This window comes from Paraburkholderia heleia NBRC 101817 (assembly GCF_000739775.1).
Classification (GTDB): domain Bacteria; phylum Pseudomonadota; class Gammaproteobacteria; order Burkholderiales; family Burkholderiaceae; genus Paraburkholderia; species Paraburkholderia heleia.
Genome location: NZ_BBJH01000042.1, coordinates 1 through 46,547, shown reverse-complemented (window position 1 = coordinate 46,547; position 46,547 = coordinate 1). Strand labels below are relative to the sequence as shown.

Here is a 46,547-nt window from a genome sequence, read left to right as displayed (position 1 = left end):
CGACGCGGCTTCGGCCCCGGCAGCCGCCGCAAGCGCCCCAGCCGACGCATCGGCCGCCGCCGCAGCCGCCGCGCCCGCCGCACCGACCGCGCCGTTCTCGGTCGATTCGTCGAAGATCAACTCGGGCGACACCGCGTGGATGCTGACCTCCACCGCGCTCGTGCTGTTCATGACGATCCCGGGCCTCGCGCTCTTCTACGGCGGCATGGTCCGCAAGAAGAACGTGCTCGCGACGCTCATGCAGAGCTTCGCGATCACCTGCGTCGTCACCGTGATCTGGACGGTGGTCGGCTACTCGATCGCGTTCACGCCGGGCGGCTCGTTCATCGGCGGCTTCTCGCGCGTCTTCCTTGAGGGCATGAACTACATCAAGGGCGACAAGGCGACGACGCTCACCGTGAGCCACCTCGCGCCGACCATTCCCGAAACCGTGTACTTCGTCTATCAGATGACGTTCGCGATCATCACGCCGGCGCTCATCACCGGTGCGTTCGCCGACCGCATGAAGTTCTCGGCGATGCTCGTGTTCATGTCGCTGTGGTCGATCATCGTCTACTCGCCGATCGCGCACATGGTGTGGGAGCCGACGGGCTGGCTCGCCAGCGCCGGCATCCTCGACTTCGCGGGCGGCACGGTCGTGCACATCAACGCCGGTATCGCAGGCCTCGTGTGCTGTATCGTCCTCGGCAAGCGTGTGGGTTATGGGCGCGAAGTGATGGCGCCGCACAACCTCGTTCTCACGCTGACGGGCGCTGCCATGCTGTGGGTGGGCTGGTTCGGCTTCAACGCGGGTTCGGCGGTCGCGGCTGACGGACGTGCCGGCTTCGCGATGCTCACGACGCAAGTCGCTACCGCCTGCGCCGCACTCGGCTGGATGTTCGCGGAGTGGATCGCCAAGGGCAAGCCGTCGGTGCTCGGCATCGCTTCGGGCGCCGTGGCGGGTCTCGTGGCCGTGACGCCGGCATCGGGCTTCGTCGGCGTGCTGGGCGCGATCGTGATCGGCGTGGTGGCGGGCGTGGTCTGCTTCTGGTCGGCGACGTGGCTCAAGCACAAGTTCAACTATGACGACTCGCTCGACGCGTTCGGCGTGCACGGCATCGGCGGCATCATCGGCGCCATCCTGACGGGTGTGTTCGCGGTCAAGGACATCGGCGGCGCCGACGGCAGCGTGATCCTGCAGATCAAGGGCGTGCTCACGACCCTCATCTACAGCGGCGTGGTGAGCTTCGTCCTGCTGAAGGTGATCGACATGGTGATGGGCCTGCGCGTTTCGGAAGAAGAAGAGCGCGAAGGTCTCGACGTGGTTCTGCATGGCGAGCGCGTGGAATAAGCGCGCCGCGTTCGATGGTTTGATCTGTTAGGGCAGCAAGCAGCGACCTGGGCCCGCCGTTTTCGGCGGGCCCTTTTCTTTGCGCGCGCCGGGTGTGGGCCTTGCTCTCGCGTCAGCGAGGGGGAATAAGCGCCGTCGTCCGCGCGTTCGCATAGTGCCCCTTCAATCCGTGTGCCCAATTGCGCCGGCCGGCGCGCTCGGTCCAGAATGGATATCCGGCGTGAATATCCGCGTGCGCGGAACGCTCGATTGACCCTACCGCGCCCAGGGATTTCATGACGGGGATCCACGAGGGCAATCCCGTCTTGCAACTGGCGCAATCGTCCCCAGATGAACGACCGGTTTCCCTACAATCAAAGCATTTCGTCCGCGAGTCACCCCTTATGGTCCCGCATCTGGTCACGGCGTTGAACGGCCCGCTCCTCGAACTGGAGCAGCGCATCCTCGACGCGACGCCGGCCATCGAACGCTGGTTCCGCCTCGAATGGCAGGAACACACGCCGCCGTTCTACGCTTCGGTCGACCTGCGCAACGCCGGTTTCAAGCTCGCGCCTGTCGATACCAACCTTTTTCCCGGCGCTTTCCACTGCTTGCCGCAGGAAGTGCTGCCGCTCGCCGTGCAGGCGGCCATGGCCGCCATCGAAAAGATCTGCCCGGACGCCAAGAACCTGCTGGTGATTCCGGAGATGCACACGCGCAACGCGTTCTATCTGGAGAACGTCGCGCGCCTCGCCACGATCATGCGCCAGGCGGGCCTGAACGTGCGCTTCGGCACGCTCGACGACACGATCGCCGGGCCGGTCACGATCTCGCTCGCGGACGGCCAGAAGATCGTGCTCGAACCGCTCGAGCGGTCGCAGCGGCGCCTCGGCCTGAAGAACTTCGACCCGTGCTCGATCCTGCTGAACAACGATCTTTCGGCCGGCATTCCGGCTGTGCTCGAAAACCTGCACGAGCAGTACGTGCTGCCGCCGTTGCACGCGGGCTGGGCGGTGCGCCGCAAGTCCACGCACTTCTCGTGCTACGACGATGTGGCGAAGAAGTTCGCGAAGATGGTGGGCGTGGACCCGTGGATGATCAATCCGTACTTCGCGCACGTGGAAGGCGTGGACTTCGAGGCGCGCACGGGCGAGGAGCCACTCGCGAGCGCCATCGACGTGGTGCTCAAGAAGATCGCGAAGAAGTACCGCGAGTACGGCATCACCGAAAAGCCCTATGTCGTCATCAAGTCCGATGCCGGCACGGACGGCCGCGGCGTGATGACCGTGCACGACGCCTCGGAGGTCGCCGCACTCACGAAGCGCGAACGTGCGAAGATGTCGGCCACGAAGGACGGGCTCGAAGTGCACGACGTGATCGTGCAGGAAGGCGTCTACACGTTCGAGCATATCGGCGACGAAGTGGCCGAGCCGGTCGTGTACATGATCGACCGCTATGTGGTGGGCGGCTTCTATCGCGCGCACGGCAGCCGCGAGCGCGACCAGAACCTGAACGCGCCGGGCATGCACTACGTGCCGCTCGGCTTCGAGCACACGGCGCTGCCCGACACGCGCGCGAAAGCGGGCGCGGCGCCGCCGAACCGCTTTTACATGTACGGCGTGGTGGCGCGGCTCGGCTTGCTGGCGGCCTCGGTCGAACTGGAGAAGACCGACCCCGAGGCGATCCAGGTCTGATCCGGCCGTCATCATTCACACAATCGAACGCAGCGCCCGCCACCGTGCGGGCGTTGCCGTCATGAAAGCAGGCACCGCACCCGGCGCCATGCAGTGACAAGACAGCGACAAGACAGGGACAAGGCAGGGACGATATGGACATTCTCTTCATCGCCGATCCGCTCGAGCGGTTCAAGATCTATAAGGACTCGACCTACGCGATGATGGCCGAGGCCGCGCAGCGCGGCCACAGGCTCTTCGCGTGCGAGCCTCAGCACCTCGCATGGGTGAACGGCCAGGTGGAGGCCGACGTGCGGCGCTTTACGATCGTCGGCGATACGGCGGACCTGCATCGCGAAACCTGGTTCGAAGCCACGGCCGATTCGCGCGCGCTCACCGGCTTCGACGCCGTCGTCATGCGCAAGGACCCGCCGTTCGACATGGAGTACGTCACGTCGACATGGCTGCTGGAGATCGCCGAGCGCGCGGGCGCGAAGATCTTCAACAAGCCGCAGTCGATTCGCGACCACTCGGAAAAGCTCGCCATCGGCGAATTTCCGCAGTTCGTCGCCCCTACGCTCGTGACGCGCAGCGCGGCGCGCCTGCGCAAGTTCCATGAAGAGCACCAGGACGTGATCCTCAAGCCTCTCGACGGCATGGGCGGCATGGGTGTGTTCCGCGTGAAGGCGGACGGCATGAACCTCGGCTCGATCATCGAGATGTTGAGTCACGACGGGGCGCGCAGCGTGATGGCGCAGAAGTTCATCCCCGAAATCAAGGCCGGCGACAAGCGCATTCTGCTGATCGGGGGCGAGCCGGTGCCGTTTTCGCTCGCGCGTATTCCTCAGGGCAATGAAGTGCGCGGCAATCTGGCGGCGGGCGGACTTGGCGTCGCGCAGCCGCTCACCGGGCGCGACATGGAGATCGCCCGGGCGCTCGGCCCGACGCTCGCGGCACGGGGCCTGCTGCTCGTAGGGCTCGACGCCATCGGCGACTGGCTCACCGAGGTCAATGTCACGAGTCCGACGTGTTTTCGCGAAATCATGGAGCAGACGGGCTTCGACGTGGCCGCCATGTTCATCGACGCGCTGGAACGCGCGGCGGCTTGAAGTCGGCTTGAAGCTGGCCTGAGTCTGGCGCGAATCTGGCTTGGATCCTTGGGCCGGCGTGCAGTTGAAGTCCGCACCTGGCGCGCGGACTTGAAAGCCGCATATATGGCTACATTTGCCGGATGTGGGGGCCTTGCAGGGCAGGCGCCCCATCGAGACCCGGGCTGGCGGGCAGTTTCGGACCACGAAAGGTCGAGCGGGCGCACCGGGCGTGTGAATGACGTGCGACATCTGTCGACGCTGTGAGCAGAACCGCCTCGCGTGCGCGAAAATGACCCTGCTACAATGCCGCGAGCCCGCGTTCGGGGCTGGCAAGCCGGCGTCGTCAAGACGCCCTCGCTGCCGCGCGGCGCGTGTTCCGACCCTGCGAGCTCACGGCTGGCTGCGGGGTCGGCGCTGCGGGACGCGATCTACGGGTCGTCCGAGCATCAACCGGAGCCGTTTTTGCAGTCAGGCTGATATGAACTACCCCCAACGCGCCCCGCGGTCGCTGCCCCCCGAAGGGGTGTCAGTACGCCTGGGGCGGCCCGGCGAGTACTGACATGGCAGGGATTCTGATCATTGCGCACGCACCGCTCGCCACGGCGCTACGCGAGTGCATCGCGCATATCTATGGCGGTTGTCCGGCGCGCATCGGCGCGCTCGACGTGCTCCCCGACAGCGACCCGGCTGAAGTGGTCGCCAAGGCGCATTCGGAAATCGAGCGCCTGCGCGAAGACAACGGCGCGCTCGTGTTGACCGACATGTTCGGCGCCACGCCTTCGAACATCGCGGCGCGGCTTGCCACGGTACCCGAGGTGCGCGTGCTGGCCGGCGTGAATCTGCCGATGCTGGTGCGTGCCGTGTGCTACCGGGCAACGCCGCTCGACACGCTCGTCGAAAAGGCGCTGGCCGGCGCAAGCAAGGGCGTGCAGACCATCGGCCCGACCATGCCGCCCGTTGCGAGCGCGAGCGAATGCGGCTGCCCGCCCGCGCCCTGCACCGAAGCCACTACCGACGCGACAAAGCAGGCCGCGAATCCGAATCCGCTAGCCGGCCAGAGCGCGGGCGAGCCCGCCGCCGCGACGCGGGGCGCGGCTTGCACCGGCGGCGTCGCGGCCGGCGTGTTCAGGCCGGCTGGCAGCACCTGAACCGGCGGCGCGCCAGCGAAAGCCAACCACAAGGCACAGCGAAACAATCCAGTCACACTTCCACACACCGCGTCCGGATCGACCTATGCTGCAACAAGAAACGACCATCGTGAACAAACTTGGCCTGCACGCGCGGGCGTCGGCGAAGCTGACTCAGCTCGCAGGCAACTATCAGTCGGAAATCTGGATGAGCCGCAACGGCCGCCGCATCAACGCCAAGAGCATCATGGGGGTCATGATGCTGGCGGCAGGCATCGGCAGCACGGTGATGATCGAAACCGAAGGTCCGGACGAGGCCGACGCCATGAGCGCGCTGCTCAAGCTGATCGCCGACAAGTTTGGCGAAGGCCAGTAAGACGCGCGCGGTCATTGCGCCTTGCCCGGAACGCCGCGGTTTACCGCGGCGTTTTTGTTTGTGGGTACTGACTGCTGCACAAGGCCGCAGGCATACGCGAACAGGTGCGCGTGGCCACATTCCGCCGCGCTGGAATTTATAATCATCGCCGGGGTCTGAGAGAGCGCATTGCAGCGGTTTGCCGCAGCATCAAATAACCAGAGGAGGTGCGCGTGCCGTTCACGCTGCATGGAATTCCCGTATCACGCGGTATAGCCATTGGGCGAGCGTATCTGATCGCCCCGGCTGCGCTCGACGTCGACCATTACCTCATCGAGCACGCGCAGATCGAAGACGAAATCGAGCGCTTTCGCGCGGCGCTCCAGGCCGTGGAGCAGGAGCTCGATGCGCTGCGCGCCGACCTCGCCGCCGACGCGCCTTCCGAAATGGGCGCGTTTATCGGCGTTCACCTCATGATCCTGAACGACGTGATGCTCGTGCAGGAGACCATCGATCTCATCCGCACGCGCCGCTTCAATGTGGAGTGGGCGCTTACCGAACAGCTCGAACGCCTCTCGCGTCACTTCGACGACGTAGAGGACGAGTACCTGCGCGAGCGCAAGGCCGATATCGAGCAGGTCGTGGAGCGCGTGCTGAAGTCGCTCGCGGGCGCCATGCCCCCTTCGCTGCACGGCGGCTGCGACGAGATGATCGTCGTCGCGCACGACATCGCGCCGGCCGACATGCTGCAGTTCAAGGGGCAGACCTTCCAGGGCTTCGTCACCGATCTGGGCGGACGCACCTCGCACACGGCGATCGTCGCGCGCAGCCTCGGCATTCCGGCGGCGGTGGGCGTGCAGCAGGCGAGCGCGCTGATCCGCCAGGACGATCTCATCATCGTCGACGGCGACCACGGCATCGTGATCGTCGATCCCGCGCCCATCGTGCTGGAGGAGTACACCTACCGGCAAAGCGAGATGGCGCTCGAGCGGCGCAAGCTGCAGCGCCTGAAGTTCTCGCCTACGCAAACGCTGTGCGGCACGAAGATCCAGCTGTACGCGAACATCGAGCTGCCCGACGACGCACAATCCGCGCTCGACTCGGGCGCGACGGGCGTGGGCCTCTTTCGCACCGAGTTCCTGTTCATGAACCACAAGAACCACTTGCCGGAGGAGGAAGAGCAGTTCGCCGCCTACCGCCGCGCGGTGGAGCTCATGAACGGGCTGCCCGTGACGATCCGCACGATCGACGTGGGCGCGGACAAACCGCTCGACGCCATGAATGCGGGCGACGGTTACGAGACGGCCGCGAACCCGGCGCTCGGCCTGCGCGCGATCCGCTGGAGCCTGTCCGAGCCGCAGATGTTCCTCACGCAGCTGCGGGCGATCCTGCGCGCCTCGGCGTTCGGTTCGGTCAAGATCCTGATTCCGATGCTCGCGCACGCGCAGCAGATCGACCAGACGCTCGACCTGATCCGCGAGGCGAAGCGTCAGCTCGACGACGCCGGCCTCGCCTACGATCCCAACATCCAGGTCGGCGCGATGATCGAGATTCCGGCGGCCGCGCTCGCCTTGCCGATGTTCCTGCGCCGGCTCGACTTCCTCTCGATCGGCACCAACGACCTGATTCAGTACGCGCTTGCCATCGACCGCGCCGACAACGCGGTGGCCGACCTGTACGATCCGCTGCATCCGGCCGTGCTGCAGCTGATCGCGCAGACCTTGCGCGAGGCGAAGCGCGCGGGCGTGCCGGTTTCGGTGTGCGGGGAGATGGCGGGCGACCCGTCGTTTACGCGTTTGCTGCTCGGCATGGGTCTCACCGAGTTCTCGATGCACCCGAGCCAGCTGCTCGTGGTGAAGCAGGAGATCCTGCGCTCGCAGCTCAAGACACTGGAAAAGCCGGTGGCCGAGGTGCTGGCCGCTTACGAGCCCGAGGAACTGCAGGCCGCGCTGCAGCGCGTGACGCAGGCCTGAGCGCTCACCTGCCCATCCGTATAAGGCAAAAAGAAGCCCCGGCATGACCGGGGCTTCTTTTTGCCTTGGCTCGCGCGGGCTTCAGGCGTGCCGGTGACGCTCGCCGCACACCGGGCAATCCGGCTGCCGCGCCACGCGCATCGTGTTCCACTCCATGCGCAGCGAGTCGAGCATCATGAGCCGCCCGACGAGCGTCGCACCGATGCCGCCGATCACGCGCAGCGCCTCGGCCGCCTGCATCGCGCCGATGATGCCCACGGTGGGCGCGAACACGCCCATCGTCGAGCACGCCACTTCCTCGAATGGCTGATCCTCGGGAAACACGCAGGCGTAGCAGGGCGAGGCGTCGTCGCGCAAGTCGAACGTGCTGATCTGTCCGTCGAAACGCAACGCCGCGCCCGAGACGAGCGGCACGCCGTGCTTCACGCACGCGCGGTTGATGGCGTGGCGCGTGGCGAAGTTGTCGGTGCAGTCGAGCACGACCGTCGCGCCCGGCACCTGCGCGTCGAGCCACGCATCGTCGATGCGCGTTTGCAGCGCGTTCACCTTCACCTCGGGATTCAGACGCGCGATGGCGTCGCGGCCCGACTCGACCTTCGCGCGGCCGACCGACGCCGTCTCGTGCATGATCTGCCGCTGCAGGTTGGTGAGGTCGACGGTGTCGTTGTCGACGAGCGTGAGCGTGCCCACGCCCGAGGCCGCGAGATACATCGCCGCTGGAGACCCCAGGCCACCCGCGCCCACGACGATCGCGTGCGCGTCGAGAAAGCGCTGCTGCGCCTCGATGCCGATCTCGTCGACGAGGATATGGCGGGAATAGCGAAGGAGTTGGTCGTCGTTCATCGCGATGCGCTGGTTCGATGGCGCCGCGATGGACCTCGAGAGCCTGGGTGGCCCCGAATGGGAAAGCGCGCGCCGGGGAAAGGCAATGCCGTTATTGTAACGACGCCGGCGGCTGGAGGAGGGAAGCCTCGCGACCGGCGCACGGGGCGCGCGGATCGCGAGGCGGTACGGCGTGTGTTACTTCGCCGGAGCCGGAGCGGAGGCCGGCGCGGCAGCGGAGCCCGGAGCCGGCGCCATGATGAGGGCGCCCGGCTTCACGGCGATCGGCGCGGAAGCCGAGGTAGGCGGCTTCTGCCCCGCGAGGCGGCGCTCCATCGGCGACTTCGATTCGACCACCGGCTTGCCCTGGAGCTTGTTCAGCGCTTGCTGGAGCATGAAGTCGTCGGCGGAACCGAACTCGACCGGCTTGCGCTCGCGGTCCTTCTGGCGCTGCTCCGGCGTCTTCTTGTCGTTCTGTTCCTCGAGTTGGCGCAGCATGTCCATGCGCTCCTGCTCGCGCACTTCCTGCTCCTTCTTCTCGTCCGGGTCCTGCGTGTTGGCGAGGTGGTTCTGGTAGTCCACTTCGCGCGTGACGAGCGCGTCGTCCGGATCGCCGTCGGCGTACTGGTCGACCGCGATGTCAGGACGGATGCCCTTGTTCTGGATCGAGCGGCCGCTCGGCGTGTAGTAGTACGCCGTGGTCAGGCGCAGCGCGGTGTCGGCCGTCATCGGGCGCACCGTTTGCACCGAACCCTTGCCGAACGTCGTCTTGCCGACGATGAGCGCGCGCTTCGAGTCCTGCAGCGCACCCGCCACGATTTCCGAGGCCGACGCCGAGTAGGCGTTGGTCAGCACGACCATCGGCACGGTCTTGAACTCGGCCGCTTCGCCCTTGAGCGGGTCGCCGTCGAACGACGGCAGGCGGTAGTTCTCGTAGGTATCGCGATAGACCTGCTTCGAGTCCGGGATCTGGCCGTTCGTCGAGACGACGACCGAATCCGGCGGCAGGAACGCGCCCGCCACGCCCACGGCGCTTTGCAGCAGGCCGCCGCCGTTGTTGCGCAGGTCGAGGATGATGCCCTTGAGGTTCGGCTCCTGGCGCGCGATATCTTGCAGCTTGGCGGCGAGGTCGGGGACCGTGCGCTCCTGGAAGCTCGTGATGCGGATATACGCGTAGCCCGGCTGCAGGATCTTCGACTTCACGCTCTGCACCTTGATGATGGCGCGCGTGATGGTGAGCGGGAAGGTGCGGTCGTCGGTCTTGCGGAAGATCGTGAGCGTGACCTTGGTGCCGGGGTCGCCGCGCATCTGCTTGACGGCCTGGTCGAGCGTCATGCCGCGCACCGGCTTGTCGTTGATACGCGTGATGAGGTCGCCCGGACGGATGCCGGCACGGTATGCGGGCGTGTCTTCGATCGGCGAGATGACCTTGATCAGGCCGTCTTCCGACGAGATTTCGATACCGAGGCCCGCGAAGCGACCTTTGGTCTGCTCCTGGAGCTCCTGGTAATCGGTCTTGTCGAGATACGACGAGTGCGGGTCGAGGCTCGACACCATGCCCTTGATGGCGGCGGTGAGGAGCTTCTTGTCGTCCACCGGCACGACATACTCATGCTTGATTTGACCGAAAACTTCGGCGAAGAGCCTCAGCTGGTCGAGCGGCAGCGGCTCTACGACCGTCTGCTGGGTTTGCTGCGCCTCGGCGGAGATCTGCAGGGTGGCAAATACGCCGGTCGCGAGGCCAGCGGCGATCAGGCCGATGTTTTTCAGGTTCTTTCGCATAGAGTATGTTGCGTGCGGTCGAAAAGGCGCGTGGCAGCGTCTATTGGAAAAGCGACGGACAAGTATAACTGCACACCCGCCGTGGCTGTGTATATGGCGCGTGCGATGGCACTAAGACAGTGCTGCTCGCGCCTGGTTCGCAAACCGTGTGCCGTAATTTCGGTTCTGGCGCGATGCTGGCAGGGCGCTGGCAATCTTGCCAGCCAGGCCCGAAAACAAGGCAGAAAAGGGGAATGTGCAACGAATTTCCGGCGCGGCCAGGGTGGCCGGGGCGAACCTGCATGGCTGCGTGTGGCCCGCAGGGCTCGTCCACGCACAGCCGCCGGCCGACGGACCGGCGGCTGCCTGAATCGACAAGGCGCGGCCAAGGGGGGCGGCCGATGCCGGGCGGCGCCGGCGCCAGGCGTTAGCCCGCCTTCTTGCCCTGGTTCGCCACGGCGGCCTGCGCCTTCGCGATGGCTTCGGCGTCGCCCAGATAGTAGTGCTTGATGGGCTCGAGGTTCTCGTCCAGCTCATAGACGAGCGGCACGCCGTTCGGGATGTTCAGGCCGACGATGTCGTTATCCGAAATGTCGTCGAGGTACTTCACGAGCGCGCGGATCGAATTGCCGTGCGCGGCGATCACCACCTTCTTGCCCGCCTTGATGGCCGGTGCGATCGACTCGTTCCAGATCGGCAGCACGCGCGCGACCGTGTCCTTCAGGCACTCGGTGAGCGGCAGCTCCTCGCGCGGCACCTTGGCGTAACGCGGGTCGTTGTACGACGTGCGCGCATCGGTCGGCTCGAGCGCCGGGGGCGGCGTGTCGTAGCTGCGGCGCCAGACCAGCACTTGCTCGTCGCCGAACTTCGCCGCCGTTTCGGCCTTGTTCAGGCCCGAAAGCGCACCGTAGTGACGCTCGTTCAGGCGCCACGAGTGGACGACGGGCAGGTACATCTGATCCATCTGGTCCTGCACGTGCCAGAGCGTGCGGATCGCGCGCTTGAGCACCGAGGTGTAGGCGATATCGAACGTGTAGCCGGACTCCTTGAGCAGCTGGCCTGCCTGCTGCGCTTCGCGGTTGCCCTGCTCGGTGAGGTCGACGTCCACCCAGCCGGTGAAGCGGTTTTCCTTGTTCCACGTCGATTCGCCGTGGCGGATGAGTACGAGTTTGTACATGAGGATGCCGGTCGGTAGTGAAGGAAGCGGTAATCGGGGACGGGAGGCACACCGCGGCGGCGGCGCAAAGGCGGCGCCATGGCGGTGGTCCGGTCCGGCAGGCTGCACGCCCGGGCTGGGGGGCGGTAACCCTGCGACAAACGGTTATTTTATAATGAGCGGATTGTCCGAATCCGATTTCGCACGATTTCTCCGACTTTCCCTTTTTCCGGCGGACCCTCCGTGACGTTCTTCACCAACTACATCAACCTTGTACTCATCGCGATCGTCCTCATCTCGGGAGGGTTGCTCCTGTGGCCGACGCTCAAGCGCGGCGGGCGCGGCGGGGTGTCCACCGCCGAGGCGACGCAGCTCATCAACCGCCGCAACGCGGTGGTGGTCGACCTGCGTCCCGCGGGTGAATTCGCGAAGGGTCATCTGCCCTCGGCGCGCCAGGTTGAGTTTGGCGAACTCGAGACGAAGATCGGCCAGCTCGTGAAAAACAAGAGCAACCCGGTGTTGCTGGTCTGCCAGACGGGCCAGCAGTCGCACAAGGCGCTGCGCCTCGTGAAGGACGCCGGTTTTGCCGAAGTCCACGTGCTGGACGGCGGCGTGAACGCCTGGCAGCAGGCCGGAATGCCGGTCGTGAAACAAGGAGGTTCGAAGTGAGCAAAGTGGTCATGTACAGCACCCAGGTGTGCCCGTATTGCCAGATGGCCGAGCGTCTTTTAAAGTCGCGCGGCGTCGAACACATCGAGAAAGTGCTGATCGACCGGGACCCGGCGCGGCGCGAAGAGATGATGACGCGCACCGGCCGGCGTACCGTGCCGCAGGTTTTCATCGGCGAGACGCACGTGGGCGGTTACGATGACCTCTCCGCGCTCGACCGCGCGGGCGGCTTGATGCCGCTGCTCGAAGCCGCCTGAGGTTGACAGGCAGCGGGTCCAGGCTGGTTCAAAGCCTGAGTCAAAGCCTGAGTCAAAGCCTGATTTGCAGCCCGATAGCCGTGCGGCCCCGGTCCGCGGGCGGGCTGCGCAGCGTGACGTAGCGACGCAGGGTTTCGGCCCGCGCGAGCCTGGTGAGGCTTGCGCGGGCCTGTTGCCGTTCATTGCCGTAACGCGGCGCATTGTCGGGACTCCGGGATGCCACGATAATGCCGCCGCGATCCATTCAATCAGGGAAGCCATACACCATGTCTGACGAGAACAACCAGCCGTTCTTCAATATCCAGCGCATCTACCTCAAGGACATGTCGCTCGAGCAGCCGAATTCGCCGGCCATCTTCCTTGAGCAGGACATGCCTTCGGTCGAAGTGGAAGTCGACGTCAAGGCCGAGCGCCTCGCCGAATCGGTGTTCGAGATCATCGTTACCGGCACCGTCACGGCCAAGGTCAAGGACAAGGTTGCGTTCCTGATCGAAGCCAAGCAAGCCGGCATTTTCGACATCCGCAACATCCCGGCCGAACAGGTCGATCCGCTCGTCGGCATCGCCTGCCCGACCATCCTGTTCCCGTACCTGCGCTCGAACATCGCCGACGCGATCACGCGTGCGGGCTTCCCGCCGATCCACCTGGCGGAAATCAACTTCCAGGCGCTCTACGAGCAACGCCTGCAGCAACTCGCCCAGCAGGACGGCGCGAGCAGCGCAACGCACTAACCATACGTTGATCGTTTCCACGAACTACCGGTGCGGAGTATGGGAATGAACATCGCCGTTCTCGGCGCCGGAGCGTGGGGCACCGCGCTGGCAGGGCATCTCGCCCAGGCGCATCACACGGTGTTGTGGGCGCGCGATGGCGCGCTCGTCGACACCCTGCGCAAGACGCACGAAAACGCCCGCTACCTCGCGGGCGTCGCGCTGCCTAAAACTCTCCAGTACGAAACGGATCTCGCCGCCGCGCTCGACCATGCGTCGGGCGAGGCGGATCTCGTCGTGCTCGCCACGCCCGTGGCGGGCCTGCGCGACATGCTCTGCACGCTGCGCGACATGGGCCGGGTGCCTGCGCACTTCGTCTGGCTCTGCAAGGGCTTCGAAGCGCAAACCCAGTTGATGCCGCACCAGGTCGTGGCGGCCGAACTGCCAGGCCACGCGAGCAACGGCGTGCTTTCGGGGCCGAGCTTCGCGCGCGAAGTCGGCGAGGGCCTGCCCGTCGCGTTGACGGTGGCGAGCGCCTCCGCCGCTTGCCGCGAGCGCACGCTCGCGGCATTCCATCACCGCGCGATGCGCATCTATACAGGCGACGACGTGGTCGGCGTGGAAGTGGGCGGCGCGGTCAAGAACGTGCTCGCGATCGCGACCGGCATCTCGGATGGCCTCGGCCTCGGCCTGAATGCACGCGCGGCGCTCATCACGCGCGGCCTCGCCGAAATGACGCGCCTTGGCGTCACACTCGGCGGGCGCGCCGAGACTTTCACGGGACTGACCGGCCTCGGCGACCTCATCCTCACCGCCACGGGCGACCTCTCGCGCAACCGCACCGTGGGCAAGCAGCTCGCGAGCGGCCGCACGCTCGACGACATCCTCGGCGCGCTCGGCCACGTGGCCGAAGGCGTGCGCTGTGCGCAGGCCGTACTGGCGCTCGCGCGCGCACATGGCATCGAAATGCCGATCACCCAGGCGGTATGCGCCGTGCTGTTCGACGGTGTCGCGCCGCGCGACGCCGTGAGCGCGCTGCTGCGGCGCGACGCGAAGGCGGAGTAGGACGCTTCGGTCCTGCTGCGCGTTGCGTGAAGTACGCCCGCTCTGCGTGGGATTGGAGCAAGCAATAAAGCGCCAGCTCCCGAGAGCAAGGAGGACCGTATGCTGATCATCGGAAATTGCCGCATCGAAGCGCAGGCCGTCGACATCACCACGCTGAAGGTCGACGCGATCGTCAACGCCGCGAACGAATCGTTGCTCGGCGGCGGCGGCGTGGACGGCGCGATCCATCGCGCCGCCGGGCCGCACCTGCTGCGCGAGTGCGAGACGCTGAACGGCTGCCCGACCGGCGACGCCAAAATCACCGGCGGCTACCGCCTTCCCGCGAAACACGTCATCCATACCGTGGGCCCCGTCTGGTACGGCGGCGGCCGCGACGAGGCGCATCTGCTCGCTTCCTGCTACCGGCGCTCGCTCGAGTGCGCGCGCGAGGCCGGCGTGACGAGCATCGCGTTTCCGGCAATCAGTTGCGGCGTCTACCGTTTTCCCGCTGATGACGCGGTGACGATTGCCGTCGCGACCGTGATCGACGCGTCACCCCAATACCCCACGCTCGAGCAGGTGATCTTCGCGTGCTTCGATAACGCGATGCTCACGCGCTACGAGCGTGAGCTTGCGGCGCGCGGCAAGGCGTGACGACGCACTCGCCTCATTCGCCGCCTTCGAAACCCGCCTGACGCCACGCTTCGAACACCACGACGGCGACCGTGTTCGAAAGATTCAGGCTGCGATTGCCGGGCCGCATCGGCAGGCGCACGCGCTGTGGCGTCTCGAAGCGCGCGAGCACCGCGTCGGGCAGGCCGCGCGTTTCCGCGCCGAACACGAACCAGTCGCCGGGCTGGAACGCATGCGCATGAAAACGGCCCGATCCGCGCGTCGTGAACGCGAACATGCGTGACGGGTCGGGTGCTTCCCTGGCGATGAAGGCGTCCCAGTCGGCGTGCACGTGCATCTGCGCGTACTCGTGGTAATCGAGGCCCGCGCGGCGCATTTTCGCGTCGTCCAGAGGAAAGCCGAGCGGCTCGATCAAATGAAGCCGCGCACCCGTGTTCGCGCACAGGCGGATCACGTTGCCGGTGTTCGGCGGAATTTCGGGTTCGACGAGAACGACGTTGAACATGACGATGAAACTCTCTCGATGTCTTGAACAGGGTGGGGCCGATCAGTCCTTCGGCGTGCGCAGCGCGACGTAATTCGTCACGCGCCGTGCGCCTGCCGCCTTGAGCGTATTCGCGAGCGCGTCGAGCGTGGCGCCCGAGGTCATCACGTCGTCGACCACGCCCACGTGCTGGCCGCTGAGCCCCCGCGTGAGCGCAAACGCGCGGCCGACATTGCGGCGGCGCGTCTCGCGATCGAGCTTCGATTGCGGCGCCGTATGCAGGATGCGTCGTACGAGCGTGGCGTCCGCGTGCGTGCCCAACCGGCGCGCGAGCGGCCGCGCGATCTGCCACGCCTGGTTATAGCCGCGCTCGATGAGGCGCTCGCGCGAGAGCGGCACCGGCACGACGATCTCCGGCATGCCGTGCTCATCGCGCAAATCCTCGGCGGCCAGCGCGAGACGTCGCGCAAATTCCTCGCCGAGCGCGAGGCGCGCGCGAAACTTCAGGCCCCGCGCGAGCAGGTCGAGCGGCGCGCGATAATCGGCGAGCGCGAGCGTGGCATCGAATGCGGGCGGCGCGTCGGCGCAGGCCTCGCAGCGATAGCGTGCGCGTCCCGCTGCACCGCGCCTGTGCGAGAGCGGCATGGCGCAAACCGTGCAGCGCAGGCGCGGCTCATTCCAGTACGCGGCATCGCAGCGCACGCAGAGCGTGGCTCGCGACAAATTGCCGCATAATGGGCACAGGTTGGGCAGCACGAAGTGGGCAAGCCGTGACGGCAGCCCCCGCGCTTTTCGACAAACACGCGCAGCGCCCGCAAGACGAGTGCGGAGCGAAGCGGGTGGTGTGACACGCGCTCGGTTGCGGGTCTCACACGAAGAAGGGCGCGGTGGCATTGAAGGACGGCCCGTGCAGCGGGCTCGCGTGACTGAAAGGAAAGGAGTGAGCGAGTATACTTCGCAGACTTCGCCAATACGACCGACATGTCCCCGTCTCCCGCAAGAACTGGCCGTCCGGACTATGACACCCGGCACCTTCGGCGCATCTTCGATCGCCGTGCGGCGACTTTCGACGACGTTGCCTTCCTGCCGCGCGAAATCGCGCAACGCATGCGCGAGCGCCTCGAGTACATCAAGGTGAAACCCGCGGCCGTGCTCGACATCGCGTGCGGCCAGGGCGACGACCTGCCCGGCTTGCGCGAGCGCTTTCCCGAAGCGCCGGTGTTCGGCACCGATCTCTCCCTCGGCATGCTGCGTCATGCCCGCGAGCACGACGCCCCCGACACGAGCTGGCGGCGTTTTCTGCCCGCCTCGGTTGGCCGCGCGCTCGGCTCGCGCGGCCCGCGTGTCGCGCAGGCCGACTTTGCCGAACTGCCGTTCGCGCACGGCGCGTTCGAACTGCTGTGGTCGAATCTCGCACTGCATTGGCATCCGCGTCCCGACCTCGTGTTCGGCGAGTGGCAGCGCGTGCTCAGGGTCAACGGCCTGCTCATGTTCAGCACGCTCGGGCCTGACACGCTCAAGGAACTGCGCGGCGCGTTCGCCGAAGTCGAGGCCGCGCACGGTGTGCCGGCGCGCGCACACGTCATCGATTTCGTCGACATGCACGATCTGGGCGACATGCTTGTCGAGAACGGTTTCGAAATTCCGGTGATGGACCAGGAAACGCTCACCATCACCTACAAGACGCCGGAGAAACTGCTCGCCGACGTGCGCCGCTGGGGCGCGTATCCGTTCGCGCGCAACGGCGACAGCGAGGGTGAGAGCGGCGGCACGCACGGCGCGCGGCGCCTGCACCGCGCGCTCGTGGCCGCGCTCGAGGCGCGCCGCTGCACGGACGGTCCGCACGCGGGCACGATCCCGCTGACCTTCGAGATCATCTACGGTCACGCGTGGAAGGCCGTGCCGCGCACGACCGCGGAAGGCCATGGCATCGTGCGCATCGAGGACATCGGGCGGGGTCCGGCAAGGAATCGGTAACGTGGTAAGGGGGCTTTCGTTATGCCTGAAATTAGCGCCTGAAAAGCCCCGGAAAAATGCTCGAAAAATCGCCGTAAGGCCCGTCTGGCATGGCTTCTCGGGCAATAGAGGCTTGCTTGTTAGGGCTGGGGATCGCGCCTATAATGCGTCAGTTTGCTGCACGGAAGGGTCCCCAAAATCCATTGTGGCAAGTCCAGATGTTCCCGTAGTTGTGCGAGGCGCGACGCGGCGATAGTCTGGCGAGGTTGCAAGTGGGGGAAGCGAGCGATGCAGGCGTCCGATCTGCTGGCGAGTCCGGAGCCGGTCCTGAAAGACTGGACCATGAAGCGCAACTGTTCGGTTTCGCCCAGGCAATTCGTGTTCTTCTATGTGTCGCTGGCGCTGGTTTCCATCGCGATCGCCGTTCTGTTGTTGATCCACGGCGCCTGGCTGGTTTTGCCGTTTACCGGTATCGATCTGTTGGTAGTAGGCGGCGCTTTTGTCATTTATGCGCGCCATGCTGTCGATTACGAACGTATCAGGCTTTATCCGAACCGGCTGGTGATCGAACAGATGAGCGCGGACGTGCTCACGCAGTTCGAATTCAATCCCCGCTGGGTCCGGGTCGAACCGGGCGCGACCCCACGCGACCCGGTGCGTCTCGTGTCCCGCGGCCAGGCGGTCGCTGTCGGGTTGCATCTGCCGCAATATCGGCGTGCGCAGTTCGCGCGGGAACTGCGTGCCTGGCTTGCGCGCGCGCTTTGATGCGCGGTGCGTGAACTTGCTGGTTGGCGGCATGAGCGTCCCAGGGGGCGCCCTGGTTGCAAAACCTTCCTGCGGGGTCGAGGGTTTGAATGGAAATTATGGGTAAGGAAGCTATGAAAACAATCAAGCGAGCCCTCCAGGGCGTGCTGGCGTGCAGCGGATTCCTCGTCGCCGGCGCGGCACTCGCAGTTGGAGACAGCCCAGGCGGCCCTGCGGTGAACGAGATCAATTTCCAGCCGCCCGTCACGCGCATCGCCGAAGAGCTCTACAGCCTCCACATGATGATGCTGCTCTTGTGCGCCGTGATTTTCGTCGGCGTGTTCGGCGTCATGTTCTATTCGATCTACGCGCACCGTAAATCGAAGGGCCACAAGGCTGCTCACTTCCACGAGAGCACCACGGTCGAAATCATCTGGACGGTGGTGCCGTTCATCATCGTCGTGCTGATGGCGCTGCCCGCCACCAAGGCCGTCGTCGCGATGAAGGACACCTCCAACGCCGACCTCACCGTGAAGGTCACGGGCTACCAGTGGAAATGGGGCTACGACTACGTGAAGGGGCCAGGCGAGGGCATCAACTTCCTCTCCACGCTCAGCACGCCGCGCTCCGAGGTGAACAACCGCGTGCCGATCACCGATACGTACCTGCAGGAAGTCGACAATCCGCTCGTCGTGCCGGTCAACAAGAAGATCCGCATCATCACCACGGCCAACGACGTCGTGCACTCGTGGTACGTGCCCGCGTTCGGCGTGAAGCAGGACGCGATTCCGGGCTTCGTGCGCGACACGTGGTTCAAGGCCGACAAGGTCGGCACCTATCGCGGCTTCTGTACCGAGCTGTGCGGCAAGGAGCACGCGTTCATGCCGGTCGTCGTCGAGGTGCTTTCCGACGAGGACTACGCGAAGTGGGTCGATACGCAAAAGGCGAAGATGGCCGCCGCCAGCGACGACCCGAACAAGACCTACACGCTGGCCGAGCTCAAGGAGCGCGGCGAGAAGGTCTACATGTCGAACTGCGCAGTGTGCCACCAGCCCACCGGCAAGGGCGCGGGCGCGTTCCCCGCGCTCGACGGCAGCAAGATCGCCAACGGGCCGATCGCCGGGCACGTGAGCATCGTCCTGCACGGCAAGAACGCCATGCCTTCGTGGGCGCCCACGCTGAACGACGTCGAAATCGCATCGGTCATCACGTTCGAGCGCAATTCGTGGGGCAACCATACCGGCGACATTCTGCAGCCGCGCCAGGTGGCCGACGCGCGTAACGGCAAGATGCCCGAAGGCGGCGACCATACCGCCGCGGCGGGTGCGGGTGGTGCGAGCGGCGCAGCCGCGGCAAGCGGTGCGCCGGAGGCTGGCGGCGCGGCCGAAGCGAGCGCGGCAAGTGGGGCGGCCCCCGCGAGCGGCGCGGACCAGGCATCGGGCGCGGCGGCGCCGGGCGCAGCCGCGTTGCCGGCTAGCGTCTACTTCGAAGTGGGCAAGAGCACGCTGCCCGCCGACGCGAAGGACGCCATCCAGGCGGCAGCCGACTACGCGAAGGCGCATCCGGACGCGAAGTTCGCGCTGTCGGGCTACACCGATGCGAGCGGCAACGCCAGCACGAACGCCGACCTCGCGAGGCGCCGGGCGCAAGCGGTACGCGACGCGCTGAAGGCGGCAGGCATCGCCGAAGACCACATCATTCTGAAGAAGCCGGAAACGATCACGGGCGGCGCGAAAGCGAGGGAAGCGCGCCGGGTGGAGATCAGCGCGGCGGCCTGAGCGGGCCGGTGCGGGAAGGGCAGGCAGCGGCAGGCGCAGGACAGGCGCTGCGCGAGCATAGAACAAGCAGGCAAACGCCGCAGCAAGAGACACAAAGCAATTCGCTTCCGCAGTTAAATTGCATGGGGCCGGAGTCAGGCGTGAAAGCGCCAACCCCGGGCCGACAGGAGATAAGTCATGTCTAGCATCGGACACGATGTAGCTGGAGGGCACGGCCACGTGCACGGCGACCACGCGCACGCCACGCCCCACGGCTGGCGCCGCTGGCTGCTAGCGACGAACCACAAGGACATCGGAACGCTGTATCTGCTCTTCTCGTTCGTGATGTTCCTCTCGGGCGGCGTCATGGCGCTCGCCATTCGTGCGGAGCTGTTCGAGCCGGGCATGCAGATCATGCGCCCCGAGTTCTTCAACCAGCTCACCACGATGCACGGTCTCATCATGGTGTTCGGCGCGATCATGCCGGCCTTCGTGGGCTTCGCGAACTGGATGATTCCACTGCAGATCGGCGCTTCGGACATGGCGTTCGCGCGCATGAACAACTTCAGCTTCTGGCTGCTGCCCGCCGCCGCGTGTCTGCTGGTCGGCTCGTTCTTCGCACCGGGCGGCGCGACCGCCGCGGGCTGGACGCTCTATGCGCCGCTCTCCACGCAGATGGGCCCGGGCATGGACTTCGCGATCTTCGCGGTGCACATCATGGGCGCCTCGTCGATCATGGGCGGCATCAACATCGTCGTGACCATCCTGAACCTGCGCGCGCCGGGCATGACGCTCATGAAGATGCCGATGTTCGTGTGGACGTGGCTCATCACCGCCTACCTGCTGATCGCCGTGATGCCGGTGCTCGCGGGCGCGATCACGATGCTGCTGTTCGACCGCCACTTCGGCACGAGCTTCTTCAACGCTGCCGGCGGCGGCGACCCGGTCATGTACCAGCACATCTTCTGGTTCTTCGGGCACCCCGAGGTCTACATCATGATCTTGCCGGCGTTCGGGATCGTCTCGCAGGTCATTCCGGCGTTCTCGCGCAAGCCGCTGTTCGGCTATAGCTCGATGGTGTACGCCACGGCATCGATTGCGATTCTCTCGTTCATGGTCTGGGCGCACCACATGTTCGCGACCGGCATGCCGGTCACGGGCCAGCTCTTCTTCATGTACGCGACCATGCTGATCGCCGTGCCGACGGGCGTGAAGGTGTTCAACTGGGTCGCCACCATGTGGCGCGGCTCGCTCACCTTCGAAACGCCGATGCTGTGGGCGGTCGGGTTCCTGATCGTGTTCACGTTCGGCGGTCTCTCGGGCCTCATGCTCGCCATGGCGCCGCTCGACATCCAGTATCACGGCACCTACTTCGTGGTGGCGCACTTCCATTACGTGCTGGTGGCCGGATCATTATTCGCGTTGTTCGCAGGGTGGTATTACTGGTCTCCCAAATGGACCGGCTGGATGTACAACGAGACACGCGGCAAGATCCACTTCTGGTGCTCGCTTGTCTTCTTCAATCTCGCCTTCCTGCCGATGCACTTCGTCGGCCTCGCCGGCATGCCGCGCCGCTATGCCGACTATCCCGCCCAGTTCACCGACTGGAACCAGGTGATCTCGATCGGCGCCTTCGGCTTCGGACTTTCTCAGGTGTACTTCCTGTTTGCCGTGGCGCTGCCCGCCTATCGCGGCGGCGGCGAACTGGAGAAGGCCAGCGACAAGCCGTGGGACGGTGCGACGGGCCTCGAGTGGACCGTGCCGAGCCCGGCGCCGTTCCACACGTTCGAGAATCCGCCGACGGTCGAGTGAGCCGCTGAGCCTGCCGTTGAGCCTGTGGCGTCCGGCTGTGCGCAGCCGGACGCGAACGAAGTCCGCGGTCTTCACGCAGTCTTCATCGGAGCACGTACGAGAGGCCATTCACGATGCAAGGAGAAGCCGCGGCGAGCCGCGTTGAACGCATGACCCGGGATCCACAAAAAAGACGCACGCCCGAGCAGATCCGCGCGGGCAATCTGCGGCTCGGCCTCATTCTGTTGGCCGTCGTAGTCGGTTTCTTTGTGGCTGCCGTCGTCAAGCAGGTGTATTTCCCCGGCCACTGACGCGCAGCGCGTTTGCCGGAAGATCGTTCGAGGAAGTCCGATGTCCACGCAAGCGGGAAATGATCGCGCGTTCAACCGGTCGATGCTCATCAAGCTCGTCGTCGTGGCGCTGCTGATGTTCGGATTCGGCTTTGCGCTCGTGCCGATGTATCGCGCGATCTGCCAGGTCACCGGCATCAACAACCTGGTGCAGCGCGACGCCACCGAGCGCGAGGCGCGCAACACGCAGGTGGACATGACGCGCACGATCTCCGTGGAGTTCGACGCGAACGCACGCGGGCTGCTCGGTTTCAAGCCGGAGCAAGCGAGCCTCGACGTGCATCCGGGCGAAGTCATGACGGTGATGTACGACATTTCGAACAACGAAGGACGCACGATCGACGCGCAGGCCATTCCGAGCTACGCGCCGAAGCAGGCGACGGAGTACTTCCGCAAGATCGAGTGTTTCTGCTTCACGCAGCAGGTCCTGAAGGCGAACGAGACGAAGCGCATGCCGGTGGTGTTCGTGATCGACCCGAAGCTGCCGAAGGACGTGAAGACGATCACGCTGTCGTACACGTTCTTCGAACTGAACAAGCCGGCCGTGCCGCCGCCGCCGAAGCAGTCGGCGGGCGCATGAGGCTTCGGCGCCGGGATCAACGAGGCCAGGAGGCGAAAGGCGCATGAGCGACGAACGCGGCGGTGCAGGGCCGGCGAAGAAGAAGGGCGGCATCCTGCAGGTGATGAAAGCGGTGGCGTGGTCCTTTCTCGGCGTGCGCAAGCGCGCCGACCTCGAAGACGACGCCGCGAACCTGCACCCTGTGCAGTTGATCATCGCGGGCATCGTCGGTGCGGTGCTGTTCATCGTCGTGCTGCTGCTGATCGTGCACGCGGTGGTGGGATGAGCTTTTCGCGCGCCACGCCGCGCGCGATGCAGTGAATAACGAGGACACACCCGGATCAATGCGGCCGGCGAAGTCCGGAGCAACTGGAAACTGGAGAAACTGGCATGAGCGGCCAAAACGATAGCCCGTACTACTTCGTACCGCACCCGTCGCGGCACCCGATCAGCGCGTCCATTGGGCTTCTGGTCATGCTCGCGTCGCTCGCTTCGTGGATCAACGGCGAGTCGTGGGCGCCGATCGGCGTGCTCGCCGGCCTGCTATGGCTGCTCTTCACGCTGTGGCACTGGTTCGGCGACGCCATCGCCGAATCCGAGGGCGGCATGTACGGCAAGCGTGTCGACGTGTCATACCGGTGGAGCATGAGCTGGTTCATCTTCTCGGAAGTGATGTTCTTCGGCGCGTTCTTCGGCGCGCTCTTCTACGCACGCGCGATCGCCCTGCATCAGCTCGGCAGCCTCGACTACAAGCTGATCTGGCCGGACTTCTCGGCCGTCTGGCCGAACAACGGTCCCGCGGCGCTGGTCTCGCACTTCCGCTCGATGACGCCGTGGCCCGTGCCGACCATCAACACGGCGCTGCTGCTTTCCTCGGGCGCGACGCTCACGGTTTCGCACCACGCGCTGCGCGACAACCATCGCTCGAAGGCCATCGCCTGGCTCGCCGCGACGATCGTGCTGGGAGTGTGCTTCCTCTTCCTGCAGGCGTTCGAATACATCCACGCTTACAACGAACTGAACCTCACGCTCGCCTCGGGCATCTACGGTTCGACGTTCTTCCTGCTCACGGGCTTCCACGGCTTCCACGTGTTCCTGGGCGGCACGATGCTGACTGTCGTGATGATCCGGCTCATTCGCGGCCACTTCACCGCGGAGCATCACTTCGCATTCGAAGGCGCGGCATGGTACTGGCACTTCGTTGACGTGGTGTGGCTCGGCCTCTACGTCGTCGTGTACTGGCTGTGATGCAGGGGTGCGCCGCGCGCATCGCGGCGCGTGAGACGCGAATGAAACCAGGCGCCGCCCGACCTCGTCGGCGCGGCGCCTTGTGTTTTCCGCAATGGGGTTTGCGCGGCGGTGTCCGGTGATGGCCAGCCGCGCTCAGCGGCCGTAAGGAATCCCGGTGGACTGGATCCAGCCCATCCAGTGCGCGAACAGGATGAACAGGAATAGCGAAATGGAAAGTCCCACGCGCGTGGCGAGCGACCAGACCATCCGCTTGGTGCGGCCCCGGTCGTGCATCATGAAGTAGAGCGCGGAGATCATGCTCGCGATGATCAGCGCGAACGCAACGGGGACGAGTATGTGCATGAAGTTCACGGAATTTGGCATGCCTGAAAACGTCTGTCTCATTATCGCACCACGCTGGGTGGCGCGGGGCTCGACCACCGGTCTCTCACGCATCGGACGTGCCCAATGAAAATCCGGCTCGTCCCCACGCTGCTGATCCTGATCGTGATGGCCGTGACGATCCGGCTCGGCTTCTGGCAGCGCGACCGCGCGCATCAGAAGGAGGCGCTGCAGGCGCAAATCACGCAGTACGAATCGTCTGCGCCGCTACCGGTGGGCGCCGCTCCGCTCGCGCTGAAGGACATCGAGTTCCATCGTGTGCGGGCGACGGGCACCTTCCTGCCCGGGCGCGTGGTGTACCTCGACAATCGTCCGTATAACGATCAGCCGGGTTTTTATGTCGTGATGCCGTTTAAACTCGAAGGCGGCGGCTACGTGCTGGTCAATCGCGGCTGGCTGCCGCGCAACATCGCCGACCGCGCCGCGATCGCGCCCTATGTCACGCCGCCTGGGCCGGTCGTCGTGGAGGGCATTGCGCGCGCGGACGCCTCGCGCGCGTTCGAACTCGGTGCGGGCGGCTCTGCAGCGCATCAGAAGATACGGCAGAATCTCGGCGTCGCTTCCTACGCTGAGGAAACCGGGTTGCCGCTGCAACCGTTCGTGATCCAGCAAACCGGCTTCGTGCCGGCCTTCAAGGACGGGCTCGTGCGCGATTGGCCGGTGCCGGATACGGACGTCGAGCGCAACTACGGCTACATGCTCCAGTGGTGGGGCATGGCGCTCGCGGCCCTCGGTTTCGGCCTGTTTGCGGCCCGTAAAGCTGCGAAAAACGCTGCGGATAGCGCTGCGACAAAAGCGCGCACCGAAGGCAAAGCCGGGCGGCACGGCGAAGCGCCCGGAAGGCAAGACACAGGCAGCGCGAAGGACGCCTGATGATCCATCGGACGAATCAATCGCATCTCTACATGATCCGGACAAGGGCGCTGCGCCTGCAGCACATGGACAACTGAAAGCGACAGAAGCGAGGTTACCCGAGAGTGTCGACGCAATCCCCCCGTTCCGCCCAGGTCGCGCAGCCGGCCGCCACGCCCGCGCAGAAGGACGCGCACAAGAACGCAAAGCGGCGCGGCCGCTGGACGCTCGTCATCATCATGCTCATCTGCGGCGCGCCGATCGCGATCTCGTACTTTACGTACTACGTGATCAAGCCGAAGGGCGGCACGACGAGCTATGGCGCGCTCATCGAGCCGCAGCGGCCCATTCCCGGCGCGCTCATGGTGACGGGCGACGACGGTCACGAGGTGCCGCTCGCCTCGTTCAAGGGCCGCTGGCTGATGATCTCGGTGAACGGCGGCGACTGCGGCGAAGCCTGCGTGACGAAGCTCTATTTCATGCGCCAGGTGCGCGCGACGCAGGGCCCGGAGCGCGAGCGCATCGTCACGGTCTGGCTGCGCACCGACGACGCAGGCGTCCCCGCGAAGGTGAAGGGCGCCTACGCGGACACGCGCATGCTGCGCGCCGATCCGGTCGCCGTCGCCGCGTGGCTGCCCGCCACGCCGACGACGAAAGATACCGACCACATCTATCTGGTCGATCCGAACGGCAATCTGATGATGCGATTCCCGGCACACGCCGACCCGTCGAAAATCAAACAAGACGTCACTAAACTGCTCAAGTGGTCCCGCATCGGTTAAGGTGCGCAGCGCGAGTTTGACAGAGAAGAGTAAGAGAGATGTTTATCCTGGAGCTGGGCCTGATTGGCCTGTGCATCGCGTTGCTGCCGCTCTCGTGGGTCTGGGTGAAGGCCGACGACGACAAGTTTCGCAAGCTCGTGTGGCTCACGACGTTCATGACGCTCGACCTCGTGATGTTCGGCGGCTTCACGCGCCTGACCGACTCGGGCCTCGGCTGTCCTGACTGGCCGGGCTGCTATGGCACGTCCTCGCCGTTTATCGCGCATGCGCAGATTGCCGCGGCGCATCTCGCCATGCCGAGCGGCCCCGTGAGCATGACGAAGGCGTGGATCGAGATGATCCACCGCTATTTCGCCATGGCGATCGGTGTCCTGATCATCGCGCAGATGGCGATCGCCTGGCGCGCGCGCATCAAGCGCCTGCCGCTGCATGTGTCGCCGTGGTGGCCTACCGCGCTGCTCGGGCTGATCCTCGTGCAGGGCGTGTTCGGCGCGTGGACGGTGACGATGAAACTGCAGCCCGTCATCGTCACCACGCACCTCCTGCTCGGCCTCACGCTGCTTGGCTCGCTCGCGTGGCTCGGCGCGCGCATGACGCCGCTGCCCGCATACGAGCCCGATGCCGCGCGCTGGCGCGTGGCCGCGCTGGCGGCGCTTGGGCTGCTCGTTTTGCAGATCGCGCTGGGCGGCTGGGTGAGCACGAACTACGCGGTGCTCGCCTGCACCGACTTCCCGACCTGCAACGGCGCGTGGATTCCGCCGATGGATTTCCATCACGGCTTCCACCTGTGGCGCGCGCTCGGCATGGACGGCAACGGCGACGTGATCACGCAGGACGCGCTCGTCGCGATCCACTGGACGCACCGTACGTTCGCGTTCGTGGTGATCGCTTATCTGGTATGGTTCGCCCTCAAGTTGCGACGCTATGTCTCGCTGCGACGCCCGGCAAACTGGATCATTATCGTCATCTTTATCCAGTTTTTGACTGGGCTTTCCAACATCGTGCTGCAGTGGCCGCTGCCCGTCGCAGTGGCGCACAACGGTGGCGCGGCGATCCTGCTGCTTTTGGTCGTCGTGCTAAACTTTCGAATTGCTTGTAGCCGCCCCGGCCGCGCCGTTCTCCCAGCGCGCGACACCGCTGCGGTGTGATCCCGCCCTATGGAAAGTACAACCCTATCCCAAAATCCTGGCAGGCCCGGTAGCCGGATTTCCCAATATCTCGCGCTCACCAAGCCGCGCGTCACGCAACTCGCCGTGTTTTGCGCCGTCATCGGCATGTTCCTCGCCGTGCCGGGCATGGTGCCCTGGAAGCAGCTGATCGGCGGCACCGTCGGCATCTGGCTCACGGCCGGTGCGGCTTTCGCGATCAACTGTCTGGTCGAGCAAAAGGTGGATGCGCGCATGCGTCGCACTGCCTGGCGTCCTTCGGCGCGCGGCGAGATCACGAGCACCCAGATCCTGATCTTCTCGGCGGTGATCGGCGGCCTCGGCATGTGGGTGCTGTACACGTTCACCAATCCGCTCACCATGTGGCTCACGGTCGCGACCTTCATTGGCTACGCGATCATCTACACGCTGCTGCTCAAGCCGGCCACGCCGCAGAACATCGTGATCGGCGGCGCCTCGGGCGCCATGCCGCCGGCGCTCGGCTGGGCCGCGGTGACTGGCCACGTGCCCGGCGACGCCTGGATTCTCGTGCTCATCATTTTCGTGTGGACGCCGCCGCACTTCTGGGCGCTCGCGCTCTACCGCCGCAAGGACTACGAAAACGCGGGCCTGCCGATGCTCCCGAATACCCACGGCGAAAAGTACACGCGTCTGCACATCCTGCTCTACACCGTGATCCTCTTCGCGGTCACGCTGATGCCGTACATCTCGGGCATGAGCGGCGTGCTGTATCTGGCTGCGGCCGTGCTGCTCGGCGCTGTGTTCCTCGCCTACGCCTGGAAGATCTACGTCGAGTATTCCGATGCACTGGCGCGCAAGACTTTCCGCTATTCGATCGTCTACCTCTCGTTGCTGTTCGTGGCGCTGCTCGTCGATCATTACGTGCATGCGCTCATCGCGGCGTAACGACATGGCCCACCGCACGCTTGCGCGCCTGGCGCGCGCCACGGTCGTCGCGCTTGCCGCTGCAGGCGCACTCGGCGGCACGCTGGTTCTCGAGGGCTGCGGCCAGCAGCCGCCCTCGTTCTCGAACCTCGACATCACCGGCAATACGCAGTTCGGCAAGGACTTCGCATTGCCCGACACCAGCGGCAAGACGCGCACGCTCGCCGACTTCAAGGACAAGGTGGTCGTGCTGTTCTTCGGTTACACGCACTGTCCGGACGTTTGCCCGACCACCATGGCCGAGCTTTCGCAGGCGCTCCAGCAGTTGGGACCCGATGCGGCGAAGCGCGTGCAGGTGCTGTTCGTCACCGTCGATCCCGAGCGCGACACGCCGCAGATCCTGAGCCAGTACACGGCCGCGTTCAATCCGGCCTTCATTGGGCTGCGCCCGGCCAGCGAGGACCAGCTCAAGCAGGTGGCGAAGGATTTCCGCGTGTACTACGCGAAGGTTCCCGGCAACACGCCGGATAGCTACACGATGGACCACACCGCGGCGAGCTACGTGTTCGACACGACCGGCAAGCTGCGCCTCTTTGCGCGCGACGGGCAGGGCGTCACGCCCTGGCTGCACGATCTGAAGATCCTCCTCGGCTTGAATCCCGACTAAGGGACGCCCGGCGTGTTCGCCTCGAGAGGCGAACACGTGCCGCGCGCTTCAAGGCTGCGCGGGCATACCAGTATGCGAATTCATTATTTCCGGCAACCGGTTCCATATGAGACGATTTATATCGTCCGGCAGACGGCGCACAACGCCGCGGAATCGGAGCAACACCAAAACCACGCAGGAACATCATCTTCATGCAGCGCAGAAATCTGATTAAAGCACTCCTCGCCGGCGTAGCCGCCACCACGCTTGCAGCCAGCCTCGGCGCACGCGCCGACGACCAGGTCATCAAGGTCGGCACCGTTGCAGGTCCGGACGCGCAAGTCTGGGCCGTCGTCCAGAAGGTTGCCAGGCGCGAAGGCCTGAACGTCAAGGTCGTCGAATTCAACGACTACGTGCAGCCGAACGCCGCGCTCGACGCCGGCGACCTCGACGCCAACAGCTTCCAGACCGGCCCGTATCTCGACAGCCAGATCAAGCAGCGCGGCTACAAGCTCGTGAACGCGGGCCTCACGTACATCTCGCCCATTGGCGTGTACTCGAAAAAGCTCAAATCCCTGAACGAGCTGCCGCAGGGCGCGAAGGTCGCCGTGCCGAACGACCCGTCGAACGAAAACCGCGCGCTGCTGCTCCTGCAAAGCAAGGGCCTGATCAAGTTGCGCGCTGGCGCGGGCACCAACGGCAATAACGCGACGCCGCTCGACGTCGCCGAAAACCAGAAGAAGATCAAGCTCGTCGAACTCGACGCCGCACAGCTGCCGCGCGCGCTCGGCGACGTGGACGCCGCCGTGATCAACACGAACTACGCACTCGCGGCCGGCCTGCAGCCGACCAAAGACGCCATCGCAATCGAGGACATTCACAGCCCGTACGCGAATCTGATCGCCGTTCGCACCCAGGACAAGGACAAGCCGTGGGTGAAGAAGCTGGTTGCCGCGTACCAGTCGGAAGACGTGCGCCAGTTCATCAAGAACGAGTTCAAGGGCTCGATGGTTCCGTCGTTCTAAGGGACCTTCGAGAAGCGGCAGCCTGCGTCCAATCGACGCAAGAACCAGCAGGACCCGAACGCCGTGGCGAGCGCCACGGCGTTTTTTATTGCGCGTGCACTGCACTATCGGGATCCACGCGTTCTGTCCTGCCGAAGTCGCGTCCTGGTCCTATGGCGGTCCTACGGTGGGCTATGTCAAATAACCTGTTGATGCCGCCTTGATCCCATCGTGGTGCCTCTCCAGGGTAAATCCTGATATCGGATTGCCTCTCACCGGAGCGTTGTATTGTCGTGTAATAGATTGATTTTTAAGGATATTTTTTAGTGCTCCGAGGCAGGGCGGCACCTGTTGACTGGTCTTATTGTGGTTATATAATGGGCTCGCATTCGCACCGGACCAATCTGCACAACCGGCACTGCCGCGTAGCATGCCCGTCCGGCCCCTCCACGATCGTCCAACCGCTGCCGCCAAGTCCATGGAAACCCGTTGGTCTGCCCTGATGCCCGATGCGCGCAATGTGACGCCGCTCTATCTGCAGCTGGCGCGCAACCTTGCCACGGCCATTCACTGCGGCGTGTGGTCGGCCGGCGAGGCGCTGCCGTCGGAGCGCACCCTGTCGGACGCCATCGGCGTGTCGCGCATCACCGCGCGCAAGGCGATCGAGCTGCTCGTGGAACAGGGGCTGATCCGGCGCGCGCGCGGCGCGGGCAGCTTCATCACGCCGCGCGTGGAAGATCCGCTTTCGCGCCTCACGGGCTTCACGAAGAAAATGGAGCAGCGCGGCTTCACGCCCGACTCGGTGTGGCTCGCGCGCGAGGTGCGGCCCGCGCATCGCGAGGAGATCGTGCAGCTCGGCCTCTCGCCGGGCGCTTCGGTCGCGAGCCTGCGCCGCCTGCGGCGCGCCGACGGCACCGTGATGGCGGTCGAGCATTCGGCGCTGCCGGTATCGATCGTGCCGGAACCGCAAGCCATCGAGGGCTCGCTGTATGCGTATCTGGAGCAGCGCCGCGTACCCGTGGTGCGCGCCCTGCAGCACTTTCGCGCGGTCAACGCGACGGGCGAGATCGCCGCGCTGATGGGCGTCGAGCCGCGCGCCGCGCTGCTCGTCATCACGCGCGTGGGCTTTTCCGCCGATCAGCGCGCCATCGAGCTGACCGACACCTATTGCCGCGACGGCTATTACGACTTCGTTGCGGAGCTGCGCCAGTGAGCCCCGCCGCAGTCTCTCTCATGCACGTCACCGAAACGTCCTACCGCGCTTCGATGCGCCTCATCGGAAAACTCTCATGCTGAGCGGAAACATACTCACCCCTGAAGGCTGGATCCACGGCACGCTGTCGTTCGAGAACGGACGCATCACCGCGATCACGGGCGGGGCCACCGATCCGGCGAAGAACGACGCGCCCTACATCCTGCCGGGCTTCATCGACCTGCACGTGCATGGCGGCGGCGGCGCCGACGTAATGGAAGCCGGCGACGCGATCGAAACCATCGCGCGCACCCATGCCCGTTACGGCACCACGAGCCTGCTCGCCACCACCATGACCGCCCCGCGCGACGAACTGATGAACGTGGTCGCGGGCCTCGGCCACGTCACGCGCAACCGCACGGCGGGCGGCGCACGCGTGCTGGGCGTGCACCTCGAAGGTCCGTACATCAATCCGGGCAAGCTCGGCGCGCAGCCCGACGCCGCCGTTTCGGCCGTGCTCGACGAAGTGCTCAAGTACCTCTCGATCGCGCCGATTCGCGTGGTGACCGTGGCGCCCGAGATTGCGGGCCATATCGAGATCATCGGCGAGATGGCGGCGCGCGGCGTGCGCGTGCAGATCGGCCACTCGCTCGCGACCTACGACGACGCCGTGGCCGCGCTCAAGCACGGCGCCTGCGGCTTCACGCATCTCTTCAACGCGATGTCGCCGCTGCATCATCGTAATCCGGGCGTGGTCGGCGCGGCGCTCGCGCATGCCGAGTACGCGGAGATCATTCCGGACCTGCTGCACGTGCATCCCGGTGCGATCCGCGCCGCGCTGCGCGCCATTCCGCGCCTGTATGTGGTGACCGACAGCACCTCGGCCACCGGCATGCCCGACGGCGAATACCGCCTCGGCAGCCAGCACGTGACGAAATGCCTTGGCGGCGTGCGCCTCGCCGACGGCACGCTCGCGGGCAGCACCCTCACCATGGACCAGGCGCTGCGCAATCTCGTCTCGATCGGCCTGCCGATCGCGGACGTGTCCGCGCGCCTGTCGCGCTATGCCGCCGACTACCTCGGCATCGAAGACCGTGGCCGCCTCGCGCGCGGCGCATGGGCCGATGTCAACGTGTTCGATCGCGAGCTGGCGCTCACCGCGACCTATGTCGAAGGAGAATCGATTGTCGAATATGCTTAAGGAAGCGCTGGCCTCGGCCGGCGTCGTCGCCGCGCAGCTCGCGGACACCTCGCGCGTCGAGGCGCTCGCCCGCGCGCTGGCGGATGAACCGCGCCACGTCGCGCTCACCGTCGCGCGCGGCAGTTCGGACCACGCGGCGAGCTACTTCGCTGCGCTCACCATGAGCCGCATCGGCGTACCGGTGGCCACGCTGCCGATGTCGATCGCGACGCTCCAGCAGGCGCCCTTACGTGTGCGCGGCCAGTTTGCCCTTGCTTTCTCCCAATCAGGTAGGAGTCCTGACCTCGTCGCGACGATCAGGGCGCTGCGCGAAGCCGGCGCGCTGACGGCGGCGATGGTCAACGTCGCGGGCTCGCCGCTCGCCGAAGCCGCCGGCACGGAGCTGCCGCTCCTCGCCGGTCCCGAGCTGAGCGTGGCGGCAACCAAGAGCTATATCGCGATGCTCGCGATGTCGGCGCAGCTCGTCGGCTTCTGGCAGCGCGACGCCGCGTTCCTCGACGCGGTGCGCGCGCTGCCCGACGCGCTCGATCGCGCGGGCACGCTCGACTGGTCGAAGGCCGTCGAGGAATTGCGCGACGTAAGCCAGATGATCGTTATCGGCCGTGGTCCGGGCCTTGCCGTTGCGCAGGAGGCCGCGCTCAAGCTCAAGGAAACCTCGGGCATTCAGGCCGAAGCGTTTTCGAGCGCCGAAGTGCGCCACGGCCCGATGGAGCTGATCGACCGCGATTATCCGCTGCTCGTGTTCGCCCCGCGCGGGCCGGAGCAGGCGGGTCTGATCGAGTTTGCGCGCGACATGGAAAAGCGCGGTGCGCGCGTGCTGCTCGCGGCGCCCGCCGACGTGGCCGGCGCCGCGCTGCCGCTCGAAACGGCTGCCGATGCGGCACTCGATCCCATCGCGGCCATTTTGTCGTTCTACGTCATGGCGGCCGGCCTCGCCGCCGCGCGCGGCCGCAATCCGGACGAGCCGCGTTACCTGAACAAAGTCACCGAAACCCACTAGATTGGAAAGCGAATGGAACGCATCGAGGAGTCTCGCCTGATGGATCCGCATACTCGCGTCGAGGGGCAAATCGTATTGGCCTCTCCGCTCACCGGGCCGGTCGTGCCGCTCGCGTCGGTGCCCGATCCGGTGTTCTCGGAAGGGTTGTTCGGCGACGGGATCGGCGTCGATCCGCTCGTCGGCCGTGTCGTCGCGCCGTGCGACGGCATCGTCGTGCATCTCGCGCGCACGGGCCACGCGGTCACGCTGCAATCGGCAGAAGGCGCACAGGTGCTCGTTCACGTCGGCATCGACACCGTCGAGCTGAACGGCAAGGGCTTCACGCCAAAGGTCACGCAGGGCGCGCAGGTGCGTCTCGGCGACACGTTGATCGAGTTCGATCTCGACGTGGTGGCGTGCAATGCGCCGAGCCTCGTTTCGGTCGTCGCAATCGCCAATTCGGATGCATTCGAAGTGATCGGGCGCGCGGGCGCGGGGCACGTCGAAGCGGGCAAGTCCGCACTGCTCGTGCTGCGCGTGCGTGACGGTGCTCAGGTCGCGCCCGCCCACGAATTGATCGCAAACGAAGTGCGCCGCAGCATCACGCTCACGCATGCGGGCGGCCTCCATGCGCGGCCGGCGGCACGGGCCCGCGAAGCGGTGCGCGGCATCGATGCGCGCGTCGAGGTCCGCTTTGGCGAACGCAAGTCCGCGATCGAGAGCGTCGTCGGCCTGCTCGGCCTCGGCGCGGGCGAGGGCGCGACCATCGAGCTCGTCGGCATCGGCCTCGAGGCGCAGCGCGCCGTGGACGCCGTAGCGAACGAACTTTTGCGCGACGCGCCCGGTGAGGGCGGCGCGGCAAGTGAATTGCCGGCGCGGCAGCAGTCGCCCGCACCCGTGATGCAGGAAGCCGCGGTCGACGTGGCGTCGTCCGCCGAGCCGGGCGTACTCGCGGGCGTGTGCGCGGCGCCGGGCGTCGCGGTGGGCAAGCTGGTGCGCTGGGACGAAGCCGAACTCACGCCGCCCGAACTCGCGAGCGGCACGTCGGCCGCGGAAAGCCGTCTGCTCGACAAGGCGATCGCGGCTGTCGACGCCGAGCTGAATCAGAGCGTGCGTACGGCTTCGCAGCGCGGCGCGATCGGCGAGGCGGGCATTTTCACGATGCACCGCGTGCTGCTCGAAGACCCGACGCTCGTCGACGCCGCGCGCGACGCGATCAGCCTCGGCAAGAGCGCGGGCTACGCGTGGCGCGAGGCGATCCGCGCACAGGCCGCGGTGCTCGGCCAAGTGGACGATGCGCTGCTCGCGGAGCGCGCCGCCGACCTGCGCGACCTCGAAAAGCGCGTGCTGCGCGCGCTCGGTCCGTCGAACTCGGCCGCGCGCACGCTGCCCGAAGAAGCCGTGCTCGCCGCCGACGAATTCACGCCGTCCGATCTCGCCTCGCTCGACCGCAAGCGCGTGATGGCGCTCGTGATGGCGCGCGGCGGCGCGACCTCGCACGCCGCGATCATCGCGCGCCAGGCCGGCATTCCAGCGCTCGTCGCGCTCGGCGACGCGCTTCATGCGGTGCCCGAGGGCACCGAAGTCGTCGTCGATGCGGGTGCAGGCCGCTTTGCGTACACGCCGAGCGCGCTCGACATCGAGCGTGCGCGCAGCGAGAAGCAGCGCCTCGCCGGCGTGCGCGAAGCGAACCGGCGCACATCGCACGAGGCCGCAGCCACGCGCGACGGCCACGCGGTGGAAGTCGCCGCCAACATCGCGACGCTGGAAGACGCCAACACGGCGGTGGAAAACGGCGCGGACGCCGTGGGCCTGCTGCGCACGGAGCTGCTTTTCATCCATCGCCAGGCCGCGCCGACGGTGGAGGAACATCTTCAGAGCTACCAGGCCATCACGGATGCACTTGCGGGCCGCACGGCGATCATCCGCACGCTCGACGTGGGCGCGGACAAGGAAGTCGACTATCTCACGCTGCCGCCGGAGCCGAATCCGGCGCTGGGTCTGCGCGGCATCCGCCTCGCGCAGGTGCGGCCCGATCTGCTGGACGACCAGTTGCGCGGACTCGTCGCCGTGAAGCCGGCGGGCAAGGTGCGCATCCTGCTGCCGATGGTGACCGACGTGGGCGAGCTCGTGCGTTTGCGCGAGCGCATCGATGCATTCGCACGCGAAGCGGGCCGCACTCAGCCGATCGAGGTGGGCGTGATGATCGAGGTGCCCTCCGCAGCCCTGCTCGCGGACCAGCTCGCGCGTCACGCCGATTTCCTCTCGATCGGCACCAACGACCTCACGCAGTACACGCTCGCGATGGACCGTTGCCGGCCTGACCTCGCGGCGCAAGCCGACGGTCTGCACCCGGCCGTGCTGCGTCTCGTGGCGGCGGCGGTCGAGGGCGCGAACAAGCACGGCAAGTGGGTCGGCGTGTGCGGCGCGCTGGCGGGCGATCCGCTCGCGGTGCCGTTGCTCGTCGGCCTCGGCGTGACGGAGCTTTCCGTCGATCCGGTTTCGGTGCCGTCGATCAAGGCGCGCGTGCGCAAGCTCGACTACAACGACTGTCGCCAGCGTGCGCAGAACGCGCTCGCGCTCGAATCGGCGCAAGCCGTGCGTGCGGCGAGCCGCGAGAGCTGGCCGCTCGATTAATGGTTTCTGTTTCACCCACCTCAAGCAATCCCTGGAAACACGCCGGCGCGCGCAGCGATCGCGCGCCGGCTTCTCTCACCCACGCACGTCAAGCAAGAGATAGAGACTGGAGGCAGTTCAATGGATGGCAATCCGTTTCTCAAGATACAAAGCCTCGGCCGCGCGCTGATGCTTCCCATCGCAGTGCTGCCGGTCGCCGGCATCCTGCTTCGCTTCGGCCAGGCCGACATGCTCAACATCAAGATCATCGCCGATGCGGGCGGCGCGATCTTCGATAACCTGCCGTTGCTGTTTGCGATCGGCATTGCAGTGGGCTTCGCGAAAGATAACAACGGCGTGGCCGGCCTCGCGGGCGCGCTGGGCTATCTGGTCCAGACCGCCGTGATGAAGGACATCAACGACAAGCTCAACATGGGCGTGCTGTCGGGTGTGGTGGCCGGTGTCGTCGCGGGCATGCTGTACAACCGCTTCAAGGACATCAAGCTGCCCGAGTTCCTCGCGTTCTTCGGCGGCAAACGCTTCGTGCCGATCGTCACGGGGCTCACGTGTCTGGCGCTCGGCATCGTGTTCGGCTACGTGTGGGGGCCGGTGCAGGGCGTGATCGACACCGCCGGCCACTGGCTCACCACGGCGGGCGCGATCGGCACTTTCGTGTACGGCTTGCTCAACCGGCTTCTGCTTGTCACGGGCCTGCACCACATCCTCAACTCGCTCGTGTGGTTCGTGTTCGGCTCGTTCACGCCGGCAGCCGGCGGCGCGGCCGTCACGGGCGACCTGCACCGCTTCTTCGCGGGCGACCCCACGGCGGGCAGCTTCATGGCCGGCTTCTTCCCGGTGATGATGTTCGGCCTGCCGGCAGCGTGCCTCGCGATGCTGCACGAAGCACCGAAGGACAAGCGCGCGATGGTCGGCGGCCTGCTGTTTTCGATGGCGCTCACCTCGTTCCTCACGGGCGTGACGGAGCCGATCGAGTTCACCTTCATGTTCCTCGCTCCGGTGCTCTACGCGATCCACGCGGTGCTCACGGGGCTGTCGCTGGCGATCTGCTCGCTGCTCGACATCAAGCTCGGCTTCACCTTCTCGGCGGGCGCGATCGACTACGTGCTGAACTACGGGCTTTCCACGCATGGCTGGTATGCCATTCCGCTCGGCGCGGTCTATGCGGTCGTGTACTACGGGCTGTTCCGGTTCTTCATCCGCCGCTTCAATCTGCCTACACCGGGCCGTGAAGCCTCGGCGGGCGATACGGCAATCGCCTCGTCGATGTCGGGCGTGGCGGTCGCGGCTGGCGGCTCGGCAACGGCATCGCTCTCGCGTGCGGCGCGCTACATCGATGCGCTGGGCGGCGCGGGCAACCTCAAGGTGGTCGATGCCTGCACGACGCGTCTGCGTCTCACGGTGGCCGATCCGACGCATGTTTCGGAGCCGGCATTGAAGGCAATCGGCGCACGCGGCGTGCTCAAGCGCGGCGGCGAAAGCGTGCAGGTCGTCATCGGGCCGGAAGCGGACATCATCGCCGATGAGATTCGCGGCGAGATCGCACGCGGCGGTGCCGCGGCGGGCAAGGCGGCTCCCGCGGCGCAGCCAGCGGGTCAGGCCACTCAGGCCACTCAGGCCACTCAGGCCACTCAGGCCACTCAGGCCACTCAGGCGAAGGCGGATCTCGCACAGGGCCCGCTCGATCCGACTCCGTCGCGCTGGCTGGCGGTGTTCGGCGGCGTCGCCAACATCGTCTCGCTCGACGCGGTGGCGGCCACGCGCCTGCGCGTGATCGTGCGCGACCCGGCGGCCGTGGATCGCGAGAAGCTCGGCGCGCTCGACGTGGTGTGGACTTCGGCGGATACGCTGCACATCGTGGTCGGCGCCGCCGCGCCGCGTTATGCACGTGAACTGGCGCTTCAGCCGGCGTAATCGATTGGCTGTAAGTCAATAAAAGACGCCGCGGCACATGCCGCGGCGTCTTTGTTTCCGGCGCCTGCGAATTGCTGCGACGCTCAGTACAACGTATGGTGGTTGTCCCGTATCGCGTCGGCGGTGATCTTGCCGCGCATGACGCGATAGACCCATGCCGTGTAGCCGAGCACGATCGGCAGGAAAATGACGACGGCCACCAGCATGATCTCGAGCGTCATCTTGCTCGAGGTCGCGTCCCAGACCGTGAGGCTCGAACGGGGATCGAGCGACGAGGGCATGATGAACGGGAACATCGAAAAGCCGGCAGTCAGAATCACGCCGACGATCTGCAGCGCCGTGCCCAGGAACGCGAGCCGCTCGAAGCGCGAGCCCGCGAGTGCGAACGCGAGCACGCCGCCGAGCACGCCCACGGCAGGCGCGAGCGCCATCCACGGATAGAGCCCGTAGTTCGCGAGCCAGAGCCCGGGCCCCGATTCGACGCTTTTCAGGAGCGGGTTGGCCACCGTGTCGAGCGGCGCGGGCGACGTGATCGTATAGCCGCCGATGAGCGTCGCCACGAGCGCGCCCGCTATGAGGAACAACACGATCGTGAGCGCCGAGAAGAGGCGCAGCGCCTTCGAGGCGCGCATGGCGACGACGCCATCGCTTTTCATCTTCAGGAACGCCGCGCCGTGCGCGGTGAGCATGCAAAGACTCACGAGCCCGCAGACCAGTGCGAATGGATTGAGGAGTGCGAAGAAGCTGCCGTGGTACGTCACACGCAGGTCCGTGTCGTAGGCGAACGGCACGCCCTGGAGCAGATTGCCGAACGCTACGCCGAACACGAGCGCGGGCACGAAGCCACCGATGAAGAGGCCGCAGTCCCAGCCCTGGCGCCATCTCACGTCCACGCGTTTGCCGCGATAGTCGAAGCCCACGGGCCGGAAAAACAGCGAGAAGAGCACGAGCAGCATGGCGAAGTAGAAGCCCGAGAACGACGCCGCATAGGCGAGCGGCCAGGCGGCGAACATCGCGCCGCCCGCGGTGATGAACCAGACCTGGTTGCCTTCCCACGTCGCCCCCACCGTATTGATGACGATGCGGCGTTCCTCGTCGGTCTTGCCGACAAAGGGCAGGAGCACGGCCGCGCCCATGTCGAAGCCGTCGGTGACGGCAAAGCCGATCAGCAGCACGCCGATCAGCACCCACCAGATCAGCTTGAGCGTTGCGTAGTCCATGGCATATTTCCTCGCGTCTTTCGTTGTCTGGCCGCGATCACGAAACCTTGCCGCCGGTCGCAAGCGCGGCCGTCTGCTCATGGAAGTAGCGGCCGGTATGCAGCGACGAAGGCCCGAGGCGCGCGTACTTGAACATCAGCGTGATTTCGATGATGAAGAGCAGCGTGTAGAAGATCACGAAGCCCGCGATGCTCAGCATCACGTCGCCGGGTGCGAGGCTCGAAGCCGAAAGCCGCGTGGGCAGCACTTCCGCAATGGTCCACGGCTGGCGGCCCAGTTCCGCGACGACCCAGCCGAACTCGGCGGCGAGCCACGGTAGCGGGATCGCTACCAGCGCCCAGCCCAGGAACCAGCGGCGGTTGTCCTTGAGCAGCGAGCGCTGCGCACAGAACCAGAAGGCGAGCACGAAGGTCACGAGAAAGAGGATGCCGAGACCCACCATCACGCGGAACGACCAGAACACGGCTGCGACGGGTGGGATCGCCGTTCGCGACGCGGCCCGAACCTGCGCGGAAGTCGCGTCGACCACGTTCGGCGTGAACTGCCGCAGGAGCAGGCCGTAGCCGAGATCGGCCTTGTGCGCCTCGAACACGTCGCGCGTTTCGGTGTCGGCGGTGCCTTCCTTCATCTTTTGCAGTGCGGCGTAGGCGAGCATGCCGTTGCGGATGCGCACTTCGGCGCGGCCCATCAGGTCTTTCAGGCCGATCACGGGCGTGTCGATCGAGCGCGTGGCGATGATGCCCATCAGCCACGGAATGCGGATCGCGTAGTCGGTACGCTCCTCCCTCTGGTTCGGCAGGCCGAACAGCGTGAATGGCGCGGGAGCGGGCGCGGTGTCCCATTCGGCCTCGATGGCGGCGAGTTTGACCTGCTGCACCGCGCCGTCGGTATAGCCCGATTCGTCGCCGAGGATCAGGACGCACAGCGTGGACGCAAGGCCGAAGCCCGCGGCGATCGCGTACGAGCGCAACGCGAACTCGACGTCGCGCCGGCGCAGCAGGTACCACGACGAAATGCCGAGCACGAACATCGAGGCCGTCACGTAGCCGGCTGAAACCGTATGCACGAACTTCACCTGCGCGACGGGGTTGAAAATCACCGCGAACAGGCTGGTGAGTTCCATGCGCATGGTTTCATAGTTGAACGACGCGCCCACGGGGTTCTGCATCCAGCCGTTGGCGATGAGAATCCACAGCGCCGAGAGGTTCGAGCCGAGCGCGACGAGAAACGTGGTAAAGAGGTGCGCGCCTTTCGACAGGCGATTCCAGCCGAAAAAGAACAGCCCGACGAAGGTCGATTCGAGGAAGAACGCCGCGAGCCCTTCGACGGCGAGCGGCACGCCGAAAATATCACCCACGTAATGCGAGTAGTACGACCAGTTGGTGCCGAACTGGAACTCCATCGTGAGGCCGGTGGTGACGCCCATCGCGAAGTTGATGGCGAACAGCTTGCCCCAGAACAGCGTCATGTCCTTGTAGATCTCCTTGCCGGTCATCACATAGACGGACTCCATGATGACGAGCATCCACGAGAGGCCGAGCGTGAGGGGCACGAACAGGAAGTGGTAGAGCGCGGTGATGGCGAACTGAAGACGCGAGAGTTCCACCGATTCAATCGTGGGCATGACGGTCTCCTTGTGGCGGCGGCATGGTCTGATGTTGGGGCACGGACGGCTTGGGCGCCGTCGACATGGGCACAGCCAGGATGGCCTGCGCGACGGCGGCCGGCGGCATGTTCATGTCTTGCGCCTGCGGGTGATTGAAGAACGCGTATTTGAGCGCCACCAGGAGGACGAGCTTGACGGCGAGAACGAGGGCAATATCGCGCGCGAAGGTGGGGCCGCGCATCCACTGGAGGATGCGCGCGCGTAGCAACGACGGCTGGCGTTGACCGGATGCCGGGAACATGACGACGGATGCCCATGAACGTGTGACGAGGCTGGACCGCGGCGCGGTCTCTGGCTCACCACCTCGAAATCATCTTAGGGCGGAATCAGCGAGGCCGGTGCGAACGTGCGCAGCTTTCGCGGACACAAAAGAAAAACCCCGTTCGCAGGAACGGGGTTTCCGGTTTGGCGCTCAGTGCCGGCGACGCTTACGTGTAGTCGGCGAGCGCGGTGCGCATCTTCTTCATGGCGCTCGCCTCGATCTGGCGAATGCGCTCGGCCGAAACGCCGAACTCGTCGGCCAGTTCGTGTAGGGTCGAGCCGCCCGAACCGTCGTCGTCCACGTTGAGCCAGCGCGCCTCGATAATGCGGCGGCTGCGTGCGTCGAGCGCTTCCAGCGCGCTCGCAATGCCGTCCGACTGCAGGCGGTCGCGCGAACGTGCGGCGAGCACGGCGCTCGGCTCGCTGTGCGAGTCGGCAAGCCAGGCGATCGGGGCGAACGATTCCTCGCCGTCTTCGGTCTGCCCTTCGAGCGCGATGTCGGCACCCGAGAGGCGCGTTTCCATTTCCACGACCTCTTCGCGCTTCACGTTCAGCTCCTGCGCGAGGCCGTCGATTTCCTCCGGCGTGAACGACTGCAGGCCCTGCTTGTGGCTGCGCAGGTTGAAGAACAGCTTGCGCTGTGCCTTGGTCGTGGCGACCTTCACCATGCGCCAGTTGCGCAGGATGTACTCGTGGATCTCAGCCTTGATCCAGTGCATCGCGTACGACACGAGGCGCACGTTCTGCTCGGGGTCGAAGCGCTTCACGGCCTTCATCAGGCCGATGTTGCCTTCCTGGATCAGGTCGGCATGCGGCAGGCCATAGCCGAGGTAATTACGCGCGATCGACACCACGAGACGCAGGTGCGACAGCACCAGGCGGCGCGCGCCTTCAAGATTGTTCTGCTCGCGAAACTCGGTCGCGAACTGTCGCTCTTCTTGCGGCGTCAGCATCGGGATCCGGTTCACGGCCTGAATGTAGGCGTCGATGTTGCCCAGCTGGCCGGGCAACAGGGAAGCATTCGCGAGCGCCAATGAGCCCCCGGCCTTGGCCGACGACGGGCTCAGCGTACTCGGAAGGGTCATGGTCATTGCGTTGCTCACGTAGCGAACTCCTCAGGAATCTTGCAAAAGTCGGACACCGACTCCACGGTGGATGTTAGCACTCTGAATTCCCGAGTGCTAATACTTGGAGTCTGTAGGGGCTTCAGGGTTCCTTTATCTCTATCGAAATGGTTGTATCGATAGATTACACTAAACGCCGGCCGTCAAGCAGGGCGGGGCCTGGCGTCCGGCACAAGCCCGCACAGGGGGCGAGCCGAAGGAACATTCTAGAACGGGACAGCAGTCCGGCGCGAGGGCGCGGGGAATAAAGGGTGGAATCAACGACGCTTGGAGGGCCGCGGAGCGCCCCGGACCTTGCCGCGAAATCCGACAAATAGACATCGGACAAAGGCGCAAGTGCTGCGCTGCGACATCCGGGCGCGGCCGCAAGGTGTCGTTATCGACACGCGCCGTTTTCGTCCGGCGCGTGGCGTATGCGCCATACATGGAGGCGATGTCTTTGATCGCAAGTATCCTTGCGCCAAAACCTGGTATAAATTTCAGCCAGACGTATGCAGAAAATCTTCGGCGTAGATCCGCGCGTTCAGGCGCGGGCCGACGCGCAAGGGGTTCGAGCGATGGCGGCAAAACTAATCGATGCGATTCGCGGACTTGAGCGCGAGCGCTTTCGCGCGATGGTCGACGGCGACGGCACGTCGCTGGACCAGCTGCTGTCCGATCATGCGACCTTCGTGCATACCAACGGCAAACGCGAGACCAAGCAGCAGTTCATCGAGGCGATCACGGCAGGTCGCCGCCGCTACCGCCAGATCGAGATCCAGTCGCAGGACGTGCTGCATGCGGGCAACGAGGCCTGCGTGGTCTCCGGCCGCGTACTCATCGAGATGGAAGCGAACAACGGTGCGCTGCTCTTTCCGATTGCCTATACGGCGATCCAGACGCAGGAAGGGGGACACTGGCGGCTGCTCGCATGGCAGGCGACGCGTTGCGCGATCGAGTGACGACCGGTAAGTCCACTCGCTGAAGCGCCGCGTGAGCGCTTCAGGCGCACGCCGGCGGCCCGTTTTGCCGCCGGCGCTCAACGATGCTGCCGATTTCCCTGCTGAAACTCACACTGCTTCGCGCACCTCGCGCACCTCGCGCACCTCGCGCACCTCGCGCACCTCGCGCGGCAGGCGTCAGGCCGCCGCGCGCCGATCCACTTGCGGCCAGACCGCGCGATTCACCGCACTGACCACCGCCGCGATGCACGCATGGGCCGCGTCTTCGCCCACGCCCACGCCGTGGCGCAACGGCTGGCCGCCCACGCGCGCGCCGACGAACACGGCCGTGCCGCCCTGCGAGGTGCGTGCGGTCTCGAACGACGCGATTTCGATGCGCTCGCCGGCCATCGACGCGATGGCGCCGGCCACGGCTTGCGCATGCGCTTCGTCGCTGCCCGCGGCAGCCGGCATGGCCACTTCACGGCCTTCCCAGCGCACCCGGCCGGACCCGGCGCTGGCGGCCGGCCCGCGCGTTTCGAAGTACTCACGCGCGAACAGTGCGCAGACGGCATCGCCCGTGATTTCCTCGCCCGACGTATCGGCGACGATCTGCACGGCGTGGCTGAACTCGATCTGCACGCGGCGCGGCGGCGTGAAGCCCATGCCGCGTTCGAGCAGATAGGTGGCGCCACCCTTGCCCGACTGGCTGTTCACGCGGATCACCGCGTCATAGCTGCGGCCGAGGTCGGCGGGATCGATCGGGAGATAGGGCACTTCCCAGACTGCGCTGGGCTGCTGCTGCGCGAAGCCCTTGCGGATCGCATCCTGATGCGAGCCTGAGAATGCCGTGAACACGAGGTCGCCCGCGTACGGATGGCGCGGATGCACGGGGAGCTGGTTGCAGCGCTCGACCACGCGGCGCACGGCGTCGATATCGGAAAAGTCGAGGCCCGGGTCGATGCCCTGGGTGTAGAGGTTCATCGCGAGCGTGACGAGATCGACGTTGCCGGTGCGCTCGCCGTTGCCGAAGAGGCAGCCTTCGATACGGTCCGCGCCAGCGAGCAGCGCCATTTCGGCGGCGGCCACCGCCGTGCCGCGGTCGTTATGCGGGTGCACCGAAAGCACGATGCTGTCGCGGTACGCGAGATTGCGGTCCATCCACTCGATCTGGTCGGCGTAGACGTTGGGCATCGCCGCTTCGACCGTCGCCGGAAGATTCACGATCATCTTGTGATCGCGCGTCGGGCGCCACGTCTGGGCCACCGCGTCGCAGACTTCGCGCGCGAAGGTCAGCTCGGTCATGCTGAACGTTTCGGGCGAATATTGGTACGTCCAGTGTGTTTGCGGGTTTTTGTCGGCATGTTCGCGGATGATGCGCGTGCCTTCGACCGCGAGCGCTTTCACTTCGTCCCTGGACTGGCCGAACACGATCTTGCGGAACGACGGGCAGATCGCGTTGTAGAGGTGGACGATGGCGCGCGGCACGCCTTCGAGCGCCTCGAACGTGCGGGCGATCAATTCTTCGCGCGACTGCACGAGCACCTCGATCGTCACATCGTCGGGAATGCGCTTTTCGTCGATCAGCTTGCGCACGAAATCGAAGTCGGTCTGCGAAGCGGACGGAAAGCCGACTTCGATTTCCTTGAACCCGATAGCGACGAGCATTTCGAAGAATTCGGTCTTCTGCTCGATGCTCATCGGCTCGATCAGCGACTGGTTGCCGTCGCGCAGATCGGTGCTCATCCAGACCGGCGCGCGCTCGACGGTGCGCGTCGGCCATTTGCGGCCGTTCAAACGGATGGCGGGAAAGGGGCGGTACTTCTCGGCGGGATTACGCAACATGACGAGCCTCGTTCTTCATGGTGTCGTTTGCGATGGCGGTCGGCAGCGAGCGGTTGGCGGGCTGGCGACGGAGCACGATGCGCGAAGCTTCACGCGTGCGGGCGGCAACCTCGGACGCGAAGAAGACGGCCACGGTGACGGCGGTAACCGGCGCGGCGAAAGCGGACGTGAACGATGCCCATGCAACGTGCATTTTGACCTCGCGACTCGTCCGAACGGTAAGCGGACGAATGCAGACGACAGGTTGTAGAGATACTGCGGATTTGGGGTACTGCGAAAACAGCTTTGGGAGGACCGCGGTGACCGGAGGGGTGGTCGTTGCGGCGCTACACCAGCTTTAGGCTAGGCGTAGCGATAGGGCCGATAGTCGGCCGAGGGTAATTCGGAGGGTGTTCGGGTAAGAACGCATCTGCCCAATGTAAATCAGGGCGGATGCGCGTGTCAACCGCGAATCGCAGATTGGCCGCGTGAAGACGCGTGGAGGATGGCGGGCGTTGCGTGCCGATGCGGTGGCGGAAGGCACGCGTCGCCCGCCCCGCGCGGCTTTCGGCGGCCTGGGCGCGCGGCTTGTGGTTCGAGGCGTCAGCGCTTCGCGATGCGCCTGATCGTCTCGATCTGGCGCGTGATCGCCTCCGGCACCGGCGCTTCGCCGCGCAACACGGCTTCGATCCAGGCTGCTGTAGTGGGGGCGTCGCGGCCTTCGGGGAGATCGACTTCGGGCGCGCCGGGCGACGAGCGCTCCGGTTCGACCAGCGTTTCGCAGATGCCGTCGTGCAGCCAGTCGACCTGCACCTGGCGGCGGGTGTCGGCGACGGCCTCTCCCTCGGTGCCGCGCGCAAGCAACGCGCCGCCCACTGCCGCTTCCGGATGCGCCGCGAAGAGGGCGCTCAGGCTTTCGCGATACGGCGGGTGCGTGTAGTTCACGAGACGCAGGCCCGGCTCCGCGAACGGCTGCAGCAGCTTCACGAGCGTATGCGTGGAGTTGCGCACGCCCATGCGCCGGCGCATCGAGAGCAGGCGCGCGAGTTTGGGCGCAAGCGTTTCTATCGATGAAAACGCCACGCGGCCCGCTGCCAGTTGCGCCTCGATTTCGGCGTGATCGTGTGCTTCGGGCCGATTCAGCGCCGCGAAGATTTCCGCGCTCGTGACGCGGCCCGGATCGGTGACGACGCCATGCACGAGCGTAGGCACGCCTTCGCGCGCGAGCAGCAGGGCGAGCAGCGGCACGAGATTCGGCTGCTTGCGCGCGCCGTTGTAGCTTGGGATCGACACAGGCCGATAGTCGCCTCGCGGCACCGCGAGCGGCGCGAACGAGGCGTGCGCCGCACAGAGCATGGCGGCCAGTTCATCCGCCGTCTCGCCCTTGAGGCGGTAGGCGAGCAGCACCGCGCCAAGCTCCAGTTCGGGCACGCGGCCGTCGAGCATGGCGGCGTAGAGGGCGTGCGTGTCTGCGGACGAGAGCGAGCGGGCGCCGTGCGGTCCGCGGCCGATCTCCTTGATAAAGCGGGCACACGGGAAGATGTCGGTGGAGTCGGCGGTGGTCATGGGCGAGCGCGGTTCGTTCGGCGGCGTGCGGCGGGCCGCCGTCATACTGGAATGGGGGATGCGGGAAGTATCGCACGAGCACGCCGCACCTTGCCTCGCCTCGTCGGCCGCGCCTGACCGGCCGCGCCTGACCGGCCGTCCTCACCGGCCGTGCCCGTCCAGCCGCCTGAAGGCTCCTCCGCGCACGCCCACCGCTGCGCGTTACACTCGCGATTGTTCCGACGGCGCAAGCCGTGCGATCTACACAGGCCCGCGTGCCTCGCGCACGCCCATCACAAAGACGGAGAACTCCATGACGTACGTATTCGAACCGGCGGTGCTCGCTTCGGTGCCGGTGGCCGGCAGCGACACGCGTTTCCCGGTGCGGCGCATTTACTGTGTTGGCCGCAACTACGAAGCGCATGCGCGCGAGATGGGCCACGATCCGAACCGTGAACCGCCGTTCTTCTTCTCCAAACCCGCCGACGCGGTGCTTTACGTTGCACCCGGCTCGACCGCCGAATTTCCCTATCCCGCGCAGTCGCAGAACGTGCACTTCGAGATGGAACTCGTCGCGGCCATCGGCAAGGGCGGCAGGGACATTCCGGTCGCGGACGCACTCGACCACGTGTATGGCTACGCGCTCGGCCTCGACATGACGCGCCGCGACTTGCAGGGCGAGGCGAAGAAGCTCGGTCGTCCGTGGGATACGGCCAAGGGCTTCGACCATTCGGCGCCCATCGGCCCGATCCATCCGGTTGCGAAGATCGGCCATCTCGAGAAGGGCGACATCTGGCTCGCGGTCAACGGCGAAGAGAAGCAGCGCTCGGACATCTCGCAGATGATCTGGCCGGTAGCCGACACGATCGCGTTCCTTTC

General features: G+C 65.8%; 45 protein-coding genes. 32 read left to right on the top strand and 13 right to left on the bottom strand.

All coding sequences use genetic code 11. The features are described from left to right. The 6 genes from BHE01S_RS29185 to ptsP (BHE01S_RS29160) form a co-directional block, all read left to right on the top strand. The coding region (locus BHE01S_RS29185) for an ammonium transporter (RefSeq protein ID WP_042270100.1) at nt 1–1,330 on the top strand (1,330 nt) is incomplete at its 5' end. Between the two features lie 383 nt (nt 1,331–1,713). Then, a complete protein-coding gene (gene gshA, locus BHE01S_RS29180; RefSeq protein WP_042270098.1) occupies nt 1,714–3,003 on the top strand; it encodes a glutamate--cysteine ligase in 1,290 nt (429 codons plus the stop codon). Between the two features lie 134 nt (nt 3,004–3,137). After that, nucleotides 3,138–4,091 (top strand): glutathione synthase, encoded by a 954-nt coding sequence (gshB, locus tag BHE01S_RS29175; RefSeq protein WP_042270097.1) that lies wholly within the window; start codon nt 3,138–3,140, stop codon nt 4,089–4,091. A gap of 542 nt (nt 4,092–4,633) precedes the next feature. Beyond that, entirely contained in the window at nt 4,634–5,221 is a 588-nt protein-coding gene (locus tag BHE01S_RS29170; protein WP_084069350.1) for a PTS sugar transporter subunit IIA, read from the top strand. An 85-nt stretch (nt 5,222–5,306) separates the two neighbouring features. Continuing rightward, complete coding sequence (locus BHE01S_RS29165) at nt 5,307–5,576, top strand: HPr family phosphocarrier protein (RefSeq protein WP_042270095.1); 270 nt, start codon at nt 5,307–5,309, stop codon at nt 5,574–5,576. Between the two features lie 212 nt (nt 5,577–5,788). Then, nucleotides 5,789–7,528: a phosphoenolpyruvate--protein phosphotransferase gene (gene ptsP / locus BHE01S_RS29160; protein ID WP_042270106.1), complete on the top strand. Its 1,740-nt coding sequence runs from the start codon at nt 5,789–5,791 to the stop codon at nt 7,526–7,528. Between the two features lie 81 nt (nt 7,529–7,609). Here the strand turns inward: ptsP (BHE01S_RS29160) and BHE01S_RS29155 are convergent, their stop codons facing one another. The 3 genes from BHE01S_RS29155 to gpmA all read right to left on the bottom strand — a co-directional run bounded on the left by BHE01S_RS29155 (nt 7,610) and on the right by gpmA (nt 11,288). Then, complete coding sequence (locus BHE01S_RS29155; protein ID WP_042270093.1) at nt 7,610–8,371, bottom strand: HesA/MoeB/ThiF family protein; 762 nt, start codon at nt 8,369–8,371, stop codon at nt 7,610–7,612. A gap of 177 nt (nt 8,372–8,548) precedes the next feature. Beyond that, nucleotides 8,549–10,132, bottom strand: a complete 1,584-nt coding sequence (locus tag BHE01S_RS29150) for a S41 family peptidase (RefSeq protein WP_042270091.1) — start codon at nt 10,130–10,132, stop codon at nt 8,549–8,551. 406 nt (nt 10,133–10,538) lie between these two features. Continuing rightward, nucleotides 10,539–11,288 carry a 2,3-diphosphoglycerate-dependent phosphoglycerate mutase gene (gene gpmA / locus BHE01S_RS29145; RefSeq protein ID WP_042270089.1) on the bottom strand — a complete coding sequence of 250 codons (750 nt, stop codon included), beginning with the start codon at nt 11,286–11,288 and terminating at the stop codon, nt 10,539–10,541. 222 nt (nt 11,289–11,510) lie between these two features. On the opposite strand from gpmA, the gene BHE01S_RS29140 reads away from it, so the two are divergent. From BHE01S_RS29140 to BHE01S_RS29120, 5 genes are all read left to right on the top strand, one after another. Beyond that, on the top strand, nt 11,511–11,936 hold the full coding sequence (locus BHE01S_RS29140; RefSeq protein ID WP_042270087.1) for a rhodanese-like domain-containing protein: 426 nt from the start codon (nt 11,511–11,513) through the stop codon (nt 11,934–11,936). Further along, a complete protein-coding gene (gene grxC / locus BHE01S_RS29135; RefSeq protein ID WP_042270085.1) occupies nt 11,933–12,193 on the top strand; it encodes a glutaredoxin 3 in 261 nt (86 codons plus the stop codon). The genes BHE01S_RS29140 and grxC overlap by 4 nt, the downstream gene beginning before the upstream one ends. 266 nt (nt 12,194–12,459) lie before the next feature. Beyond that, nucleotides 12,460–12,924, top strand: coding sequence for a protein-export chaperone SecB (secB, locus tag BHE01S_RS29130; protein ID WP_042270084.1), 465 nt, complete (start codon nt 12,460–12,462; stop codon nt 12,922–12,924). Nucleotides 12,925–12,969: 45 nt separating this feature from the next. Further along, nucleotides 12,970–13,968 carry an NAD(P)H-dependent glycerol-3-phosphate dehydrogenase gene (locus BHE01S_RS29125; protein WP_042270082.1) on the top strand — a complete coding sequence of 333 codons (999 nt, stop codon included), beginning with the start codon at nt 12,970–12,972 and terminating at the stop codon, nt 13,966–13,968. A gap of 99 nt (nt 13,969–14,067) precedes the next feature. Then, the gene (locus BHE01S_RS29120) at nt 14,068–14,601 is read left to right on the top strand and encodes an O-acetyl-ADP-ribose deacetylase (RefSeq protein WP_042270080.1); all 534 of its coding nucleotides are present in this window, start codon (nt 14,068–14,070) and stop codon (nt 14,599–14,601) included. Nucleotides 14,602–14,614: 13 nt separating this feature from the next. Here the strand turns inward: BHE01S_RS29120 and trmL are convergent, their stop codons facing one another. Beyond that, nucleotides 14,615–15,085, bottom strand: a complete 471-nt coding sequence (gene trmL / locus BHE01S_RS29115) for a tRNA (uridine(34)/cytosine(34)/5-carboxymethylaminomethyluridine(34)-2'-O)-methyltransferase TrmL (RefSeq protein WP_042270078.1) — start codon at nt 15,083–15,085, stop codon at nt 14,615–14,617. A gap of 42 nt (nt 15,086–15,127) precedes the next feature. After that, nucleotides 15,128–15,958, bottom strand: a complete 831-nt coding sequence (locus BHE01S_RS29110; protein WP_042270076.1) for a ComF family protein — start codon at nt 15,956–15,958, stop codon at nt 15,128–15,130. Between the two features lie 87 nt (nt 15,959–16,045). Between BHE01S_RS29110 and BHE01S_RS29105 the strand changes: the two genes are divergently transcribed. The 8 genes from BHE01S_RS29105 to BHE01S_RS29075 all read left to right on the top strand — a co-directional run bounded on the left by BHE01S_RS29105 (nt 16,046) and on the right by BHE01S_RS29075 (nt 23,469). Next, nucleotides 16,046–17,041, top strand: coding sequence for a methyltransferase domain-containing protein (locus BHE01S_RS29105; RefSeq protein ID WP_042270074.1), 996 nt, complete (start codon nt 16,046–16,048; stop codon nt 17,039–17,041). A gap of 267 nt (nt 17,042–17,308) precedes the next feature. Then, nucleotides 17,309–17,785, top strand: a complete 477-nt coding sequence (locus BHE01S_RS29100; RefSeq protein WP_042270072.1) for a DUF2244 domain-containing protein — start codon at nt 17,309–17,311, stop codon at nt 17,783–17,785. A gap of 89 nt (nt 17,786–17,874) precedes the next feature. After that, nucleotides 17,875–19,542 carry a cytochrome c oxidase subunit II gene (gene coxB, locus BHE01S_RS29095; RefSeq protein WP_042270070.1) on the top strand — a complete coding sequence of 556 codons (1,668 nt, stop codon included), beginning with the start codon at nt 17,875–17,877 and terminating at the stop codon, nt 19,540–19,542. 177 nt (nt 19,543–19,719) lie between these two features. Next, on the top strand, nt 19,720–21,333 hold the full coding sequence (gene ctaD, locus BHE01S_RS29090) for a cytochrome c oxidase subunit I (RefSeq protein ID WP_042270068.1): 1,614 nt from the start codon (nt 19,720–19,722) through the stop codon (nt 21,331–21,333). A gap of 149 nt (nt 21,334–21,482) precedes the next feature. Beyond that, a complete protein-coding gene (locus BHE01S_RS38100) occupies nt 21,483–21,623 on the top strand; it encodes a cytochrome oxidase small assembly protein (protein ID WP_208867222.1) in 141 nt (46 codons plus the stop codon). A 40-nt stretch (nt 21,624–21,663) separates the two neighbouring features. Further along, nucleotides 21,664–22,242: a cytochrome c oxidase assembly protein gene (locus BHE01S_RS29085; RefSeq protein ID WP_042270066.1), complete on the top strand. Its 579-nt coding sequence runs from the start codon at nt 21,664–21,666 to the stop codon at nt 22,240–22,242. Between the two features lie 43 nt (nt 22,243–22,285). Beyond that, a complete protein-coding gene (locus BHE01S_RS29080; protein WP_042270063.1) occupies nt 22,286–22,507 on the top strand; it encodes a DUF2970 domain-containing protein in 222 nt (73 codons plus the stop codon). 104 nt (nt 22,508–22,611) lie between these two features. After that, nucleotides 22,612–23,469 carry a cytochrome c oxidase subunit 3 gene (locus BHE01S_RS29075; protein ID WP_042270061.1) on the top strand — a complete coding sequence of 286 codons (858 nt, stop codon included), beginning with the start codon at nt 22,612–22,614 and terminating at the stop codon, nt 23,467–23,469. Between the two features lie 135 nt (nt 23,470–23,604). On the opposite strand, the gene BHE01S_RS29070 is transcribed toward BHE01S_RS29075, so the two are convergent. Further along, entirely contained in the window at nt 23,605–23,814 is a 210-nt protein-coding gene (locus tag BHE01S_RS29070; protein WP_028201826.1) for a twin transmembrane helix small protein, read from the bottom strand. Between the two features lie 105 nt (nt 23,815–23,919). Here BHE01S_RS29070 and BHE01S_RS29065 point away from each other — a divergent pair, with 105 nt between their 5' ends. The 11 genes from BHE01S_RS29065 (at nt 23,920) to nagE (ending at nt 37,108) form a co-directional block, all read left to right on the top strand. After that, nucleotides 23,920–24,726: an SURF1 family protein gene (locus BHE01S_RS29065; protein ID WP_042270059.1), complete on the top strand. Its 807-nt coding sequence runs from the start codon at nt 23,920–23,922 to the stop codon at nt 24,724–24,726. A 104-nt stretch (nt 24,727–24,830) separates the two neighbouring features. Next, nucleotides 24,831–25,487 (top strand): SCO family protein, encoded by a 657-nt coding sequence (locus tag BHE01S_RS29060; RefSeq protein ID WP_042270058.1) that lies wholly within the window; start codon nt 24,831–24,833, stop codon nt 25,485–25,487. A gap of 38 nt (nt 25,488–25,525) precedes the next feature. Further along, the gene (locus tag BHE01S_RS29055; protein ID WP_042270056.1) at nt 25,526–26,635 is read left to right on the top strand and encodes a COX15/CtaA family protein; all 1,110 of its coding nucleotides are present in this window, start codon (nt 25,526–25,528) and stop codon (nt 26,633–26,635) included. Nucleotides 26,636–26,644: 9 nt separating this feature from the next. Beyond that, nucleotides 26,645–27,559, top strand: a complete 915-nt coding sequence (cyoE, locus tag BHE01S_RS29050) for a heme o synthase (protein ID WP_042270054.1) — start codon at nt 26,645–26,647, stop codon at nt 27,557–27,559. A gap of 4 nt (nt 27,560–27,563) precedes the next feature. Then, the gene (locus BHE01S_RS29045; protein ID WP_042270052.1) at nt 27,564–28,205 is read left to right on the top strand and encodes an SCO family protein; all 642 of its coding nucleotides are present in this window, start codon (nt 27,564–27,566) and stop codon (nt 28,203–28,205) included. A gap of 191 nt (nt 28,206–28,396) precedes the next feature. After that, a complete protein-coding gene (locus BHE01S_RS29040) occupies nt 28,397–29,209 on the top strand; it encodes a MetQ/NlpA family ABC transporter substrate-binding protein (RefSeq protein ID WP_042270050.1) in 813 nt (270 codons plus the stop codon). Nucleotides 29,210–29,666: 457 nt separating this feature from the next. After that, nucleotides 29,667–30,401, top strand: a complete 735-nt coding sequence (locus BHE01S_RS29035; RefSeq protein WP_042270048.1) for a GntR family transcriptional regulator — start codon at nt 29,667–29,669, stop codon at nt 30,399–30,401. Between the two features lie 76 nt (nt 30,402–30,477). Next, the gene (gene nagA / locus BHE01S_RS29030) at nt 30,478–31,581 is read left to right on the top strand and encodes an N-acetylglucosamine-6-phosphate deacetylase (protein WP_042270046.1); all 1,104 of its coding nucleotides are present in this window, start codon (nt 30,478–30,480) and stop codon (nt 31,579–31,581) included. Then, nucleotides 31,574–32,581, top strand: coding sequence for an SIS domain-containing protein (locus tag BHE01S_RS29025; protein ID WP_042270044.1), 1,008 nt, complete (start codon nt 31,574–31,576; stop codon nt 32,579–32,581). The genes nagA and BHE01S_RS29025 overlap by 8 nt, the downstream gene beginning before the upstream one ends. A gap of 12 nt (nt 32,582–32,593) precedes the next feature. Next, nucleotides 32,594–35,197, top strand: coding sequence for a phosphoenolpyruvate--protein phosphotransferase (gene ptsP, locus BHE01S_RS29020; protein WP_042270042.1), 2,604 nt, complete (start codon nt 32,594–32,596; stop codon nt 35,195–35,197). A 120-nt stretch (nt 35,198–35,317) separates the two neighbouring features. Continuing rightward, complete coding sequence (gene nagE, locus BHE01S_RS29015; RefSeq protein ID WP_042270040.1) at nt 35,318–37,108, top strand: N-acetylglucosamine-specific PTS transporter subunit IIBC; 1,791 nt, start codon at nt 35,318–35,320, stop codon at nt 37,106–37,108. 83 nt (nt 37,109–37,191) lie between these two features. Here the strand turns inward: nagE and cydB are convergent, their stop codons facing one another. The 4 genes from cydB to rpoH form a co-directional block, all read right to left on the bottom strand. Continuing rightward, complete coding sequence (gene cydB, locus BHE01S_RS29010) at nt 37,192–38,328, bottom strand: cytochrome d ubiquinol oxidase subunit II (RefSeq protein WP_042270038.1); 1,137 nt, start codon at nt 38,326–38,328, stop codon at nt 37,192–37,194. 37 nt (nt 38,329–38,365) lie between these two features. Further along, nucleotides 38,366–39,952 (bottom strand): cytochrome ubiquinol oxidase subunit I, encoded by a 1,587-nt coding sequence (locus tag BHE01S_RS29005; protein WP_042270036.1) that lies wholly within the window; start codon nt 39,950–39,952, stop codon nt 38,366–38,368. After that, complete coding sequence (gene cydP, locus BHE01S_RS29000) at nt 39,939–40,235, bottom strand: cytochrome oxidase putative small subunit CydP (protein ID WP_042270034.1); 297 nt, start codon at nt 40,233–40,235, stop codon at nt 39,939–39,941. Before cydP ends, BHE01S_RS29005 begins: the two co-directional genes overlap by 14 nt. A 187-nt stretch (nt 40,236–40,422) precedes the next feature. Next, complete coding sequence (rpoH, locus tag BHE01S_RS28995) at nt 40,423–41,358, bottom strand: RNA polymerase sigma factor RpoH (RefSeq protein ID WP_042270032.1); 936 nt, start codon at nt 41,356–41,358, stop codon at nt 40,423–40,425. A gap of 578 nt (nt 41,359–41,936) precedes the next feature. On the opposite strand from rpoH, the gene BHE01S_RS28990 reads away from it, so the two are divergent. Further along, complete coding sequence (locus BHE01S_RS28990) at nt 41,937–42,320, top strand: nuclear transport factor 2 family protein (protein WP_042270104.1); 384 nt, start codon at nt 41,937–41,939, stop codon at nt 42,318–42,320. A gap of 177 nt (nt 42,321–42,497) precedes the next feature. Here the strand turns inward: BHE01S_RS28990 and leuA are convergent, their stop codons facing one another. The 3 genes from leuA to ybiB form a co-directional block, all read right to left on the bottom strand. After that, nucleotides 42,498–44,144: a 2-isopropylmalate synthase gene (leuA, locus tag BHE01S_RS28985; protein ID WP_042270030.1), complete on the bottom strand. Its 1,647-nt coding sequence runs from the start codon at nt 44,142–44,144 to the stop codon at nt 42,498–42,500. Beyond that, nucleotides 44,134–44,337, bottom strand: a complete 204-nt coding sequence (locus BHE01S_RS28980) for a hypothetical protein (RefSeq protein WP_042270028.1) — start codon at nt 44,335–44,337, stop codon at nt 44,134–44,136. The genes leuA and BHE01S_RS28980 overlap by 11 nt, the downstream gene beginning before the upstream one ends. A 389-nt stretch (nt 44,338–44,726) precedes the next feature. After that, entirely contained in the window at nt 44,727–45,689 is a 963-nt protein-coding gene (gene ybiB, locus BHE01S_RS28975; protein WP_042270102.1) for a DNA-binding protein YbiB, read from the bottom strand. 292 nt (nt 45,690–45,981) lie between these two features. On the opposite strand from ybiB, the gene BHE01S_RS28970 reads away from it, so the two are divergent. After that, on the top strand, nt 45,982–46,547 hold a 566-nt coding region (locus BHE01S_RS28970), incomplete at its 3' end, for a fumarylacetoacetate hydrolase family protein (RefSeq protein WP_042270026.1).

Bases quoted from the DNA above. Each gene is read 5' to 3' on its own strand.
- trmL (WP_042270078.1), bottom strand. From the start codon at position 15,085: ATGTTCAACGTCGTTCTCGTCGAACCCGAAATTCCGCCGAACACCGGC.
- BHE01S_RS29070 (WP_028201826.1), bottom strand. From the start codon at position 23,814: ATGCACATACTCGTCCCCGTTGCGTTCGCGCTGATCATCGCGAGCATG.
- coxB (WP_042270070.1), top strand. From the start codon at position 17,875: ATGGAAATTATGGGTAAGGAAGCTATGAAAACAATCAAGCGAGCCCTC.
- BHE01S_RS29120 (WP_042270080.1), top strand. From the start codon at position 14,068: ATGCTGATCATCGGAAATTGCCGCATCGAAGCGCAGGCCGTCGACATC.
- ptsP (WP_042270042.1), top strand. From the start codon at position 32,594: ATGGAACGCATCGAGGAGTCTCGCCTGATGGATCCGCATACTCGCGTC.
- BHE01S_RS29165 (WP_042270095.1), top strand. From the start codon at position 5,307: ATGCTGCAACAAGAAACGACCATCGTGAACAAACTTGGCCTGCACGCG.
- gshA (WP_042270098.1), top strand. From the start codon at position 1,714: ATGGTCCCGCATCTGGTCACGGCGTTGAACGGCCCGCTCCTCGAACTG.
- ctaD (WP_042270068.1), top strand. From the start codon at position 19,720: ATGTCTAGCATCGGACACGATGTAGCTGGAGGGCACGGCCACGTGCAC.
- cyoE (WP_042270054.1), top strand. From the start codon at position 26,645: ATGGAAAGTACAACCCTATCCCAAAATCCTGGCAGGCCCGGTAGCCGG.
- BHE01S_RS29075 (WP_042270061.1), top strand. From the start codon at position 22,612: ATGAGCGGCCAAAACGATAGCCCGTACTACTTCGTACCGCACCCGTCG.
- cydB (WP_042270038.1), bottom strand. From the start codon at position 38,328: ATGGACTACGCAACGCTCAAGCTGATCTGGTGGGTGCTGATCGGCGTG.
- cydP (WP_042270034.1), bottom strand. From the start codon at position 40,235: ATGTTCCCGGCATCCGGTCAACGCCAGCCGTCGTTGCTACGCGCGCGC.
- BHE01S_RS29085 (WP_042270066.1), top strand. From the start codon at position 21,664: ATGTCCACGCAAGCGGGAAATGATCGCGCGTTCAACCGGTCGATGCTC.
- BHE01S_RS29005 (WP_042270036.1), bottom strand. From the start codon at position 39,952: ATGCCCACGATTGAATCGGTGGAACTCTCGCGTCTTCAGTTCGCCATC.
- BHE01S_RS29125 (WP_042270082.1), top strand. From the start codon at position 12,970: ATGAACATCGCCGTTCTCGGCGCCGGAGCGTGGGGCACCGCGCTGGCA.
- BHE01S_RS29080 (WP_042270063.1), top strand. From the start codon at position 22,286: ATGAGCGACGAACGCGGCGGTGCAGGGCCGGCGAAGAAGAAGGGCGGC.
- ybiB (WP_042270102.1), bottom strand. From the start codon at position 45,689: ATGACCACCGCCGACTCCACCGACATCTTCCCGTGTGCCCGCTTTATC.
- BHE01S_RS29035 (WP_042270048.1), top strand. From the start codon at position 29,667: ATGGAAACCCGTTGGTCTGCCCTGATGCCCGATGCGCGCAATGTGACG.
- BHE01S_RS29100 (WP_042270072.1), top strand. From the start codon at position 17,309: ATGCAGGCGTCCGATCTGCTGGCGAGTCCGGAGCCGGTCCTGAAAGAC.
- nagA (WP_042270046.1), top strand. From the start codon at position 30,478: ATGCTGAGCGGAAACATACTCACCCCTGAAGGCTGGATCCACGGCACG.
- BHE01S_RS29065 (WP_042270059.1), top strand. From the start codon at position 23,920: ATGAAAATCCGGCTCGTCCCCACGCTGCTGATCCTGATCGTGATGGCC.
- gpmA (WP_042270089.1), bottom strand. From the start codon at position 11,288: ATGTACAAACTCGTACTCATCCGCCACGGCGAATCGACGTGGAACAAG.
- nagE (WP_042270040.1), top strand. From the start codon at position 35,318: ATGGATGGCAATCCGTTTCTCAAGATACAAAGCCTCGGCCGCGCGCTG.
- BHE01S_RS29155 (WP_042270093.1), bottom strand. From the start codon at position 8,371: ATGAACGACGACCAACTCCTTCGCTATTCCCGCCATATCCTCGTCGAC.
- BHE01S_RS38100 (WP_208867222.1), top strand. From the start codon at position 21,483: ATGACCCGGGATCCACAAAAAAGACGCACGCCCGAGCAGATCCGCGCG.
- BHE01S_RS28990 (WP_042270104.1), top strand. From the start codon at position 41,937: ATGGCGGCAAAACTAATCGATGCGATTCGCGGACTTGAGCGCGAGCGC.
- BHE01S_RS29055 (WP_042270056.1), top strand. From the start codon at position 25,526: ATGTTTATCCTGGAGCTGGGCCTGATTGGCCTGTGCATCGCGTTGCTG.
- BHE01S_RS28980 (WP_042270028.1), bottom strand. From the start codon at position 44,337: ATGCACGTTGCATGGGCATCGTTCACGTCCGCTTTCGCCGCGCCGGTT.
- BHE01S_RS29150 (WP_042270091.1), bottom strand. From the start codon at position 10,132: ATGCGAAAGAACCTGAAAAACATCGGCCTGATCGCCGCTGGCCTCGCG.
- gshB (WP_042270097.1), top strand. From the start codon at position 3,138: ATGGACATTCTCTTCATCGCCGATCCGCTCGAGCGGTTCAAGATCTAT.
- BHE01S_RS29105 (WP_042270074.1), top strand. From the start codon at position 16,046: ATGTCCCCGTCTCCCGCAAGAACTGGCCGTCCGGACTATGACACCCGG.
- leuA (WP_042270030.1), bottom strand. From the start codon at position 44,144: ATGTTGCGTAATCCCGCCGAGAAGTACCGCCCCTTTCCCGCCATCCGT.
- BHE01S_RS29025 (WP_042270044.1), top strand. From the start codon at position 31,574: ATGCTTAAGGAAGCGCTGGCCTCGGCCGGCGTCGTCGCCGCGCAGCTC.
- BHE01S_RS29045 (WP_042270052.1), top strand. From the start codon at position 27,564: ATGGCCCACCGCACGCTTGCGCGCCTGGCGCGCGCCACGGTCGTCGCG.
- secB (WP_042270084.1), top strand. From the start codon at position 12,460: ATGTCTGACGAGAACAACCAGCCGTTCTTCAATATCCAGCGCATCTAC.
- BHE01S_RS29170 (WP_084069350.1), top strand. From the start codon at position 4,634: ATGGCAGGGATTCTGATCATTGCGCACGCACCGCTCGCCACGGCGCTA.
- BHE01S_RS29040 (WP_042270050.1), top strand. From the start codon at position 28,397: ATGCAGCGCAGAAATCTGATTAAAGCACTCCTCGCCGGCGTAGCCGCC.
- BHE01S_RS29110 (WP_042270076.1), bottom strand. From the start codon at position 15,958: ATGCCACCGCGCCCTTCTTCGTGTGAGACCCGCAACCGAGCGCGTGTC.